This window comes from Nitrobacter winogradskyi, assembly GCF_006539545.1.
Lineage (GTDB): Bacteria > Pseudomonadota > Alphaproteobacteria > Rhizobiales > Xanthobacteraceae > Nitrobacter > Nitrobacter winogradskyi_A.
This window is the reverse complement of the sequence record NZ_BJNF01000071.1, coordinates 1-57671: the sequence shown is the minus strand read 5'-3', so window position 1 is coordinate 57671 and position 57671 is coordinate 1. Positions and strand designations below refer to the sequence as shown.

The 57671-nt window shown below is 62.0% G+C and carries 49 protein-coding genes, 1 tRNA gene and 1 pseudogene (1 of these 51 running past the window's edge); 22 read left to right on the top strand and 29 right to left on the bottom strand.

The genetic code is table 11. From position 1 onward, the window contains the following. From NWI01_RS12895 to NWI01_RS12880, 5 genes and pseudogenes are all read left to right on the top strand, one after another. Window positions 1–219, top strand: the 3' portion of a protein-coding gene (locus NWI01_RS12895) for a DUF5681 domain-containing protein (protein ID WP_141384230.1). 135 nt of this gene lie to the left of the window's left edge; 219 of the gene's 354 nt are visible here — the last part of the coding sequence; its start codon lies beyond the left edge, outside the window; its stop codon occupies window positions 217–219. A 50-nt stretch (window positions 220–269) separates the two neighbouring features. Then, the gene (gene terL, locus NWI01_RS12890) at window positions 270–1694 is read left to right on the top strand and encodes a phage terminase large subunit (RefSeq protein WP_181410473.1); all 1425 of its coding nucleotides are present in this window, start codon (window positions 270–272) and stop codon (window positions 1692–1694) included. A gap of 54 nt (window positions 1695–1748) precedes the next feature. Further along, window positions 1749–2114: a recombinase family protein gene (locus NWI01_RS18950; RefSeq protein WP_181410472.1), complete on the top strand. Its 366-nt coding sequence runs from the start codon at window positions 1749–1751 to the stop codon at window positions 2112–2114. Further along, on the top strand, window positions 2111–2881 hold the full coding sequence (locus NWI01_RS12885) for a hypothetical protein (protein WP_181410471.1): 771 nt from the start codon (window positions 2111–2113) through the stop codon (window positions 2879–2881). Before NWI01_RS18950 ends, NWI01_RS12885 begins: the two co-directional genes overlap by 4 nt. 76 nt (window positions 2882–2957) lie before the next feature. Further along, a pseudogene (locus tag NWI01_RS12880) lies at window positions 2958–3330 on the top strand (NUDIX hydrolase). Window positions 3331–3603: 273 nt separating this feature from the next. Here NWI01_RS12880 and NWI01_RS12875 read toward each other — a convergent pair. Both NWI01_RS12875 and cpdR read right to left on the bottom strand, forming a co-directional pair. Next, a tRNA-Val gene (locus NWI01_RS12875) sits at window positions 3604–3678 on the bottom strand. Between the two features lie 73 nt (window positions 3679–3751). Next, complete coding sequence (cpdR, locus tag NWI01_RS12870; RefSeq protein ID WP_009797255.1) at window positions 3752–4111, bottom strand: cell cycle two-component system response regulator CpdR; 360 nt, start codon at window positions 4109–4111, stop codon at window positions 3752–3754. Window positions 4112–4284: 173 nt separating this feature from the next. Here cpdR and NWI01_RS12865 point away from each other — a divergent pair, with 173 nt between their 5' ends. Together NWI01_RS12865 and hisN are read left to right on the top strand one after the other, a co-directional pair. Then, a complete protein-coding gene (locus NWI01_RS12865; protein ID WP_141384228.1) occupies window positions 4285–5172 on the top strand; it encodes an N-formylglutamate amidohydrolase in 888 nt (295 codons plus the stop codon). Window positions 5173–5878: 706 nt separating this feature from the next. Next, on the top strand, window positions 5879–6664 hold the full coding sequence (gene hisN / locus NWI01_RS12860; protein WP_141384227.1) for a histidinol-phosphatase: 786 nt from the start codon (window positions 5879–5881) through the stop codon (window positions 6662–6664). A 38-nt stretch (window positions 6665–6702) separates the two neighbouring features. Here the strand turns inward: hisN and NWI01_RS12855 are convergent, their stop codons facing one another. Next, window positions 6703–7647, bottom strand: a complete 945-nt coding sequence (locus NWI01_RS12855) for an alpha/beta fold hydrolase (RefSeq protein WP_141384226.1) — start codon at window positions 7645–7647, stop codon at window positions 6703–6705. 212 nt (window positions 7648–7859) lie between these two features. On the opposite strand from NWI01_RS12855, the gene NWI01_RS12850 reads away from it, so the two are divergent. The 4 genes from NWI01_RS12850 (at window position 7860) to NWI01_RS12835 (ending at window position 15833) form a co-directional block, all read left to right on the top strand. Further along, window positions 7860–8321: an Hsp20 family protein gene (locus NWI01_RS12850; RefSeq protein WP_141384225.1), complete on the top strand. Its 462-nt coding sequence runs from the start codon at window positions 7860–7862 to the stop codon at window positions 8319–8321. Between the two features lie 485 nt (window positions 8322–8806). After that, window positions 8807–13579 (top strand): glutamate synthase large subunit, encoded by a 4773-nt coding sequence (gltB, locus tag NWI01_RS12845; protein ID WP_141384224.1) that lies wholly within the window; start codon window positions 8807–8809, stop codon window positions 13577–13579. A gap of 186 nt (window positions 13580–13765) precedes the next feature. Beyond that, window positions 13766–15220, top strand: a complete 1455-nt coding sequence (locus NWI01_RS12840; RefSeq protein ID WP_141384223.1) for a glutamate synthase subunit beta — start codon at window positions 13766–13768, stop codon at window positions 15218–15220. A gap of 277 nt (window positions 15221–15497) precedes the next feature. Next, complete coding sequence (locus NWI01_RS12835) at window positions 15498–15833, top strand: hypothetical protein (protein ID WP_244613751.1); 336 nt, start codon at window positions 15498–15500, stop codon at window positions 15831–15833. 131 nt (window positions 15834–15964) lie between these two features. On the opposite strand, the gene NWI01_RS12830 is transcribed toward NWI01_RS12835, so the two are convergent. Continuing rightward, window positions 15965–17596: an SGNH/GDSL hydrolase family protein gene (locus NWI01_RS12830; RefSeq protein WP_141384221.1), complete on the bottom strand. Its 1632-nt coding sequence runs from the start codon at window positions 17594–17596 to the stop codon at window positions 15965–15967. A 163-nt stretch (window positions 17597–17759) separates the two neighbouring features. After that, window positions 17760–19199: a lytic murein transglycosylase gene (locus NWI01_RS12825; RefSeq protein WP_181410470.1), complete on the bottom strand. Its 1440-nt coding sequence runs from the start codon at window positions 19197–19199 to the stop codon at window positions 17760–17762. 451 nt (window positions 19200–19650) lie between these two features. Between NWI01_RS12825 and NWI01_RS12820 the strand changes: the two genes are divergently transcribed. From NWI01_RS12820 to NWI01_RS12805, 4 genes are all read left to right on the top strand, one after another. Continuing rightward, window positions 19651–20526 carry a UTP--glucose-1-phosphate uridylyltransferase gene (locus NWI01_RS12820; RefSeq protein WP_141384219.1) on the top strand — a complete coding sequence of 292 codons (876 nt, stop codon included), beginning with the start codon at window positions 19651–19653 and terminating at the stop codon, window positions 20524–20526. Window positions 20527–20530: 4 nt separating this feature from the next. Next, the gene (locus tag NWI01_RS12815) at window positions 20531–20794 is read left to right on the top strand and encodes a DUF7662 domain-containing protein (RefSeq protein WP_141384218.1); all 264 of its coding nucleotides are present in this window, start codon (window positions 20531–20533) and stop codon (window positions 20792–20794) included. 177 nt (window positions 20795–20971) lie between these two features. Beyond that, on the top strand, window positions 20972–21385 hold the full coding sequence (gene msrB / locus NWI01_RS12810; protein ID WP_141384217.1) for a peptide-methionine (R)-S-oxide reductase MsrB: 414 nt from the start codon (window positions 20972–20974) through the stop codon (window positions 21383–21385). A 227-nt stretch (window positions 21386–21612) separates the two neighbouring features. Continuing rightward, window positions 21613–21900, top strand: coding sequence for a hypothetical protein (locus NWI01_RS12805; RefSeq protein WP_141384216.1), 288 nt, complete (start codon window positions 21613–21615; stop codon window positions 21898–21900). 76 nt (window positions 21901–21976) lie between these two features. On the opposite strand, the gene NWI01_RS12800 is transcribed toward NWI01_RS12805, so the two are convergent. Beyond that, entirely contained in the window at window positions 21977–22540 is a 564-nt protein-coding gene (locus NWI01_RS12800; protein WP_141384215.1) for a DUF4112 domain-containing protein, read from the bottom strand. A 303-nt stretch (window positions 22541–22843) separates the two neighbouring features. On the opposite strand from NWI01_RS12800, the gene NWI01_RS12795 reads away from it, so the two are divergent. Next, window positions 22844–23059 carry a hypothetical protein gene (locus tag NWI01_RS12795; protein WP_141384214.1) on the top strand — a complete coding sequence of 72 codons (216 nt, stop codon included), beginning with the start codon at window positions 22844–22846 and terminating at the stop codon, window positions 23057–23059. A 181-nt stretch (window positions 23060–23240) separates the two neighbouring features. On the opposite strand, the gene NWI01_RS12790 is transcribed toward NWI01_RS12795, so the two are convergent. Together NWI01_RS12790 and NWI01_RS12785 are read right to left on the bottom strand one after the other, a co-directional pair. Then, entirely contained in the window at window positions 23241–24845 is a 1605-nt protein-coding gene (locus NWI01_RS12790) for a hypothetical protein (RefSeq protein ID WP_141384213.1), read from the bottom strand. Window positions 24846–24896: 51 nt separating this feature from the next. Then, window positions 24897–26189, bottom strand: coding sequence for an adenylosuccinate synthase (locus NWI01_RS12785; RefSeq protein WP_141384212.1), 1293 nt, complete (start codon window positions 26187–26189; stop codon window positions 24897–24899). 397 nt (window positions 26190–26586) lie between these two features. Here NWI01_RS12785 and NWI01_RS12780 point away from each other — a divergent pair, with 397 nt between their 5' ends. Further along, window positions 26587–28131, top strand: a complete 1545-nt coding sequence (locus NWI01_RS12780; RefSeq protein WP_141384211.1) for a S10 family peptidase — start codon at window positions 26587–26589, stop codon at window positions 28129–28131. Between the two features lie 87 nt (window positions 28132–28218). On the opposite strand, the gene serA is transcribed toward NWI01_RS12780, so the two are convergent. The 13 genes from serA to NWI01_RS12715 form a co-directional block, all read right to left on the bottom strand. Beyond that, window positions 28219–29808 (bottom strand): phosphoglycerate dehydrogenase, encoded by a 1590-nt coding sequence (gene serA, locus NWI01_RS12775; protein ID WP_141384210.1) that lies wholly within the window; start codon window positions 29806–29808, stop codon window positions 28219–28221. 258 nt (window positions 29809–30066) lie between these two features. After that, window positions 30067–31239, bottom strand: a complete 1173-nt coding sequence (locus NWI01_RS12770; protein WP_141384209.1) for a phosphoserine transaminase — start codon at window positions 31237–31239, stop codon at window positions 30067–30069. Between the two features lie 167 nt (window positions 31240–31406). Next, window positions 31407–32237, bottom strand: a complete 831-nt coding sequence (locus NWI01_RS12765) for an outer membrane protein (protein WP_141384208.1) — start codon at window positions 32235–32237, stop codon at window positions 31407–31409. A gap of 207 nt (window positions 32238–32444) precedes the next feature. Next, a complete protein-coding gene (locus NWI01_RS12760; protein WP_141384207.1) occupies window positions 32445–33302 on the bottom strand; it encodes an outer membrane protein in 858 nt (285 codons plus the stop codon). Window positions 33303–33476: 174 nt separating this feature from the next. Continuing rightward, window positions 33477–34721 (bottom strand): MFS transporter, encoded by a 1245-nt coding sequence (locus NWI01_RS12755; protein ID WP_141384206.1) that lies wholly within the window; start codon window positions 34719–34721, stop codon window positions 33477–33479. Between the two features lie 260 nt (window positions 34722–34981). Next, the gene (gene glmM, locus NWI01_RS12750; protein WP_141384205.1) at window positions 34982–36328 is read right to left on the bottom strand and encodes a phosphoglucosamine mutase; all 1347 of its coding nucleotides are present in this window, start codon (window positions 36326–36328) and stop codon (window positions 34982–34984) included. Between the two features lie 336 nt (window positions 36329–36664). Then, the gene (locus tag NWI01_RS12745) at window positions 36665–36874 is read right to left on the bottom strand and encodes a hypothetical protein (RefSeq protein WP_141384204.1); all 210 of its coding nucleotides are present in this window, start codon (window positions 36872–36874) and stop codon (window positions 36665–36667) included. A 302-nt stretch (window positions 36875–37176) separates the two neighbouring features. After that, window positions 37177–39057 carry a ferrous iron transporter B gene (gene feoB, locus NWI01_RS12740; RefSeq protein ID WP_141384203.1) on the bottom strand — a complete coding sequence of 627 codons (1881 nt, stop codon included), beginning with the start codon at window positions 39055–39057 and terminating at the stop codon, window positions 37177–37179. Continuing rightward, entirely contained in the window at window positions 39054–39371 is a 318-nt protein-coding gene (locus tag NWI01_RS12735; RefSeq protein WP_141384202.1) for a FeoA family protein, read from the bottom strand. The genes feoB and NWI01_RS12735 overlap by 4 nt, the downstream gene beginning before the upstream one ends. Before the next feature lie 267 nt (window positions 39372–39638). Continuing rightward, window positions 39639–40478, bottom strand: a complete 840-nt coding sequence (locus NWI01_RS12730; protein WP_141384238.1) for a shikimate dehydrogenase — start codon at window positions 40476–40478, stop codon at window positions 39639–39641. A gap of 204 nt (window positions 40479–40682) precedes the next feature. Beyond that, on the bottom strand, window positions 40683–42758 hold the full coding sequence (locus NWI01_RS12725) for an elongation factor G (protein ID WP_141384201.1): 2076 nt from the start codon (window positions 42756–42758) through the stop codon (window positions 40683–40685). Window positions 42759–42998: 240 nt separating this feature from the next. Further along, window positions 42999–43535 (bottom strand): DUF992 domain-containing protein, encoded by a 537-nt coding sequence (locus NWI01_RS12720; protein WP_141384200.1) that lies wholly within the window; start codon window positions 43533–43535, stop codon window positions 42999–43001. 236 nt (window positions 43536–43771) lie between these two features. Continuing rightward, window positions 43772–44974, bottom strand: coding sequence for a pyridoxal phosphate-dependent aminotransferase (locus NWI01_RS12715; RefSeq protein WP_141384199.1), 1203 nt, complete (start codon window positions 44972–44974; stop codon window positions 43772–43774). A 439-nt stretch (window positions 44975–45413) separates the two neighbouring features. On the opposite strand from NWI01_RS12715, the gene NWI01_RS12710 reads away from it, so the two are divergent. The 3 genes from NWI01_RS12710 (at window position 45414) to NWI01_RS12700 (ending at window position 47695) form a co-directional block, all read left to right on the top strand. Further along, on the top strand, window positions 45414–46064 hold the full coding sequence (locus NWI01_RS12710) for a glutathione S-transferase family protein (RefSeq protein ID WP_141384198.1): 651 nt from the start codon (window positions 45414–45416) through the stop codon (window positions 46062–46064). Window positions 46065–46242: 178 nt separating this feature from the next. Next, window positions 46243–46422 (top strand): hypothetical protein, encoded by a 180-nt coding sequence (locus NWI01_RS19365; RefSeq protein ID WP_141384197.1) that lies wholly within the window; start codon window positions 46243–46245, stop codon window positions 46420–46422. A 124-nt stretch (window positions 46423–46546) separates the two neighbouring features. Continuing rightward, a complete protein-coding gene (locus NWI01_RS12700; RefSeq protein ID WP_141384196.1) occupies window positions 46547–47695 on the top strand; it encodes a PQQ-dependent sugar dehydrogenase in 1149 nt (382 codons plus the stop codon). Window positions 47696–47718: 23 nt separating this feature from the next. Here the strand turns inward: NWI01_RS12700 and NWI01_RS12695 are convergent, their stop codons facing one another. From NWI01_RS12695 to aceA, 3 genes are all read right to left on the bottom strand, one after another. After that, window positions 47719–48273, bottom strand: coding sequence for a hypothetical protein (locus tag NWI01_RS12695; RefSeq protein ID WP_141384195.1), 555 nt, complete (start codon window positions 48271–48273; stop codon window positions 47719–47721). A 552-nt stretch (window positions 48274–48825) separates the two neighbouring features. After that, the gene (locus tag NWI01_RS12690) at window positions 48826–49032 is read right to left on the bottom strand and encodes a DUF4170 domain-containing protein (RefSeq protein ID WP_141384194.1); all 207 of its coding nucleotides are present in this window, start codon (window positions 49030–49032) and stop codon (window positions 48826–48828) included. 25 nt (window positions 49033–49057) lie between these two features. Continuing rightward, window positions 49058–50365, bottom strand: a complete 1308-nt coding sequence (gene aceA, locus NWI01_RS12685) for an isocitrate lyase (RefSeq protein WP_141384193.1) — start codon at window positions 50363–50365, stop codon at window positions 49058–49060. A gap of 168 nt (window positions 50366–50533) precedes the next feature. Between aceA and NWI01_RS12680 the strand changes: the two genes are divergently transcribed. Continuing rightward, a complete protein-coding gene (locus NWI01_RS12680) occupies window positions 50534–51985 on the top strand; it encodes a helix-turn-helix domain-containing protein (protein WP_141384192.1) in 1452 nt (483 codons plus the stop codon). An 83-nt stretch (window positions 51986–52068) separates the two neighbouring features. Here the strand turns inward: NWI01_RS12680 and NWI01_RS12675 are convergent, their stop codons facing one another. Both NWI01_RS12675 and soxC read right to left on the bottom strand, forming a co-directional pair. Continuing rightward, entirely contained in the window at window positions 52069–52635 is a 567-nt protein-coding gene (locus NWI01_RS12675) for a c-type cytochrome (RefSeq protein ID WP_141384191.1), read from the bottom strand. Further along, window positions 52622–53899, bottom strand: a complete 1278-nt coding sequence (gene soxC, locus NWI01_RS12670; RefSeq protein WP_141384190.1) for a sulfite dehydrogenase — start codon at window positions 53897–53899, stop codon at window positions 52622–52624. The genes NWI01_RS12675 and soxC overlap by 14 nt, the downstream gene beginning before the upstream one ends. 364 nt (window positions 53900–54263) lie before the next feature. Here soxC and NWI01_RS12665 point away from each other — a divergent pair, with 364 nt between their 5' ends. After that, the gene (locus tag NWI01_RS12665; protein WP_141384189.1) at window positions 54264–54767 is read left to right on the top strand and encodes a DUF1993 domain-containing protein; all 504 of its coding nucleotides are present in this window, start codon (window positions 54264–54266) and stop codon (window positions 54765–54767) included. An 80-nt stretch (window positions 54768–54847) separates the two neighbouring features. Here NWI01_RS12665 and glpD read toward each other — a convergent pair whose 3' ends face one another. From glpD to NWI01_RS12650, 3 genes are all read right to left on the bottom strand, one after another. Beyond that, entirely contained in the window at window positions 54848–56404 is a 1557-nt protein-coding gene (gene glpD, locus NWI01_RS12660) for a glycerol-3-phosphate dehydrogenase (protein WP_141384237.1), read from the bottom strand. Between the two features lie 188 nt (window positions 56405–56592). Further along, window positions 56593–56829 (bottom strand): hypothetical protein, encoded by a 237-nt coding sequence (locus NWI01_RS12655; protein WP_141384188.1) that lies wholly within the window; start codon window positions 56827–56829, stop codon window positions 56593–56595. 329 nt (window positions 56830–57158) lie between these two features. Beyond that, on the bottom strand, window positions 57159–57593 hold the full coding sequence (locus NWI01_RS12650; protein ID WP_244613747.1) for an acyl-CoA thioesterase: 435 nt from the start codon (window positions 57591–57593) through the stop codon (window positions 57159–57161). Window positions 57594–57671 lie beyond the last annotated feature (78 nt).

The following is a 57671-nucleotide window of genomic DNA, read 5'->3' as shown; positions in this document are numbered from 1 at the left end:
CTCAACGGTCGAAAGAAATCGATGACCGTTGCCGAAATCTCCTCGCGCAGGCTTGGCGACAAAGCCATGGCCGGGGATGCCAAGGCGTTCAGCTTTCTATTCGCGATCTCAGGTGTCGGCCACGACACCGATGAATCTCAGACTGATCGGCTCACCACGCCCGAGCAAGATCAGGCCATTCTGGCCGAGTATTTCAAGCGAAGGGGGTTCAAGGAATGAAAAAGCCAAAACCTCGAGCGACGAGTCGCCCTGCAAAGCGCCCGGTTCGGATGAAATCGTTAGGCGCTGACCGAACCGTTGTCGATGCTCTCCTTGCGGCCGCACGCGACGATCTGGTCACGTTCACTCAGCTTTGCTTCTATATTCTGAAGCCGACCACAAAACTCTTGATGAACTGGCATATCAAGGCGATTGCGCATCAACTCGAGCGGATCAGGCTCGGTCAACAAAAGCGGCTCATAGTGGCAGTGCCTCCCCGACATCTCAAATCAATCATCACGTCGGTCGCCTATCCAGCATTCATACTTGGCCAAGACCCCTCGAAAACAATCATCGTCGCAAGCTATGCGGCAGACCTCGTGATCAAGCACGGCAACGATTTCCGTGTCATCATCGAGTCAGACATGTATCGAAAAGTCTTTCCCAACGTTCATATTGAGAAAAATACCGAGAGCGAAGTCACGACCAGCGCTGGCGGGTGCCGGATTGCGACATCGGTGGACGGTCCCATTACGGGCCGGGGCTGCGATATCGCCATCATTGATGATCCTTTGAAGCCCGGCGAGGCGTTGTCCGACACCCGGCGCGATCGCGTCAACAACTGGTACTATCAAACGTTCCTATCCCGGCTGGACGACCCTCGCGACGCGGCCGTCATCCTTGTCATGCAGCGACTGCATCAGGACGATCTCGCCGGGACGCTTTTGCGATCGTCTGAAAATTGGCCCTCCTTGAACTTGCCGGCAATCGCGACGTGCAACGAGACGATCCAGATTGGACCAAATCTGACTTACGAGCGTCGTGAGGGTGACCCGCTTCATTCGGAGAGGATGTCGCTGGAAGAGCTTAACAAACGCCGAGAAGAAGTCGGAACTGATACCTGGCAGGCTCAATACCAACAGGAACCGGTGCCTCCGGGCGGCTATATGATGAGGCGAGCTTGGGTCCGACGCTATGATGTGTTGCCGCCACGCCAGCCTGGTTCAACTATCCTTCAGAGCATCGATACCGCAACGAAGGCAGGCCCATCCAACGACTACTCCGTCATCACAACCTGGCTGGTGCAGGACCACTTCTACCGGCTGATGGACCTTGCGCGAAAGCGGCTGGAATATCCCTTCCTCAAAGCGTTTGTCTTGCAACAGGCGGAAAAGCATCAGCCGGATGAGATCCTTATAGAGGATGCCGGTACCGGATCGGCGCTGGTTCAGGAGCTCAGATTTAGCCGTTTCAGCGTTATCGGCGTACGGCCGACAAATGATAAGCTCACCAGGGCACAGATCGTGGCAGCAAAGGTTGAAAGCGGAAAGGTCTATTTGCCGATCTCGGCTCCATGGCTGCCGGATCTGGAGGCAGAACTATTTACTTTTCCTCAATCGCGGCACGACGATCAGGTCGATAGCATCGCCCAGGCGCTTGCCTACGAGATCAGCGGATACGACACCTCGATGAGGTGGGCGCGGCATCTTTGGTAACGATCGCTCGCGGAGACGATCCGCGAGCCTCAGTGAGTATCCCAAACCTGGACCATGCGCCTTTTACGTTCGGCCTCCGACATCGCAAATCTTGTCAGCGTGCTGGAGCACCCGCAGCTTGTGGGCCACATCTATCTCGTTGAAACTTGTGCATTCCCGTCATCCTTCCTGCCATTTAGGCTCAAGAGAAAGGATGTCAGCGCCAACCGTCTGGTTAAAGACCTCAAAGAGCGAAGCCTGACGTCCAAGGTCCGGCACCTGTCATCGGGAGGAACACGAGGTGGCATTCCATTCACCCAAGGCCCACTCTTCTACATGTTGCGCAATCGCTCCTATGTTGGCGAGGTCAAATTCAAGGGAGAGATCCTGCCCGGACCTCAGCCGCCCTTGATTGAGCACGATCTGTTCAGGCCAAGTTGACTGAACTGTGGTCGCATCGAACCCAGACCAAGCAGAAGTCGAAGGCATTGCTCGGCGGAATCATCTTTGACGACGCCGGCATCAGGATGATTCCGACCTACCCGACCAAGAACCGTGTTCGCTATCGTTATTACATCTCGCAGCCAGTCCGCCGTACTCGTGATGAAGCACCAGTCGGCTCTGTTGCACGCGTCTCTGCTGAAGAGATCGAGGCACTCGTCGTCAAAGCGGCTCGCGACCAGTTGACAGCCGGAAACAGTCAGCCGCTCGACGTCTCGGATCAGGATGCCGTCACTGACTATATCGAACGGGTCGAGATCCAGAGCAAACGGCTGGCAATCACGCTAAAGGCGAACGAGCAGTCAGGCCGTCAAAGCGAGACCATCTTCGTCCCCTGGACCAAGCCACCGATGCGCCGCTTCCGCGAAGTGATTCTGCCGGCATCTATGAAGTCGCAAGCCCGAGCACGTCCCATTCGGGCTGAGCGCCGTGCTGGCCTGATCAAATCAATTGCGCGTGGCAGGATGTGGCTGGACGAGATCGTATCCGGTCGATCGACAGTTGAAGATATAGCCGCCCGACAAAAGTGCAGCACTCGGCAGATCAACATGACTGTGTCGATGGCCTTCCTCGCCCCATCTCTGGTCAAGGCTGCAATCGAAGGCCGCCTGCCTCGTGGCATCGGTATTGCTGAACTCCGCGACGCGCCCGCCGAATGGTCAAAACAATACGAACATGTGGGTCTGTCGCCAACAGCGATGCGTTGACACATAGCATTCACGGTTCTTTCGCACAGCGATCATAAGATCGCAGCGAAATGTCGTTCGGTACGCTTGTCGCACCATGACCAAGTCATCAAAGCTCGTTGCTGTCAGACGAGGCAAAGTCCTTCTCTTACGTGGTCGAAAGGACGGGCTTTGGATGTTTCCGGGCCGCCGTCACGACAAGGGAACCGACCGGGACTGCATCAGGCGCGAGATGAAGGAGGAGTTGCCGAACCTGAAGCTCGGACGCCTTCAGCTTTGGAAGGAAGTCATGGCAAAGAACAAGATTTCCGGCCGGAAGATGAGCGACGCCATCTTCATCGCCAAAACCGCGAAGGGGCGTCTCGACATTGGCGACAAGAAAGAACAGATCGTGCGGTTTAGCACAAGCCGAGGGGTGTCCGGCTCCCACCCACCTCGAGCACATCCGCGACAGGCTCTTTCCGCGGTAGCCCTTTCAGTCCGACCTGCGCTGACCAACCAGTCCCTGGGGTAGGTCGGGCCAAGTGTTCTTGGCGGATACGGCACTGTCACTATAGTCCGGCGACGGTGGTTCGTTCACACGGAACCCTGCCAGGAACGGGATTTTTTTACTGGAGACAGGCCGCGGTTTTGAGCCGAATTCAGGAACGGAGACCGTCTCCGATAAAACCAATCTCGGAAATCCCCGCAGAACGCGGGCCAATTCGCGAAGTCTCTATACGTCGACGAAATAGTAGACTGGATGGTGGGCGCGACAGGGATCGAACCTGTGACCCCTACCATGTCAAGGTAGTGCTCTCCCGCTGAGCTACGCGCCCGAAAATTCCCACAGGGGTCGCCGGTCCTATATCGGCTCCCGCGCCGACAGGCAAGGATCAGCGGCCACCTGAATCAAGCCGCCAGCATCTTATTCACTTCGCTGACCAATTCACGCAGATGCACCGGCTTGGACAATACCTTTGCGTTCTTGGGCGCTTCGGAATCAGAATTCAGCGCGACGGCCGCGAAGCCGGTGATAAACATGATCTTGATGTCGGGGTCGAGTTCGGAAGCGCGGCGCGCCAGCTCGATGCCGTCCATTTCCGGCATGACGATATCGGTGAGAAGCATTTCAAAGGGCTCCTCGCGCAGCCTCTGATAGGCTGAGAGGCCGTTGTCATAGGACGACACCTTGAAACCGGCATTTTCCAGCGCCTTGACCAGAAATCGGCGCATGTCGTTGTCGTCTTCGGCGAGGAGGATCTTGTGCATGGAGGTCATTGGAGCCCGGCTGGATAAGCAGTCTTTTATATAATCCATATCTGGTAAATTTGGAGTGAAGGCGAACTGGGGCTTGGCAGAAGGGTTGCGATTATCGACAATACAGGTTCAGAAAGCCTGTCCGGAGGTGTCCGGCAGACGGCTGCGCAAGGATGACGCCGGCGATGAGCCAGTTTGACGGTGACCAACCGCCTCCTTTCGAGATCGCAGAGCCGGCGACATGGCGATCCCCTATCATCTTTAACTCTCCGCATTCCGGTTCGATCTATCCGGAGCAATTCCTGTCCGCGTCGCGAATAGATCTCGCCGGCCTGCGCCGGTCGGAAGATTCGTTCATGGATGAACTGATCGGTGGCTTGACCGATGCCGGTTTTCCGGTGGTCCGGGTCAATTTTCCCCGTTCCTACGTCGATGTGAACCGCGAACCTTACGAACTCGATCCCCGAATGTTCACCGGGCGGCTGCCGAGCTTCGCCAATACGCGATCGATGCGCGTCGCGGGTGGTCTCGGCACCATCCCGCGCGTGGTCGGCGACGGCGAGGAAATATATCGCGAGCGTCTCAGCGTGGAGGATGCGCTGGGCCGGATCGAACAGCTCTACAAACCCTATCACCGCGCGCTGCGACGGCTGATCTACAAGGCACATCAGACGTTCGGAACGGTCATCCTCGTGGATTGCCATTCGATGCCATCGACCGGCATCGCGCCGGAGGAGTCCAGGCGGTCGGACATCGTGATCGGTGATCGCTATGAAACCAGTTGCGCGCCGCAGATTCCGAACATCATCAACGATCTGCTGAGAAGCCTCGGCTACTCGGTCACCCGCAACAAGCCCTACGCGGGCGGATTCATCACCGAACATTACGGCAATCCAGCCAGCGGACTGCACGCGGTTCAACTCGAACTCAACCGGGCGGTCTACATGGACGAACGGCGACGCGAGCGTGGCCCCCGCTTCAACCAGGTTGCCGCGGATTTCCTGACGCTCGCCAATGCCCTGGCCGCGATCCCCCTGGACGATCTCGGCCCCTTCCGCGCCGCCGCAGAGTAGGCGCCCGGCCAACGGTTTGAAATGCGGCAAAGAAAAAGAAAAAGGGTCGCCCGTCGAACAAGCGACCCGAGTCTAGGGAGGAAACGCCCAAGGAGGGCAGCGATAGCGCGACGGCTACCGCAGCGCACAATATGTAACCGCGCCGCACAAAATGCAAGGGATTTTCGAGCTAACTCCTCGCGAATAGAGGTATTTTAATTATTTTGCTGCCCTTACCGGTTCATCAACCATCGGCCTGACCACTGCTATTCATCCTGAAAATTCAAATACTTAACAGTATTTCATCGAGATTTCCCTGCCTCCGCCCTCAGGGCGGTCGCGTCCGATCCGCACTGATGCAGTCGAGGAATACAGTGCAACGCCCGCGAACGATTCGAGCACGGGAAAACTACGCCGTGACGGGATGGCGGACGGTGCGATATCCGATCCGGACATGTATAGGAGGCGGTTCAGTCATAGCGTTCCGAGCGCGGCGGATGACCTGTTCGCGTGAGGAAAACGCGTCAGAACACAACTCAGGCTTCGCTTCCAACCAGAGGCGAAAATGCTCCAGAGTCTGTTTCAACTGCGTTGAGCCCGATTCAACTGCGTTGAATCAGACTCGTCGCTTATCTTTTTGTTTGAGCATGATCTTTTCCGAAAACCGGTTTCCACTTTTCGGGATCATGCTCCAGGACGCAACGAACATTACCCGGTGAGGTACAGCGTGACGGTGATTGACTTTACCGCCTTTATCGACCGTCTCGCGACGGCGTCGGGCGAAACGATCCTGCCGTTTTTCAGAACGTCTCTTCTCGACGTCGAAAACAAGAGCGCCAGCCGCGACTTCGATCCGGTGACCGAGGCCGATCGGGCGGCCGAAGCGGTGATGCGCCGGATGATCCAGGCGAGCTTTCCCGAGCACGGCATCGTCGGCGAGGAATTCGGCAATCAGAACGAAGACGCCGAATATGTCTGGATGCTGGACCCCATCGACGGCACCAAATCCTTCATCGCGGGTTTTCCGATCTGGGGCACGCTGATCGCGCTGCTGCATCGCGGAACGCCGGTGTTCGGCATGATGCACCAACCCTATATCGGCGAAAGATTCAGCGGCGACAGCCGCTCCTCGCGCTACCGGGGACCGTCGCAGGGACGCAAGCTCGCGGTGCGGCGATGCCCGTCGCTGCAGGAGGCGACCTCGTTCACGACCAGTCCTCTCCTGATGAATCCCGACGATCGCGCCGCATTCGGCAAGGTCGAAGCCGAGGTACGGCTGACCCGCTATGGCGGCGACTGCTATTCCTACTGCATGCTGGCCGCGGGCCATCTCGATCTCGTCATCGAGACGGAACTGAAACCGTATGACATCGCGGCTTTGATACCGATCATTACCGGGGCCGGTGGCGTGATCACGACGTGGGAGGGCGAGCCGGCCCAAGGTGGCGGCCGCGTCGTCGCCGCCGGCGACCGCCGCGTCCACGAGGCCGCGCTGAAGCGGCTGAATGGCTAGAGCCTTTTCGCTTCTGATGGAATCAGAAGCAGAAAACTCTAGAACAGCGGCGTACCAGGCACGAAAGCGTCGAAGGCCGCCCAGAACTGGGCGCGGTAGCGATCCTGTTCCTGCAGGATTTCATGCTTCGATCCGGTAATGACGAGGTGCAGTCCGCTGCGCAGATGATAGGCGAACCGTTCGATGGCCGGAGTGGAGACGATGGCGTCGCTGCCGGCCGCGATCAACAGCAGCGGCTGACGAATCCGCGCCGGATAACCTGCATCGCGAAAATCGTGCATCGTCTGGAAGGCGGCGTCGACCCATGCCACCGTCGGAGACGCGATTCCCAGCGTCGGATCCTCCTCCAGGATCGCGACATTGCGGGCGAACCGCACGGGATCGCTGGTCAGGAAATTGCCCGCGAAACTGCCCATGCCGGTGATCTGGGCGCCTCCTCCGGGAATGTAGCGGCCGCCCTGTCCCAGCAGTCGCATCGCACGCAGCAGCGTACGCACCGGGAGCGAGGCGCGACGTCCCGGCAGGTCGATCATCGGCGCCGACAGCACCATGCGGTCGAACCAGCGATTGCCGGCGCGCGCCACCCGTAGCAGCACCGCGCCCCCCATTGAGTGCGCCAGTGCGAAGTAGGGCGGCGGGCAATCCGGCAGCACGACCTGCCTGACGAACGCGCTAACGTCATTCTCGTAATCGGAAAAATGGCGCACATGGCCCTTGCGCGGATCCGGCAACTGACGCGACGAATGTCCCTGCCCCCGCCAGTCGATCATCGCCACCGCAAAACCGCGGTCGCGCAAATCGCGCACGGTCTCGAAATACTTTTCGATCTGCTCACCGCGCCCGGTGAACAGGCAGACGGTTCCCTTGCGCCCTTGCGGCGACGGCCACCGCGCGAAACGTAAATCGACCCCGTCGGAGGTTCTCACGGCGCCGCTGACGCAATTCTCCGGAACCGGATTTGCGGGGATTGAAACCAGCTTCATGACCGAACCGGCTGGAGGAGAAACCTGAAAGAGCGGATCGCCCGGAAGCAGCCGTGTCCCGCCTCTTGAACGTGCCTGAACTCCCTCCATATCATTTTCGTGCAGGCCGCTACCAGTGGTCCCGAAGGGATCGACCAGGCTGCACCCAGACGAAAGCCCGGCCCGATTGGCGGGCGGGTTCCTGACGATGTCGCTCAATGGAGGACTGAACCATGCGCACTTTCGATCTCACCCCGTTTTATCGTTCCACCGTCGGCTTCGACCGTCTCTTCAACCTGCTCGACCAGGTCAACGGCGACGCGCCGGGCTATCCGCCCTACAACATCGATCGCACCGGCGATAACGCGTATCGTATCAGCGTCGCCGTCTCGGGATTCGCACCGAACGAGCTCTCGATCGTCGCCAAGGAAAACACGCTGACCATCAAGGGCGAGAAGGTCGCCAATGAGAACGGCAGGGAAAAGTCCGAGGTGCTGTATCGCGGCATCGCGGCCCGCGCTTTCGAACGCGCCTTCCAGCTGGCCGATTACGTGCAGGTGAAGGACGCCTCGCTGGAGAACGGGTTACTGCATGTGGATCTCGTTCGCGAGATTCCGGAGGCCAAGAAGCCCCGCAGCATTCCGATCTCGACCGGCACGGCAACCGCGCCGGCTGTCGAGAAGGCGGCCGCCTGATCCGGACTTTTTTCCGAACGAGGAAAGCGCCCCGGTTCCGCCGGGGCGCTTTTTTCCAAGCCATGCCCGGACAGTGAGACGGGCAGGTTTGATCAATTTCACCGCCGTCGCGTTTTGGGCATAACTTACACGCCATCAGCGACTCCCCGGCGCTTGTGTGATAGAGAAAAATTTGGCAATGTGAGGGTTAGGACAGCAAAGCTGTCTTAATTTGAAGATCGGCTTGGCACCGAAGTATTGCCGCGTATGCAGGCGTCTGATGTCCGGTCAGGACATGACAGGCTCGCTGTCCCCGCGGACGTCGGGCAACCAGGCTTGAATTCTCAAAACTTCGGCGCGCGGCTTGCGAAGGGTGGCCCCAGGGTTGTCAACCCGAGATTGTCAACCCAGAGGTTGTCGATCGGGGGTGGCCACGGCCGCCCCAGGATGCGCCGAAGACGCGAACATTTGCAGGATGTCACGATCCTGGCCGGGAAAGGACTGAGATGAGCGGGCCATCGTTCGAGCGGGAGACCATCCGGTCTCATTCACCGGCAGCGGAGTCGGCCGCGAAACCGTTTGAACCCGCACGTCAGCACGCAGGCCATGAACACACCTGTGAACAGACCTATGAACACACCTGGCGACCGCCGGCGGAAGGCTTCTATGACCCCGCGCTGGAAAGGGATTCCTGCGGCGTCGGTTTCATCGCCAACATCAAGGGCAGGAAGTCGCATCAGATCGTCTCCGACGCGATCAGCATTCTCTGCAACCTTGAACATCGCGGCGCGGTCGGCGCCGATCCGCGCTCCGGGGACGGAGCGGGCATCCTTGTGCAGATTCCGCACGTTTTTTTCGCGCGCAAGGCGAAGGAACTCGGCTTCACGCTGCCGAAGCCCGGCGAATACGCCGTCGGCGCGCTGTTCATGCCGCGCGAGACCGCCTGGCGCGAGATCATCCGGAGCATCATCGCCGATCAGATCAAGGCTGAGGGCCTGACCCTGCTCGGCTGGCGCGAGGTGCCCACCGACAACTCCTCGCTCGGTGAAACCGTCAAGCCGACCGAACCCGCCAACATGCAGGTGTTCATCGGTCGCAACGGCACAGCCGCGACCGAGGACGAGTTCGAGCGCAGGCTCTACATCCTGCGCAAGTCGATCTCGCAGGCGATCTTTGAGCGGCGCGAGCGCGGCCTTTCCGGCTACTATCCGGTATCGATGTCGTGCCGCACCGTGATCTACAAGGGCATGTTTCTCGCCGACCAGCTCGGCGCCTACTATCCCGACCTGCACGAGCCGGATTTCGAATCGGCGCTGGCGCTGGTGCATCAGCGCTTCTCCACCAACACCTTCCCCGCCTGGTCGCTGGCCCATCCCTATCGCATGGTCGCGCACAACGGCGAGATCAACACGCTGCGCGGCAACGTCAACTGGATGGCGGCGCGGCAGGCGTCGGTGCATTCTGATCTGTACGGCAAGGACATCAGCCGGCTGTGGCCGATCTCCTACGAAGGCCAGTCCGACACGGCCTGCTTCGACAACAGCCTCGAATTTCTGGTGCAGGGCGGCTATTCGCTCGCGCATGCGGTCATGATGATGATCCCCGAGGCGTGGGCCGGCAATCCCTTGATGGATGAGCAGCGACGCGCCTTCTATGAATATCATGCGGCGCTGATGGAGCCGTGGGACGGTCCGGCGGCGCTCGCTTTCACCGACGGCCGCCAGATCGGTGCCACGCTCGACCGCAACGGCCTGCGTCCGGCGCGCTATCTCGTCACCCGCGACGATCGCATCGTGATGGCGTCCGAGATGGGTGTGCTCAAAATTCCGGAAGACCAGATCGTCACCAAGTGGCGGCTCCAGCCCGGCAAGATGCTGCTGGTCGATCTCGAGCAGGGCCGTCTCATCCCCGACGACGAGATCAAGGCCGCGCTGGCGAATAGCCATCCGTATCGGGAATGGCTCGGCCGCACCCAGATCCAGGTCGAGAATCTGCCGGACGCGCCGGCCAGGGCGACACGCTCCAACCTGCCGTTGCTGGATCGCCAGCGGGCCTTCGGCTACTCGCAGGAAGACATCAACATCCTGATGACGCCGATGGCCTCCATCGGCGAGGAAGCCTCGGGCTCGATGGGCAACGACACGCCGCTTTCGGCGCTGTCGGACCGTCCGAAGCAGCTTTTCACCTACTTCAAGCAGAATTTCGCGCAGGTCACCAACCCGCCGATCGATCCCATTCGCGAAGAACTGGTAATGAGCCTGGTCTCGATCATCGGACCGCGGCCGAACCTGTTCGATCTCGAAGGTCTGGCCTCGACCAAGCGGCTCGAAGTACGGCAGCCGATCCTGACCGACGCCGACCTCGAAAAGATCCGCTCGATCTCCGATGTCGCGGAATCGCATTTCGTCTCGCGCACTCTCGACATCACTTTCGAGGCCAGCGTCGGCCCGGCCGGGCTGGAGCAGGTTCTCGACGAACTCTGCGCATGCGCGGAAGCCGCGGTGCGGGAAGGCGTCAACATCATCATCCTGTCCGACCGCATGATGGGTGTCGACCGGATTCCGATTCCCGCGCTGCTCGCCTGCGCCGCCGTGCATCACCACCTGATCCGCGTCGGCCTGCGCACGTCGGTCGGCCTCGTCGTCGAATCCGGCGAACCGCGGGAAGTGCACCATTTCGCCTGCCTCGCCGGTTATGGCGCCGAGGCGATCAACCCCTACCTGGCGTTCGAGACCATCATCGCGATGAAGGAGCGGCTGCCGGGCAGCCTCGACGACAAGGAAATCGTCAAGCGCTACATCAAGTCGATCGGCAAGGGCCTGCTCAAGGTGATGTCGAAGATGGGCATCTCGACCTATCAGTCGTATTGCGGCGCGCAGATCTTCGACGCTATCGGACTGAAGGCCGACTTCATCGCGAAATACTTCGCCGGCACGCATAGTCGCATCGAGGGCGTCGGCCTGGCGGAGATCGCGGAAGAAACCGTGCGTCGCCATGCGGACGCGTTCGGCGACATCCAGATCTACAAGTCCGCGCTCGATGTCGGGGGCGAATACGCCTTCCGCACCCGCGGCGAGGATCACGCCTGGACCGCCGAGTCGGTATCCAACCTGCAGCACGCCGTGCGTGGCAACTCGCAGGAACGCTATCGCGCGTTCGCGAAGATTCTCAACGAACAGTCCGAGCGGCTGCTGACGCTGCGCGGCCTGTTCCGGTTCAAGACCGCGGAAGACGACCAGCGCAAGCCCGTCCCCCTCGACGAGGTCGAGCCGGCGAAGGAGATCGTCAAGCGCTTTGCGACCGGCGCCATGAGCTTCGGCTCCATCTCGCGGGAAGCTCATACCACGCTCGCAATCGCGATGAACCGGATCGGCGGCAAGTCGAACACCGGCGAGGGAGGCGAGGAGGCTGACCGCTTCAAGCCGATGCCGAACGGCGACTCGATGCGCTCGGCGATCAAGCAGGTCGCCTCGGGGCGCTTCGGCGTCACCACGGAGTATCTGGTCAACTCCGACATGATCCAGATCAAGATGGCGCAGGGCGCAAAGCCCGGCGAGGGCGGGCAATTGCCCGGCCACAAGGTCAACGCGACCATCGCCCGCGTGCGCCATTCGACGCCCGGCGTCGGCCTGATCTCGCCGCCGCCGCATCACGACATCTATTCAATCGAGGATCTCGCCCAGCTCATCTACGACCTGAAGAACGTCAACCCGGAGAGCCTGGTCTCGGTGAAGCTGGTCTCCGAGATCGGCGTCGGCACGGTCGCCGCCGGCGTCGCCAAGGCGCGCGCCGATCACGTCACCATCGCCGGCTTCGAGGGCGGCACCGGCGCCTCGCCGCTGACTTCGATCAAGCACGCCGGATCGCCCTGGGAGATCGGGCTTGCCGAAACCCACCAGACGCTGGTGCGGGAGAAGCTGCGCGCGCGTGTCGCCGTCCAGGTCGACGGCGGCTTCCGCACCGGCCGCGACGTCGTGATCGGCGCGCTGCTGGGCGCCGACGAGTTCGGTTTCGCCACCGCGCCGCTGATTGCCGCCGGCTGCATCATGATGCGCAAATGCCATTTGAACACCTGTCCGGTCGGCGTCGCGACCCAGGATCCGGTGCTGCGCAGGCGTTTCACGGGCCAGCCCGAGCACGTCATCAACTACTTCTTCTTCGTCGCCGAGGAAGTGCGCGAGATCATGGCGCAACTCGGCTATCGCACCTTTGACGAGATGATCGGCCAGGTGCAGATGCTGGACCAGACCGCACTGGTGACGCACTGGAAGGCCAAGGGGCTCGACTTCTCGAAGCTGTTCTACCGGCAGAAGGAAGCGCCGGGCCAGAAGATCCATCACGCCGAGACGCAAGACCATCACCTCGACAATGTGCTGGACCGCAAGCTGATCGCACAGGCAAAGCCCGCTCTCGATCGCGGCGCGCCGGTGACGATCGAGACCGGGATCGACAATACCGACCGCTCAGCGGGCGCGATGCTGTCAGGCACCGTCGCGAGGATCTACGGCCATGCCGGCCTGCCGCTCGACACCATCCAGGTCCATTTCAAGGGCACGGCCGGTCAGGCGTTCGGAGCATGGCTCGGGCGCGGCATCACCTTCGACCTTGAGGGTGAAGGCAACGATTATGTCGGCAAGGGCCTTTCCGGCGGACGAATCATCGTGCGGCCGCCGGCGGATTCCGGCATCGTGCCGGAGGAATCGATCATCGTCGGCAATACCGTGATGTACGGCGCGATCGAAGGCGAATGCTACTTCCGCGGCATCGCCGGCGAGCGCTTCGCGGTGCGCAACTCCGGCGCGGTCGCCGTCGTCGAGGGCGCCGGCGACCACTGCTGCGAATACATGACCGGCGGCATCGTCGTCGTACTGGGCAGGACCGGACGCAACTTCGCAGCCGGCATGTCCGGCGGCGTCGCCTACGTGCTCGACGAGGCCGGCGATTTTTCGAAGCTGTGCAATCTCGCGATGGTTGATCTGGAGCCGGTGCTGTCGGAAGAGATGATCAATGCCGGCACCTATCATCACAGCGGCGACCTCGAGGCGCACGGGCGCGTCGACGTGTTCCAGAACCTGCTGGAATCCGATGTCGAGCGGCTGCACGTGCTGATCACGCGCCACGCCAAGCTCGCCGGGTCCAGACGCGCCGCCGACATTCTTGCGAACTGGAAGGCTTACCTGCCGAAATTCCGCAAGGTGATGCCGGTTGAATACCGCCGCGCATTGAAGGAAATGAAGACCGACGCGGACGCCGAACCGAAGATCGCGATCGGAGCGTAATACGAATACCGTCATCCTGAAGGACGCACGCCTCGCGCTGATCTCGACGGGTGGCAAAGCATGGACGACTTAGTCGTCATTGCGGACGGAACGAAGCAATCCGGAGCGGCAAGCAGAAACTGGATTGCGCCGTCGCTTCGCTCATCGCAATGACGGACAAAAGCAGATTCAAGGGCATCAGGTCCGATGGGCAAGATCACGGGGTTTCTGGAAATCGAGCGGCATGACCGCAAGTATGCGCCGGTCGAGGAGCGGGTGACGAACTTCAAGGAGTTCGTGATCCCGCTCAGCGAAAAGGAAACGCGCGATCAGGCCGCGCGCTGCATGAACTGCGGCATCCCCTATTGTCACGGCACAGGTTCGGTTCAGCCCGGCACGCCCGGCTGCCCGGTCAACAACCAGATCCCGGACTTCAACGATCTCGTCTATCAGGGCAATTGGGAAGAAGCCTCGCGAACGCTGCACTCCACCAACAACTTTCCGGAGTTCACCGGCCGCATCTGCCCGGCGCCATGCGAAGCCTCCTGCACGCTGAACATCGATGACAACCCGGTCACCATCAAGACGGTCGAATGCGCCATCGTCGATCGCGCCTGGGACAACGGCTGGCTGAAGCCGCTGGTCGCGGCGCAAAAGACCGGCAGGAAAGTCGCCGTGGTCGGTTCGGGTCCCGCCGGGCTCGCCTGCGCGCAGCAGCTCGCGCGCGTCGGCCATGAGGTACATGTCTATGAGAAGAATGCCAAAGCCGGCGGGCTGCTGCGCTACGGCATTCCCGACTTCAAGATGGAGAAACACATCATCGACCGCCGCCTGGAGCAAATGCAGGCCGAAGGCGTGATCTTTCACTACGGCAAGCCGGTCGGGGGTGACACAACAGGCGCGATCGATGCGGCGCAACTCGTCAGAGACCATGACGCGGTGGCTTTGACCGGTGGCGCGGAATCCCCGCGTGATCTGCCGATCCCCGACCGCGATCTCGCCGGCATTCACTTCGCGATGGATTTCCTGCCGCAGCAGAATCGCCGCAACGGCAACGAAACCTTCGACGCGCCGGACATCCTCGCGACCGGCAAGAACGTGGTGGTGATCGGCGGCGGCGACACCGGCTCGGACTGCATCGGCACCTCGTTCCGGCAGGGCGCCAGATCGGTGACCCAGCTCGAAATCATGCCGGCTCCGCCGGAGCATGAGAACAAGGCGCTGACCTGGCCGAACTGGCCGCTGAAGATGCGCACGTCATCGAGCCAGGCCGAGGGCGCCAGGCGCGACTATGCGGTGCTGACGCAGAAATTCTCCGGCACCGATGGCAAGGTGACCAAACTGCACTGCGTCCGTGTCGACGGCCGGTTTCAGCCGATCGCAGGCACCGAATTCGCGCTGGAAGCCGATCTCGTGCTGCTGGCGATGGGCTTCGTGCATCCGGTGTATGAGGGTCTTCTCAAGACGCTCGGTCTCGACCTCGACCAGCGCGGCAACGTCCGCGCCAATACGCAGGATTTTCAAACCTCGCTTCCGAAAGTGTTCTCGGCCGGCGACATGCGGCGTGGCCAGTCGCTGGTCGTGTGGGCGATCCGGGAGGGACGCCTGTGTGCCCGCGCCATCGATCAGATGCTGATGGGATCGACCACGCTGCCGTTATGAAGCCGCGCGGCGTGCTCCGCCGCGCCGCCGGTTACTGTCGTGATCATCAAGGGCGCTCCGGCAATCGATCTTCCTGGAGCATGTTCCGGCGACGCTGACGATCTCTTCGTCGCAACAAGACGAGACTCTGAACTAGAATTGTTGCAGGCTCGCATTGACACTCATCCACACGCTTAACCTAACCGTGCACAGAGACAATCTGTGAATTGATCGTCGTCCTCCGCACGTTACTGTCGTGACAAAGTGGGGGAGCGGCGAAGTGGCGGCATCGCGTTGGATGGTTTTCTTGATCGTCGTTTTCCCGATCGCTCCGGCACAGGCGATGTCGCGTCACGTCGCCATCAGCGCCGGCTCATTTTTCGCAGCAGCCGCGCGCTGCGAAGAACAGAACCTGATTACACCGGGTCAAACCGGGCATCTCCTGGAAGCGCTCGATCCCTATCTTTCGACATCCGACAAGGCGAACATGGCGGCCGGCGACGCGCGCGCTAAAAAGATCTCCAAGGTGTTCGTTGAGTCGGAGAAAAAGTGGGTGAGCTTCACGCCGGATGCAACGAGCTGCTACCGCGTGCAGGGCGTGCTCGACGACTACCGGGCGCAACTCGGGCATTGAGATCGCAAAGCTCAAACCGCCATCATCGGCAACTATCGCGTTATTGGTGAGAGCGGTGATCTGTCCGCGTGAAGAAACGCGTCACCACAACGATCCAGAGCTTCGCTACTGATCCAGTCCGAAGCAAAGCTCTATCGCGAGAACAGGTCCGAGAAGAATCCCGGCAATCCGAAATCAGCCGGCGGACGTGAAGGCGCCTGCGATCGTCCCGCCTGCGCGGGCGAAAAAGCGCGAGACCCCGACAGTCCGTTCGACTGCGCTTGCTGAGCGGAAGGAGCGAGCCGCGGCTTGTTCGGCTTCGCTGCGGAAGCTGCACCAGCGGCTTCCGGCGCCGCCGCGACCGGCGGATCGCCCTTGGCCGGCTCAAGGCCGACCTCCCGCCGCGGCCAGGCGAAATCGTCAGCGCGCCCGGCGGGCGCGGATAACGGTTCCCCCCGCACCAGCGTTCGCGCCGCCAGCGCGTCAATCGCTGCGGGATGGCTGCCGGGACCGCCGAGCAAGCGGTCGGTCCCGAACGAGGAAGCCACCAACGGCACGATCGGTCCAGCCAGCGGACGGGGGGCTGGCTGCCCCGGTTTGACGTCGGTATCGGGCGTGTCAGGCTCGACGGGGATCGCGACCGGCCCCGACCGCGCCGCCATCACGCGCGTGATCTCGCGCTCGACATAGTGTGCGAGCTTGCGCGAGCCCGCCTTGGTGAAGAACACGCCGTCATATGAACGCAGACGGCGGATCTGGCCTTCGAAATCCGGCCCCTGCTGGATATAACGGCCAGCCTCGTCGACGAACCCATCCCAGATATCGACGTAGGTGATGCCCGCCTTGTCCGCGGCATCCCGATAAAGCGAGTTGAGGAACAGCATGTCGGCCGTTGACTTTGCACCGCGCACGGCAGGCAGGGCGACCCAGAACACCGGAACGCCCTTCGACTTGAGCACTGTGATCATGTCGTCGATCTTCCTGCTGTAGAGTTCGACCCAGCGATCGCTGCGGAACTCGGCAACCCCGTTCGGCGAACGCGCGCTTTTCGTCCTGGAAACGGCGGGCTGATCGGCGGTCTCATCCGGAGATTGTTCGGAATCAGCCGGCTTGCCGTCAGAGTCAGCAGCGGCTTCATCCGCCTTGCCGGTTTTGCTTCCCCCTTTCGGGTCCGCATCGGCCTTCTTGTCGTCCGTCTTGCCGCTCTTGTCCTTTTCCGGCGCTTCCCGAATCGACGTGCGGTCTTGCAGGCCGAGCATGACCACGATGGCGTCCGGATTTTCGGTGGCGAGAACGGCTTTCGCCGCGGCCACCCAATCCGCCGGATCACCCTTCGGCTGATAGCGGATGAGGCCGGAGACGGTCTTATGTTTGCGGATCACGCCCATGTCGGACGTCTCGCTGAGAGCATCCTCCAGGCCATAAGCAAGCCAGTCAGCCATGGCGTCGCCGAGCACCAGCACATTGCGCTCAGACACGGTGTCCCGCTTTTCAGGCGGTGGCGCGTGTGAGTAATTTTCGGCCGGCCGTTGTTGCTGCTGTTGTGGTTGCCTCTGCTGCGGTTGTTGAAAAGGTGCGAAGAAAGGATTGTCCGAGCCGAACCAGCCTCCGCCTCCGCCTCCTCCGCCACCACCTCCGCGGCGCGCGGGGGCCGGACGGTCAAAACCGAAATTGAAAAGCTGCGCCGATGCCGGCGCGGCGACCAGCGTGGCGACAGCAATCGCCAGCGCAATCCATGGTCCGCGTTGGGTCAGTCGGCGAAGCAGCGATCTGGGTCCGGACATACGCTCAATCGCAAGGGAAAGTCCCGCAATCCTATAATAGCGAAATCGGGCCGCAAGCGGGCGATTTTCCCGCCACCAGCGAGGCGGCGGCTTATGGCCTCAAAAGTATGCCTTTTAGCATCACCCTTGACGCCTTCTCCCCTTGCGAACTTCGACGGGCAGCCTACCGCCGCCGCAGCCGTTCCAGCACGTCGGACGATGCGAAACCATCGGCAGGCGCCCCAACGGAAGCCTGGAAGCCGCGCAGCGCCTCCCGCGTCCCGCTGCCGATCTGACCGTCGGGAGTTCCGCGATAGAAACCCTGCCGCGCCAGAAGCTGCTGCAACTCCAGCCGCTCGGTACGGGACAGCACCCGCTCCTGCCGCGGCCACGGCTGCACGAAGGGGCTCCCGCCGCGCAACCGATCGGCAAAGTGGCCGATCGCTAGCGCATAGGCTTCCGCGGGGTTGTACTTCATGAAGACCCGGAAATTCTGCAACATCAGGAAACCCGGTCCGCCGGCGCCAGCGGGCGCGAGCAGATAGGCGCGGTCAGAGGAATACGGAAAGCCCTTGTTGCCGGCGCGCCGAATGCCGAGCTGCTCCCATTGCGCGAGCGTCATCGCCTTGGCGCGGTCCGCCAGCATGTAGTTGAAGTCATTGGGCACGACCACCTCGTACCCCCAGGCCCTGCCGGTCTGCCAACCGTCCTTCTTCAGGTTGTTGGCGGTGGATGCGATTAGGTCGGCGGGGTTGTCGACCACGTCGCGACGGCCGTCGCCGTCACCATCAACCGCGTAACGCTTGAACGCCGTCGGCATGAACTGCGTCGGGCCGAACGCACCCGCCCATGAGCCGCGCATCTGCTCGGGCCGCAGATCGCCCCGATTGAGGATCTCAAGCGCGGCCAGAAACTCGTCCCGGAAATATTTCTGGCGGCGGCCGACACATGCCAGCGTCGCCGTCGATTGCAGCACGCTGCGGTCGCCCATCTGCGTCGAATAGTTTGATTCGATGCCCCAGATCGCCGCGATCGCGTAACGATCGACGCCATAGGCCTTCTCGACGGCGTCGAACTGCGGCTTGTAGGTGGCGAGAATTTCGCGGCCGCGCGCAAGACGCGCATCCTTGACCAGAATATCGAGATAATCCCAGATCGCCTTGGTGAACTCCGGCTGCGAATCCATCAGGTCCATGATACGGAGATCGGGCGACAGCCCCGCCGTGAAGCGCTCGAAGTTCTCGCGGGTGATGTGCCGCCGCGCCGCATCGGGCCACATGGCCGCGACGCAGTTCGAGAAATTCGCCGCCGCCTGACGAATCGCTGCGGAGGTCATCAGCGGATGACCGGAGGCGCCGTCCTCGCCGCTCCAGGCCGTGGCGGCCGAACTCGCCGGCCGTTTCGGCGGAGAGGGCGTCTGCTCCGATCCGCCGCGCGGCGCGAGCGAAGCACTTTGCCCGTCATTCGCGATGGAGCCAGTGAAGAGGTTGTCCAGAAAACCCTGGATGCCGTTGCCGTTCGATGCCTGCGCGCGCGCCTCGCCCGGCGGCGCAAGCAACGCAAGCGCTACGACGACCGCCATTCCTGTTCCGCGCATCCATTCCTGCATCACTGTCGCAACCATTCCTGACCGTGTATGATGAGTATTGCGATCTCAGGAGGCCCTGTCACGGTTTCCATCGGCTTAACGGCGGGTCTTTTTCCTGCCTGAGGACAATCAGCCGCGGGCCTTCATGATCGGTCCATATATCGACGGAACTTCGGCATCCGCAGGGCAAGAGCCTGACCGGGAACACCCTGGCCGGAACAACGGCCGGCTTACATTCACCGTATCCGGCTCTTACGATTGCTTCACCAGAGCCATCCCGTCGCGATCACATATCCGCCTTTGTTCCCGGCTGTAAAACCGGCCGGAGCACTTTCGCGCTTCTGGTTGAATCAGAAGCGAAGCTCTAGATTGTTGTTTTGACGCGTTTTCTTCACGCGAACCGGTATCCACTTCGCTCGAAAACGCTATAACACTATATCAACTGATCCCGTTTCATCCCGCCCGCACAACAACCCACAGAATCGATATGAAAATCCGCAAAGCCGTCTTTCCGGTCGCGGGGCTCGGCACCCGCGTTCTCCCTGCCACCAAGGCGATGCCGAAGGAGATGCTCACGATCGTCGACCGGCCATTGATCCAGTATGTGTTCGACGAGGCCAGGGAAGCGGGCATAGAGCACTTCGTTTTCGTGACCGGCCGCAACAAGAGTGCAATCGAGGATCACTTCGACCGCCAGTTCGAACTCGACGAAACACTGAAGACGCGCGGCAAGCAGACAGAGATAAACCTGCTGACGCAATTCCAGCCCGAGGCCGGCGCGGTGAGTTTTACCCGGCAACAGGCCCCGCTCGGGCTTGGCCACGCGGTATGGTGCGCCCGCGACATCGTAGGCCACGAGCCATTCGCGGTGGTGTTGCCGGACGAACTGGTGCTGAACACGCCGGGCTGCCTCAAGCAGATGATACAGGCCGCTGAAAATCTGGGGCCGAAGTCCAACATTGTCGCGGTGGAAGCGGTGCCCGACGACATGACCCACAACTACGGCATCTGCGGTGTGGGCAAGCGCAGCGGCAGCACCTTCGAGATCGACGGCATGGTGGAGAAGCCGCCGAAGGGCACCGCGCCCTCTAATCTTTCAATTACCGGACGCTATATTCTCCAGCCCGAGATATTCGAGATTCTCGCAAACCAGGAACGCGGCGCCGGCGGCGAAATCCAGCTCACCGACGCCATGATCGGCCTGTCGAAATCGCAAGCCTTCCACGGTCTCGAATTCGCCGGCGAGCGTCACGATTGCGGCTCGCGCGCGGGTTTCCTGCGCGCCAATATCGCGTTCGGGATGGCGCGTCCCGATCTACGCGAAGGCTTGCGCGCGGAGATGAAGAAGTATCTCGGGATGTGACGCGGTGCCGAACTTTGATGCGTTGCGCGATTACCTGAAGCAACGGACGCAGACCGAATTCGTGCTGAGCTTCGCGGAGATCGAGCAGATCATCGACGACGACCTCCCGCGCGCGGCGCAGCGCGCGTCGTGGTGGGATACGGCGCGCGCGCCTGAACAACGAATGCCGCAACGCGAAGCCTGCATAGCGGCGGGTTATGTCGCGACACGCCTTGTCGATGGCGTCCGGTTCCGTCGCGCGGACGCAAAACGGCCGCGCTTCAGATAGCTGGAATCAGTAGCGGGCTCTGACGCACGTCCCGAACAGCCCTATATTTGACACGATGATCTTCGGAAAATCCGGCACCTGAAGAAAGCTGCCGCATCCGACCATATCGAGAAGCCGACGCTGGCCGGCGGCGGTGCGGCTGAGGTCCGGGCCGCGAACTGCACAGAGGAAGATCAAATGCGCGACAGCAAGGCGATCCCGGCCAAAGTTACCAAGAGCGACAGCGAATGGCGCAAGGAACTGACGCCGATGCAATATGCGGTCCTGCGCGAAAAAGCCACCGAGCCGCCATTCTCCGGCGAGTACGAACATGAACGCCGCCGCGGCATCTATGTCTGCGCCGGCTGCGGACAGACGCTGTTCGAATCCGACGCCAAATTCGATTCAGGATGCGGCTGGCCGAGTTTCACCGTGCCCGTGGTCGAAAGCCACATCGATGAGGAGCAGGACACCAGCCGCGGCATGATCCGCACCGAGGTGCTATGCTCAAGGTGCAACGGCCACCTCGGCCATGTCTTCAATGACGGTCCCGAGCCCACAGGTCTGCGTTACTGCATCAATTCGGCCGCCCTTAAGCTCGCGCCCAAGTAACGAGGTCGAGATCCGAAAGCGGCGCGTGGGTTCAATCAAGAGAACGTCCCGCTGAAATTTCCGGTCCGGTCGCCGGATTCATGATTCCGGCCCTGGATGGTCGCAATTTCCGCATTCGACCCTATATAATCAGCGCATCACGGACATGCTGTGTGTCGGAGAGCCCCAGCGGGCCCTTGCATCGGCATTGCTCGTTCTCGAAAAGCGTAATTGTAGGGGTTCCCGCCATGTCGTTCAGCTTCCAGAAATCCGCCGAACTATTTCCTGCCGCGGTCCGCAGGAAGAAGCGTGCCGGGTTTGCCTACCGCCGTTTCGATACCGCAGCCGACGCCGTACGCTTCGCCATCGAGGAGCTGCCGGCCGACTCGTTGAACGGCGCTTATCTTCAGGTGGATGAAGCCCGCTTCGATCAGAACGGCATCCGCTCTCTCTACGAGAGCCGCGACTTTCCGCTGCCCCGCCGCAAACTCGACACGGCATCCGCGGAAACGAGAGTCCCGAAGGATGCCGCGTGAGAATTCCGCGCGTCTGATTCACCCGGTTCGCGCGGAACTGGATCGGCTACCCGCGATCGTCTGATCAAGCGTGTTCTTATCCGGCCCGACTCGCGCTCTGACGCGGCTGCCGGTCGAGCCAGCGTTTGAACATCCGCACGTTACGCATGTTGGCGCGGAACATCACGTCGAAGGCATCGCCGGCCACAGGCACTAATCCGACCACCCCGTCGACCGCGACGTTGCTCAGCATCCGCGCGGTAATGTGCCAGGGCGCGCCAAGCGCCCGCGCTTCGCGCACCAGCCACAGCGAGAACGCCGTGGTGATGAGGTCGCCGATCACCGGCACCAGCCCGATCAGGCCGTCGATGCCATAACGGACTTTCGTTCCTGGCACGACGAAGGCAACATCAAGCAGCTTCGCGATCGCATCCAACCGCGCGAGCCGCTGCTCGCGGGTGAGCGGCTGGAACGCAGCGGCGAACTCAAAGCCGGAAGCGCCGTGCTGAAACGCCCCGAACGGGCCGGCCTGGAATCCATCGGCACCCGGCGGGTCGCCATGAATCTCACGACCGTCCTGATCGATGACCTTTGCACGCGCGGATCCCCGGGCTCGGAAGTTATCACGCGAGAACAAGTCGTCGTTCGGCATCGATTTCATCGCTCTCACATGGTCTCCCCCGGCAACCTTCGCAAGATTCAGTCACGCGGCCACGCGATCGTGATGATCTCCTGCTTCGATGCGTCGCCGTCGCGCAGAACAACCTCATCGCGACAAAACAGCCGTTCGCATCGGCAGAACGCAGCGGGATGCGAAACATATCGTCCCGACATCTTCCTCCCTCCCAAAGTCTCAACTCCGCCCCATTGCGTCGCCATCTTCCCGGCCCAAGCGTTTTGCATGATCGCGTCGGAAAATTCGCCTTGTCTTCTTTCCGGATCATGACAACAGGGGGAACGTTGCATGAGTCAGGCTCCGTCGCAGAAGTTTGGCGCCGAGTATGTCGCGCATTTGCGCGAGTTGCTCGAAACCGCAGCCGAGGAGATCGGGCCCGAACATCGCGCGGCGGCGACCAAAGCGAAGATCACCAGGACTCGCATCCGCAATAAGGATGGCCTCCCCGAGGCACGACATTTCACAGGCGCGGCGTCGAACGCAGGTGAGGACCGCACCGCATAAAGGTGCTCTTCGATGTTTACCGCGCAGGCGCGACTGAAGATATGTCGCTCGATATGTGCTGAATTCCGCCGGAGGGAGCACGCGTTGATATGGCGAGGCCAGCCTGACGGAGACTGACGCCAACAAAAGCGTCATATGAAGGAGGACCGAAGGACGACGCCGATACTCGTCCCGCGAAGCGCTACTCGCCCCACTCCGTGAATGCTTCGTTGAAGGCGCGCTCTCCGGGCGCCCCCTTCTCGATAGCAATGATCGCGCGACGTTGATTCGTATAGACCAGCGGGATGTCCAGCCATGAGCGCTCTTTCAAGAGCTGGAGATTGCGCGCGCGATCGGACTCGACGTTCGACAGCCCGACCAGGAAGAAGCCATCGGTGACCTTGACGGCGAGTCCCGCCAGCGGGGTGCCGCGGGCCTGTTCGTTGGACTTCATCAGGACGCCGGGGACGTTGGAGACTCCACCGCCGTCGAAATCCGGCGGCAATACGAAGGTCAGTTCCGCAGTGTGACTGGCAGGCAGCGAGGTGTCGGTGTTGCGGCGGAACGACATCGTCATCTTGAACTTGCGCTCGGGGATGTCGATCTCGGCGCGCACGGCAATCTCCGGCTTGCTGCCAGCGGCCCCTTTTACTTCTTCGGTGCGCCACACCACCGAGCCGACATACTGCTTGCCCTTGGGGTCCGAGGGGTCTTCGTCATACAGCACGACGCGCTGCGCCACCGGCGCGATCGTTTCGGACATCGAAGGCTGACCGACCCGATCAGTGATCTTCGGCTTCAGTCCCGGCGCTGCCGGCTTCGCAATCTCACTGGTCTGGTCCGGGGAATCGAACAGCCCGCGCACAGCCGAGACCACATTCGAACCCCAGATGATTCCCGCTCCGGCGAGGATGAGCAGGAGACCGGCCACGATCGCGGCCTTGAGCGGAAAGCCGCCGGCGAGCACGCGCTCCGGTCTTTCGCGACCGGGGTGCGGCCACGATCGCGGCAGAGGCGCCGGTGGCGGGTCGTCCGCGGCGCCGCCGGAAAACGATTCATCAGAAGGATATGCTCCCTCAAACGCGCCGCGATCCTCAAGGCTCGGTTCAAGCCGATCGAATTCGGGTGACGGCGATCGCACATTGGCATAGGTGCGGCGGGCCGAGCGATTGGCCTGCGCGGCGGCGCGGCCGAGATCATCGGCGTCCGCCGTAACGTCTCGAAAACCCGGGACCGGAGGCCGCGGCGGCGGGCGATCGGGTTCGGGACTACGGCGCGGCTGCCCCTGATTCGGATGATTATGATTTTGACCCTGGCCCACCCGCTCGCGGGCAGGCGGCGGCGGTTCATCCGGTAACGGAATCGGCGGTCCAGGCGGCCGCCAGGACGGCGTCGGACTGACGGATGGAGGCGGGGATGGGGCCGACGTCGGGGTCGGGTCAGCGCGCAGATTGCGCGGTTGGGGCGTCGCGTTGGCGCGCGAGCGGACCGGCGGCTGTGCAGCCGCGTCCGGCGACTTCATCGCAGCACGCGTCGCGGCACGGAACGCATCGCCGGAGCGCGAACCGCTGCTACGCGAGGCCTCGCGGGCGCGCTGGGCGGCCTCGGACTCGACCTTGCGCACGGCCTCTTCCAGCGCCAGCCGCTCGCGGGTGATCTCGGATTCGGTCAACGGCGGCTCGACGCCACGGAGCTGAGCGATCAGCGCCGTCCGTGCCCGCTCATAGAGCGCACGCCGCTGCTCGCCGGGCGCGTTGACGTCCAGTCCGGCGATGGCGCGTGCGATCAGCGGGTAATAATCAGCCATGTCTCCTCAATGCACGAACATTAACCTTGAACGCATTCCCGTAACACCCCGTTAAGCCTCGAATGGATTTTGGACCAGAATAGTATCTTCACGCTCCGGGCTGGTGGACAGCAGGGCGACCGGACATCCCACCAGCTCCTCGATCCGACGAACGTATTTGATAGCCTGAGCCGGCAGGTCCGCCCACGAGCGCGCGTTGGCCGTCGGCTCCTTCCAGCCCTCGACCGTTTCATAGACCGGCTCGATGCGCGCCTGCGCCCCCTCTCCCGCCGGCAGATGATCGATCTCCTTGCCGTCGAGACGGTAGCCGGTGCAAACCTGGATCGTGTCAAAACCGTCGAGAATATCGAGCTTGGTCAACGCCAGGCCATGGATGCCGCTGGTCCGCACGGTCTGCCGGACCAGCATGGCGTCGAACCAGCCGCAACGCCGTTTGCGGCCGGTGTTGACGCCGAATTCCTTGCCGCGCTGACCGATCAGTTCGCCGATCTCGTCGTTGAGTTCGGTCGGAAACGGCCCCTGACCGACACGCGTGGTGTAGGCCTTGCAGATACCGAGAACGTAGCCGAGCGCGCTCGGCCCCATGCCGGTGCCGGTGGCGGCCTGGGCTGCAACGGTGTTGGAGGAGGTGACGTAAGGGTAGGTGCCGTGATCGACGTCGAGCAAAGCGCCTTGCGCGCCTTCAAACAGGATGCGCTTGCCTTCGCGGCGCTTGTGATCCAGCAAATTCCACACGCTGTCAGCATAGGGCAGCACCCGCGGCGCAATTGCGGCGAGATCCTTCAGCAGCGCGCCGCTATCCACTTCCGCGATGCCGTGGCCGCGGCGCAGCGCATTGTGATGGGCGAGCAGCCGATCGATCTTGTGCGGCAGGGTCTGCGGGTCGGCGAGGTCCATCAGGCGGATGGCGCGGCGGCCGACCTTGTCCTCGTAGGCCGGACCGATGCCGCGCTGGGTGGTGCCGATCGCCGTCGCCGCGCTTGCGTTCTCGCGCAGGCTGTCCAGTTCGCGATGAAGCGGCAGGATCAGCGTCACGTTCTCGGCAACGCGCAGGTTGTCAGGGCCGACCTTGACGCCCTGCTCTTTCAGCTTCTCGACCTCGTTGACGAAGGCTTGCGGATCGAACACGACGCCGTTGCCGATGATCGACAGCTTCGACGAGCGGACGACCCCCGAGGGCAGCAACGCCAGCTTGTAGGTATTGCCATCGATCACGAGCGTATGACCGGCATTATGGCCGCCCTGAAAGCGAACGACGATATCCGCCTGCTCCGACAGCCAGTCGACGATCTTGCCCTTTCCTTCGTCGCCCCATTGGGCGCCGACGACGACAACATTGGTCATTTCCGCGGAAGTTCCTTGCAAAAGTGGAGCGCGTCCATACCACGCCTTCGGTCACGAACCTCGAACCCGCAGGACGCCGGCAACTCGTGATTACCATACTCGTGATTGTCGTAATGGTGCGGGTTCGGAAGGTTCGCCTTGCAGGCACGCAGCAAAAATGAAGCGATCTTCCGGACCACCCCGCCAAGCGTCTCATCGGATAAAGGATGCGTGCGGTTGACGCAAGCCGGATCGGCCGCGAACGCCCCTTCCAAGCCGTTGATACATCCTGATAATCCACACCCGGCGCTGGCCGCTCCAGGTGCGGTCCCGCACCCGCCACAGTTTTCAGGCATGCTCGGTCATCCATGTTCAAGACCTGCCGCCTCAAGACCGGCCACGCGAACGGGGAGGAAAGATGCGCCGTCTGATGATACGCAAGGTATGCGCCGGAGCGGCGCTGCTGGCGATGCTGGCTCCCGCCGCCGCTTACGCGCGCGAGGCGGCACCATCGAACCCTGCGGAAACCGCCACCGCCGGCCCGCGAAACGACGGGGACCAGCCCGCCGCGACCCCCGACCATCACCGGCTGCCGCCGGATTCCACCACTAGGCACAAGCTCGTCCTGCCGGACCGCACGCTGGCCTTCACCGCGACGGCGGGCGCGATTCGCATCTTTGACGACAAAGGCGAACCGCAAGCGGACATCGCCGCCACAGCCTATCAGCTCGACGGAGCCGATCCCCGCAGCCGCCCCGTGACCTTCGTTTTCAACGGCGGTCCGGGCGCCTCTTCGGCCTGGCTGCAACTCGGCAGCAACGGCCCCTGGCGCATCGCGATGGACCGCGCGATCGCCAGCCCTTCCGTTCCCATGCCGCTGGAGCCGAACGCGGAAACCTGGCTCGACTTCACCGATCTCGTTTTCATCGATCCGCTCGGCACCGGCTACAGCCGCATGGTGGCGCGCGGCGATGACGCCCAGAAGCACTTCTTCACCGTCGATGGCGATGTGGCGGCGATAGCGCTGGTGATCCGCCGCTGGCTGGAGAAAGCCGACCGGATGCAGTCGCCGAAATTCATCGCCGGCGAAAGCTATGGCGGCATTCGCGGACCGAAGATCGCGCGCAATTTGCAGACCCGGCAGGGCGTCGCCGTCAAGGGGCTGATTCTGATCTCGCCGGCGCTTGATTTCAGCGATGTGCTGGGCACGGGGTTGACCCGGTTCGTGGCGAGCCTGCCGAGCATGGCGGCTACCGCACGCGGGAGGGAGAAAATCGGAACGCTGACCCGAGCCGACATGGCCGATGCCGAAGCCTACGCACGCGGCGAATTCCTGACCGATCTCATCAAGGGCCAGGCCGATGCGGAGGCAACCCGACGGCTTGCCGACCGCTTCGCCGCGCTGACGGGAATCGATCAGGCGGAGAGCCGCCGCCTCGCCGGACGATTCGACGTCAGCGAATTCCGCCGCGCCTTCGACCGCGATGGCGGCAAGGTCACGGGACGCTATGATGCCTCGGTGCTGGGGTTCGATCCCTACCCGGATTCAAGCGCCAGCGATTTCAACGACCCCTCGGAGGGACCGCTGCTGACCTCGCTGACATCGGCGGCGTTCGAGCTCCATGCGCGCAAGCTGAACTGGCGGCCGACGGGCTCCTATGAACTGCTCAGCCGTACCGTCAATCGCAAATGGGATTTCGGCAAGAACCGGTCATCCGTCGAGTCGATGTCTGATATCCGCGAACTGCTCGCCGCGGACCCGCAATTCAGGCTGCTCGTCGCGCATGGATTATTCGATCTCGCGACACCTTATTTCGCCTCCCAGGTCCGCCTCGATCAATTGCCGACCTTCGGCTCGCGCGATCGCATCAAGCTTGTGGTCTATCCCGGCGGCCACATGTTCTATTCGCACGACCTCTCGCGCCAGTCCCTGCGCGACGAGGCGCGCGCGCTGATGAAATGATGCAACAGCAAACCGAGTCCCGCTTCTGATGACGTCAGAAGCGGGAAGGATGTGACCGCCGATCCATCATGATCGGGTTTCGGCCGGTCAGAACGTCAGCGCCTTGGCCTGCCTGACCTGCGGCAACGCCTGCACCTTGGCGAGAACGTTCTCCGGCACGCTGCCGTCGACCTCGACCAGCGCGATGGCGTCGCCACCCTGACTGTGACGGCCGAGGTTGAAGGTCGCGATGTTGACGCCCGCATCGCCCAGCAGCGAGGCGAACTTGCCGATGAAGCCCGGCCTGTCCTCGTTGGTGACGTAGATCATCGACCTGCCGAACTCGGCATCGACGCGGATGCCCTTGATGTCGACGAGGCGCGGATGGCCATCGGCGTATACCGTTCCCGACACCGAACGTTCCTGCCGTTCCGTAAAGACGGTGACGGTGATCAGGCTTTCGTAGTCGCTCTGCGCGGCGCGCACGACCTCGTCCACCACCATGCCGCGCTCCTTGGCGACGACCGGCGCCGACACCACATTGACATCGCCCAGCATCGGCCGCAGCAGGCCCGACAGCGCCGCAGACGTGAGCGCCTTGATTTTCATTTCGGCGACCTGTCCCTCATAGGTGATGGTTACCTTGGATATTCCGGTCTCGGTAAGCTGACCCGCGAAGGAGCCGAGCTTTTCCGCAAGCTCGACGAAAGGCTTCAGTTTCGGAGCTTCTTCCGCCGTGATCGATGGGAAGTTGAGAGCGTTGGTGATCGCGCCGGTGAGCAGATAGTCCGACATCTGTTCGGCAACCTGCAGCGCGACATTCTCCTGCGCTTCCGTGGTGGAAGCGCCGAGATGCGGCGTGCAGATCACGTTGGGGTGGCCGAACAGCACGTTCCCGGTCGCCGGCTCCTCGACGAATACGTCGAACGCCGCGCCCGCCACCTGCTTGGTGTTGAGCGCGTCGGCGAGCGCCTGTTCATCGACCAGACCGCCCCGCGCGCAATTGATGATGCGCACGCCTTTCTTCATCCTGGCGATGGCAGCGGCGTCGATGATGTTGCGGGTCTTGTCGGTGAGCGGCGTGTGCAGCGTGATGAAATCGGCGCGCTTGAACAGGTCATCGAGCTCGACCTTTTCCACACCGATATCCCTGGCCCGCTCCGGCGACAGGAAGGGATCGAACGCGACCACCTTCATCTTCAGACCGAGCGCGCGGTCCGCGACGATCGATCCGATGTTGCCGCAACCGATCACGCCGAGCGTCTTGCCCGTGATCTCGACGCCCATGAAGCGATTCTTCTCCCACTTGCCGGCCTGGGTCGAGGCATCGGCGGCCGGGATCTCGCGCGCCAGCGCCAGCATCAGGGTAATCGCGTGTTCAGCGGTCGTGATCGAATTCCCGAAAGGCGTGTTCATCACGATGACGCCCTTGGCGGTCGCCGCCGGAATCTCGACGTTGTCGACCCCGATGCCGGCCCGGCCGATCACCTTCAGCTTGCTGGCGTTGGCGAGAATCTTCGCGGTCGCCTTGGTGGCCGAGCGGATGGCCAGGCCATCGTAGTCGCCGATGATCTCGGCGAGTTTGTCCTTGTCCTTGCCGAGCGCGGGCTGGAAATCGACCTCGATGCCGCGATCCTTGAAAATCTGCACGGCGGCGGGGCTGAGAGCGTCAGAAATGAGAACTTTCGGTTTTGTCATGGGATGTGATCCGTTGATGCCGATGTAGGCGTCATCCGCGGGCTCGACCTGCGGATCCATCTTTGAGGATGGATGGCCGGGCAAAGCCCGGCCGTGACGACGGTGAGTGAAACGAGATGGAGCCTGATGAGACCCGAAACGGTGCGACTTGAAGTCGTGAAGCCTGAAGCAGAACAGGAAAGGATCCCCTCACCCGCCCTCGCTTCGTTCGATCACCTCTCTCGCTATAAGACGAGAAAGAAGCATTCAGCTTCGGAACTAAGCCGCTTTCGCAAGCGAGGCCTTGGTCTCGGCGAAGGCCCAGTCGATCCATTGCGTCAGCAGCGCGACATTGCTCGCTTCCACCGTGGCGCCGCACCAGATCCGCAGGCCCGGCGGCGCATCACGGTAGTACCCGAAATCATAACCGGCGCCTTCTTTCTCAATTGCGGCGACGAGCTTCTTGGCGAAATCAGCTTGCGCATCCGCAGGCAAGGAGGCGATCGTGGGGTCAATGACCTTCAGGCAGACTGACGTGTTGGACCGGATCGCCGGATCGGCCGCGAGGAAATCGATCCACGGCGTCTTCGCAACCCAGTCGCTCAACACCCTGGTGTTGGCATCGGCGCGCGCGATCATGCCCTTCAGACCGCCAACCGACTTGGCCCAGTTCAGCGCATCGAGATAGTCCTCGACGCACAGCATCGACGGCGTATTGATGGTCTCGCCAGCGAAGATGCCGTCGATCAGCTTGCCACCCTTGGTCATGCGGAAAATCTTCGGCATCGGCCACGGCGGCGTGTAGCTCTCAAGCCGGGCCACGGCGCGCGGGCTCAGGATCAACATGCCATGCGCCGCCTCGCCGCCCAGCGCCTTCTGCCAGGAGAAGGTCACGACATCGAGCTTGGCCCAATCGAGCGGCTGCGCGAAAGCGGCTGACGTCGCGTCGCAAATCGTGAGACCCTCACGCGTGGCGCTGATCCAGTCGGCATTCGGCACGCGCACGCCGGACGTGGTTCCGTTCCAGGTGAAGACGATATCGGAGGCGGGGTCGGCCTTGGCGAGATCGGGAATCTCGCCATAACCCGCGGTGAGCTTGGTGACGTCCTTCAGCTTCAACTGCTTGATGACATCGGTGATCCAGCCCTCGCCGAAAGACTCCCAGGCGATCGCCGTCACCGGGCGCGCACCGAGCAGCGACCATAAGGCCATCTCGACCGCGCCGGTGTCGGATGCCGGCACGATGCCGATTTTGTAATCGGCCGGAATCTCCAGAACCTCACGCGTCAGATCGATCGCGAGTTTCAGGCGCGCCTTGCCGATCTTCGCACGATGCGAACGGCCGAGAACCGCGTCCTTGAGATTTTGGGGGGTCCAGCCGGGGCGCTTGGCGCAAGGGCCGGAAGAAAAATGCGGCACATCGGGCCGCGAAGCGGGCTTCGCAACGGTCATGATCTATCCTTCCAGATAGCAAGCCTCCCGTTGGGGGGAGGTGTCCCGCCGCCGTGGATATGGGAATCAGGCGATTTCGTCAAGAATATTCCCGGCAGCAACGCCTGACCACCGCGCCAAGACCTGCTACGCTAATAGCCGCCTTCGCACCGTCAGGCACGCCGGGATCAGAACCTGTAGCCCGCGCCAGCGCGCACGGTGTTGACGATGGTATCCACCGGCGCCGTGAACCGCAGGAATTCCCACTCGGCACGCAGGAACAGACCATCGACAATCATCATATCGATGCCAAGGCCGGCTGCGTAGCCGTAGATGAAATGCGCGTTGGCGTTATCGGACAAGGAGCCAGCTCCTGCCAGATTGGGAAGCGGTGGAATCTGCGTACCGACATACTGATAGCGCGAACTGTAACTTACGTTACGCTGGATATCGGCCCGCCCCATCGCGACGCCGCCAAAGGCGTACGGCAGGAAGCAGCCGAACGAATACCCCGCACGGACCCGGAGCGAACCAAAATCCGTGATCTGCATAGAGGCGTTCGATTGTACGAACGCCGACGTCAGATAATCGGTCGGGTAATTGAACGATCGGCCCTGGCTTCCGCCCGATGCACCGAAGAACTTGCCATGAGTGTAGTTGAGTTCGACGCCGTAGACGACATCCTCCGACTGCAGGTTGTAGCCGAGGAACCCACCAAACCCCTCGTTCTGGGTCGATGTCTTTTGGCCCAATGGCCAGGTCGAAAGATGATACTGACTTTCGATATCGACGTTGTTCAGCAATCGCTCCAGTAACTCTTTTCCGGAATTCTTGAAATCCATGTCGGCCGAGCCATAGCTCGCCTGTCCGCCGATATAAAAGCCCTGCCACACCGTCCGCACCGTGCTGAGGCTCGGCGGCTGCGATCCGCGCAAGAATGGAAGGTCATCGGGCATATCAGCTGCGTACGCGCCCTGCGCTGCTCCGCAAATGACCGCCGCCAGCAGAAGTCTACGCATCGTGAACGCTCCATCGACCACAACTTGAATGATCGCGATCATCGCCTGTTAACCTTAACCAATGGTTGTTGCGTGGGGTGATGCGTTTACATTGCCGACAAAATATTGGCGTGCGCGGCCTCTTGCGGCAGTCGGAAACGAGCGCATGAAAACAAAACGGCGCGGGAAATCCCGCGCCGTTAAGAATCGTCAAGATGAGGATAAGGCTCAGCCCTTGGTCACAAGCGGCGGCGGCGCATAGGCCGGCATGCTGTTGAAGTACCAGCGTACACCGAGTCTCAAGTCATGCGAGGTGATATCGTTGAACTGCATCGGAACGCCACGAGTGAACCCGGTATAGGTCGAAACCGGACCGGTCGTGCCCCTGCCGAGATTGACGTAGCTGTAGCCCAGTTCGAGTGCCAGGCCCGGAGTGACCTGGTAGGCGAGACCGGCATGCGCGGCCCAGGCGAAATTCCATGTCGAGGCCGCCGGCGCGACTGCGACGCTCGGAAACGCGCCAAAGCCGAATCCGTTGTGGTTGACCAGGCCTGTGTCAGTGTAATTCGCGATGTTCACCCGCGCCGCGCCGACACCGGCGCCGATGAACGGAGTGATGCCCCACCAGGTGCCCAGATCGACATAGGCATTCGCCAGCACCAGCCATTCCGACTTGGTGGCGCCGTAGTTGTTGACGCCCGTTCCGACGATGCCGCCGCCGGCCGGATAAGTCAGGACATCGGTGCCCTTGAAGTTCGCGTTGCCGCGATACTGTCCGGTGATATCGCCACGGAACCAGTTGTTGAACTGATAGCCGACGCCGACGCCGTAGATGCCGGCGGTGTCAAAAGCTGTCGTCTGTTGCTGCGACAGGAGTTGCGCGTTGCGGCCGTCCGCCATCGCAATGTCGCGCACACGCTGGTTGCTGAATCCGATATCGCCTCGCAGATACCAGCCGCCGAAATCGACGATCGGCGGGACGAAGTATGGCGGAGGCGGAGGCGCGATGGGCAGGTCGGCGGCGAACGCGGCCGATGTGAACAGTGATGCCGCTCCGGCGGCGACGAGCAATTTTACACTACGCATCGGTTTCGTCCCTTTGTGCCGTGAGGCAACGCTGCCCCAATCCGATTTAGGAGGGACGATGACACCGAATACTTAAGAGCTGCTTAACCCTAATTTTTAAGGTTGATTTTCGGTGAGTTTCTTTCGGCGCGGTGAGCGGGTGGCTGCCAACGCAAGTTCATCATGCGGCGGCGTTTACACGTGCCGGGTTTTCGGCATTTTCGGCAGGAACATCGCCAGCAGCCCGATCGCCGGCAGGAACGCACAGACCCGATAGACAAACTCGATGCCCCTCGCATCCGCGACCTCGCCCAGCAGCGCGGCACCAAGTCCCGCCGCGCCGAACGCGAACCCGAAAAACATGCCTGAGATCATGCCGAGCCGGTGCGGCATCAATTCCTGCGCGAAGACGATGATCGCGGGCATCGCGGACGAAAGGATGACGCCGATAATAACGGTCAGCGCGACCGTGCCGGCGAGATTCGCAAACGGCAGCAGCAGCGTGAACGGCAACACACCGAGAATCGACAGCCAGATCACATAGCGGCGTCCAAAGCGATCGCCGATCGGACCACCGAAATACACGCCAATGGCGACGGCGCCGAGAAACACGAACAGCAAAAGCTGTGATGTCTGCGTCGAGACATGAAACTTCTCGATCAGATAGAAAGTGTAATAGCTCGTCAGGCTCGACATGTAGATGAACTTCGAGAACACCAGCACGATCAGGACCGCGAGTGCGACCGCGGTTCGTGCGCGCGTCGGCGCCTCCGGCGACCGGATATGCGCCGTACTCTTGCGAGGCACAATCCTCGGCTTGTACCAGCGGCCGATCTGAACCAGCAGCACGATCGCGACAAAGGCGATCGACGAAAACCACGCGATGCTCGGCTGCCCGAACGGCACGATGATGAGAGCCGCCAGGAGCGGCCCCATCGCCGCGCCGAAATTTCCTCCGACCTGAAAAACCGATTGCGCGAAGCCATAACGGCCGCCGGACGCCATCCGCGCGATGCGCGCGGACTCCGGGTGAAACACCGCGGAGCCAAGGCCGATCAGCGCGGCGGCAACAAGAATCATGGCGTAGGTATGAGCACCGCTCAGCAGCAACAATCCCACGAACGTAGACCCCATGCCGACCGCGAGCGAGAATGGCTGAGGCTTGCTGTCCGTAATGTAGCCGACCACGGGTTGCAGCAGCGAAGCCGTCACCTGAAACGCCAGCGTGATCATTCCGATCTGCGCGAAGTCGAGCGCGTAATTCTCCTTCAGGATTGGATAGACCGATGGGATCAGCGACTGCATGGTGTCGTTGAGAAAATGCGAGAAGCTGATCCCGCCCAGCACGATATAGGCGGGACCCGTGGCCGCCTTTTCCGCGATCCCGGGAATCACGACCGGTGCGACCAGCGTTTCCTCGGAGATGACAGGCTTGTCCACGGGCGGTTTTCCGGTTGTTGCAACCCCCGCCTGTTATAGCGTTTTCAAGCGAGGTGGAAACCGGTTCGCGTGAAGGAACACGCCAGATCCAATCAGCGAGCCCCGGATCATGGAGCCCGTTTCTGATTCCGTCAGCAGTGGAAAATCATCACGATGAGATACCGGCCCTGCAAACCCACGACCGGTTACATTAGCAGGGACGTATACGCATCCGGAATGTCCGCCAGAGCTTGACGGTCGAGGTTCCGGTTCCCCGGCTTTCACGCCACCGCCGGATTGCCCAGCGCAGAAACGATCGTGTCCACAACCTCCTCGACCAGGATACGGTCATCGCCCTCGCCCATGACGCGAATGACGGGCTCGGTCCCCGAAGAGCGGACCAACAGCCGCCCATGGCCATTGAGGCGCTTCTCGCCCGCCGTAATGGCGGACTTCACCTCCGCGCGATCCAGCGGCTTGCCGTTGCGGTAACGGAAGTTCTTCAATATCTGCGGCAGCGGCTCGAACTTATGGCAGACTTGCGAGACCGGACGTCCCAGCTTCTGCACCACGGCAAGAACCTGAAGCGCGGACACGAATCCGTCTCCAGTGGTCGCATAGTCGGACAGGATGATGTGTCCTGATTGCTCACCGCCGAGATTGTAGCCCTGCTTCAGCATCTGCTCGAGCACGTAGCGGTCGCCGACAGGTGTCCGCACCAGCGACAGTTCGCGATCCTTCAGGAACCGCTCAAGACCGAGATTCGACATCACGGTCGCGACAATCCCGGGACTGGTCAACCGGCCGTCTTCCTTCCAGCTCTCGGCGATCACGGCGAGAAGCTGATCGCCATCGACGACATGGCCCCGTTCGTCGACGATGATGACGCGGTCGGCGTCACCGTCGAGCGCGATGCCGATATCGCCGCGCATTTCACGGACCTTGCGGCACAGCGCTTCCGGCGCGGTGGAGCCGCATTCCTTATTGATATTGAGACCATCGGGTTCGACGCCGATCGGAACCACATCCGCGCCCAGTTCCCATAACGCCTCCGGCACCACTTTGTATGCCGCACCGTGGGCGCAATCGACCACGACCCGCAACCCCTCGAGGCTCAGTTCGCGTGGCAGCGTGCGCTTGGCGAATTCGATATAGCGATCGTGCACGCCGTCGATGCGGCGGGCACGGCCCAGATTCCTGCTCTGCGCGAGCTTCTTGTCGAGGTTTTCATCGAGCAGCTGCTCGATCTTCTTTTCGACCTCGTCGGACAGCTTGAAGCCACGCGGGCCGAACATCTTGATGCCGTTGTCCTCGAAAAGGTTGTGCGAGGCTGAAATCATGACGCCGAGATCGGCACGCATGGACTTGGTCAGCATCGCGACCGCCGGCGTCGGCATCGGACCAAGCAGCAGCACATCCATGCCAACAGAGGTAAAGCCCGCGACCAGCGCGTATTCGATCATGTAGCCGGATAACCGGGTATCCTTACCGATCACGACGCGATGACGATGCTCGCCGCGCTGAAACACCAGCCCGGCCGCCTGTCCAACCTTCATCGCCAGTTCCGGCGTGATCAAGCCGTTGGCTCGGCCGCGAATTCCGTCGGTTCCAAAATACCTGCGGCTCATTTTCCCCCCAACGACGTGCCAGAATGCTCGCCGCCGCGCTTGAGGCCGGCTCGTCGAATCCTTAGGACGTCAAGTATCTCGCTCGACGCGCTTATACCGTCACAAGAGATAACACGACTTCAAAAAATATAATGAACCGTTACCGGAATTGTGGGGGAAAAGGCCCGTGCAACCCTTTGCATATCAACATCGGAACCCGCCCCCTTTTTCGAGGGAAATCTCCAATGACGTCCGCCTAAAGCCTTTCCGCTTCTGATAGAATCGGAAGCGGGGCTCCATGATTTGTTTGCCGCGTCTTCTTCACGCGAACCGGTGTCCACTTCGCTCGAAAATGCTCTAGTTCTTGGTCTGATCCTTGGTGGATTCTTCTTTGGTAGGCTTTTCCTTGGGATGGTTTTCCTCAGGAGGTTTTGCGGGAGCCGGCTGGGTAACGCTCAACGGATCCGACCCGGGGAACGATTCCTCCAGACCGCGATCGAGTTCCTCATCCAGTTCTTTCTTGGTTTTCCGGTTCCGGTCGTCCGTCTCGCCGTCATTTTGCGCCATAAGACTCTCCCATAGCGTTTTCGAGCGAAGCATGTTGCCCTTGGGCGTGAACCCTAAGGCTGGGTACTGGTCGCGTGAAGAAAACGCGTCAAACGAAACTATAAAAGCGCCGCCTCTGGTCCATCAGAACTGGAAACGCTTTGGTGCCGCTGATTATGTAACGCCATCGTGTACGCCTGAGTTCCGGCGAAAGTCGCCATTCAGACTCAGGCTCCACGCGGTGGCGACGGGCGCCAGAGCCCTTGAAGTTGGCCGAACCCTAAAAGTTGGCAAAGGCTCCCAGCACGACCGGAAGCCGGCGATCAGCCCCAACCCAACGCCAGCGCGACGCGGTAGGTGACGAACGCCGCCAGATAAGCCATCGACAGCATGTAGAAGAATGTGATCAGCACCCAGCGCCACCCGCCGGTCTCGCGCTTGATGACGGCAAGCGTCGAAGCGCATTGCGGCGCAAACACATACCACGCGAGGAAAGCCAGCGCCGTGGCGAAACTCCATTGACCGGCCAGCATCTGCCCGACCTGCTCCGCCGCCTCGTTGCCTCCCTCGATCGCATAAACGGTGCCGAGCGAAGCCACCGCCACCTCGCGCGCCGCCATGCCGGGAATCAGCGCGACGCTGATCTGCCAGTTGAAGCCGATCGGCGCGAGCACCGGTTCGATCCAGCGGCCGATCATCGCCGCAAGGCTGAAATCGATCGCAGGCTCGGTGGCGCCCTCCGGCGGACGCGGGAACGACGCCAGGAACCAGATCAGGACCATCATCGAAAAGATCGTCGTGCCGGCGCGCTTCAAAAACGCCATCGCGCGCTGGTAGAGATTCATCAGCACGCTGCGCAGCTGCGGCAGCTTGTAATCCGGCAGTTCCAGCATGAAGGGCGGCGTCGCGCTATCACGCCAGAAGAAGCGGTTGGCCACGAACGACACGGCGAGCGCGCTGAATATCCCCAGCGCATAGAGCCCGAACATCACGAGCCCCTGCAATCCGAGCACGCCCAGAACCGGCTGGTTCGGCACGAAGGCCGCGATGATCAAGGTGTAGACCGGGATGCGCGCCGAGCAGGTCATCAGCGGCGCGACCATGATGGTAGTCAGCCGATCGCGTTTGTTGTCGATCACCCGCGTCGCCATGATCCCCGGAATCGCGCAGGCGAAGCTCGACAGCAGCGGGATGAAAGCGCGTCCGTGCAACCCCGCCCCGCCCATGATGCGGTCCATCAGGAAAGCCGCGCGCGCCATGTAGCCGAGATCCTCGAGCAGCAGAATGAACAGAAACAGGATGAGGATCTGCGGCAGGAACACGATGACGCTGCCGACGCCGGAGATCACGCCGTTCTGAATGAAGCTCTGCAACAGTCCGTCCGGCAGCATCGCCGCCGAGAACGCGCCAAGCGCGTCAAACCCCTGGCTGATGAGTTCCATCGCCGGTTCGGCCCAGGCGAACACGGCCTGGAACATCACGAACAACAAAAGAAGCAGCGCGACCATCCCCCACACCGGATGCAGCAGAACGGCATCCACCCGCGTGGTCCATGTATCGGGCTTGGCCGGCTCGCTGACCGCGGCGCGGATCACGCGATCGGCCTCGCGCTGCGCCGCCCGCAAATCGGATGCAGCCGGCACGGTCCAGTCGCTCGCGATGATTTCCGCGGTCGGCTTTCCGGCGATCTCATCGATCCGGCCCAGCAGATCGTCGATGCCGCCGCGCCGCACGGCGGTCGATGTGACGACTGGCACGCCAAGTTCGGCGGAGAGCTTGTCGAGATCGATATCGACGCCGCGCCGCCGCGCGATGTCGATCATGTTCAGCACCAGAAGCATCGGCCGGTGGACGCGCTTCAGTTCGATCACGAGGCGCAGCGCCACGCGAAGGTTGGTGGCGTCGGCCACGCAGAGCAGAAAGTCCGGCGGGCTTTCACTCGCGAGCTTGCCGAGAATGACGTCGCGGGTGATGTCCTCGTCCGGACTGCGGCCCCGCAATGAATAAGTCCCCGGCAGATCGATCAGATCGACGCGATGGCCGGATGCGGTGCGCAAAACTCCCGACTTGCGTTCCACCGTGACGCCGGCGTAGTTGGCCACCTTCTGCCGGCTGCCGGTCAGCGCGTTGAACAAGGCGGTCTTGCCGCAGTTGGGCGTTCCAACCAGGGCGATGCGCCAGTCATTCACCTCGATTGCGGTCATGTGGCGGTTTTCGCGGCCTGATCATGATCGCCGACCATGATCGCCATCGCTTCCCGCCGACGCAACGCGATCGTCGTGCCGTTGACCCGGACCGCGATCGGATCCCGGCCAACCGGCCCTTCGTGCAGGATCTGAACCGACGCGCCCTCGACGATGCCGAATTCGAGAAGACGCCGTTCGATCTCGTTCGCCGACACGCCAAGGTGGTCGCCGCCGACCATGATGGCGCTGACCCGGCCGCAAAAGCCGCGACGCGCGAGGCCGAGCGGCGTAGTCTGGTTGGCTTCAAGGGTTCGGGTACCGGGATCTGACATGATGCTCGCTGATTGAAGGGGTGACGCCTCTATCCAGTGGATCAACCTCTCGTAGGGGTCAAGACACAGAGCATTGATTGAATTTTGCTGGAATGATTAAAAATTGAGGACGCCTCAAGTCACGGGATGAGATGCTGGAACATTTTCACTTCTGATCGAATCAGGGGAAAAGCTCCGGATTGCTGTTCTGACGCCTTGTTCTTCACGCGAACAGGTCAGTCATCCATCCCCGGGGTCAGGCCCGAGGACATGCTTCGCTCGAAAACGCTATAGAAGATCGGCTTCGACCAGCGCGCGCAGTTCCTGTGTCACCGCGGGACGAAGGCCAAACCACAGTTCGAACCCGCGCACCGCCTGATGCAACAGCATTCCGAGGCCGTCCGCGGTCCTGAGGCCTCGCGCCCGCGCCGCGGACAGCAATGGCGTTTCCAGGGGAACATAGACCAGATCGGCGACCACCGCATCCCGCGGCAACAGCGCCAGATCAATGTCCAGGGGCGGCTGCCCGTTCATGCCGAGCGAGGTGGTATTGACGAGCAGACCGGTGCGCGGCAGCAGGTCGCTAAGCGTGTTCCAGGCCGCCGGAATAACCCTCGCCCCGAATCGGTCCGCGAGCACCCGCGCCCTTTCCATCGTGCGGTTGGCGAGATGGATACGCCTGATGCCACGCTCGACCAGGCCGAACACCACGGCCCGCGACGCCCCGCCGGCGCCCAGCACCAGCGCGTCCCCGGTGCGATCCCAGCCCGGCGCCGCGACGTCCAGATTACTGATAAAACCCTCGACGTCGGTATTGGTGGACCGCAGAATGGCGCCATCATAATAGAGCGTGTTGGCGGCGCCGACGGCTTTCGCGCGCTCATCCGGCTCCGTGAGCTGCAGCGCCCGCTCCTTGTGCGGGATCGTGACATTGGCGCCCGCGAAGCCGTGCGTCGAAAGATGCATGACGAATTCGGCGAATCCTTCGGGCGGAATCGCCTCGATGCTGTAGCCCCCCGTTATTCCGTGCAAGCGCAGCCAATAGTGATGGATCAGCGGCGAGCGCGAATGCGCCGCGGGCCATCCGATCAGGCAGGCGGCCCGGCCTGTTGTCTCGGCTGTCATCATGGGATCCCGTCGCGTGACGCGCCCGACCATCAGGGCGGCCCGCCGGGATGGAATCATTCAAGCCGCGCCGCCTGTCAATGCCGCCACCGGCCGCACTGCAACATGCAAAACTCCCGCCCGCGCTCACGGCGCGGGCTGCGATCTTATCCGAAAACCGGTTTCCACTTTGCGCTGGCGCGGCCCTTCGGGTCGGGATCTTGCTCTCTAAGCCGCCACCCGACGCGAAGCGATGATCTGGTCCGCTGTCCGCCCGGTGACTTCGGCCATGCGGTCGAACTGCCGGGTAAAACTGCCTGCTCCCGCCGTCGCCGACCTCAGCTCGATGATGAGATCGCCAATCTCGGCTTCCGGCATCGTCGCCCGCACGCAGTCCCAGCCCGGCCAGCCCTCGCGACTGTCGAAGCCAAGAATCTGGCCGCGGCGGGCCGACAGGATCGCGTTGACCTTCGCGGTCGCCTCACTCGGGCAGACGATCTCGACCACATCAATGGGCTCCAGCAGCACCGGCTGGCATTTCGGCAATGCCTCGGCGATCCCGATGCGGGCGGCGGTGCGGAACGCCTGATCCGAGGAGTCGACGCTGTGATAGGAGCCGTCGGTCAGCGTCACCTGCACATCGGTCACGGGAAAGCCCAGGGGACCGCGCGCGAGCCCGTCCACCACGCCGTCCTCGACCGCGCCGATATAATTGCGCGGCACCGCACCGCCCACGATCCTGTCGATAAAGACGAAGCCCGCGCCGCGCGACAGCGGTTGAATCTCCAGCACCACGTCGCCGAACTGGCCGTGCCCCCCCGACTGCTTCTTATGGCGTCCGCGCTGGGCGACAGGCTTGCGGATCGCTTCCTGGTAGCCGATCGCGGGCGGATGCGACGAAACATTGACGCCGAAGCGATCGCGCAGCCGTTCCAGCGCGACACGCAAATGCATCTCGCCTTGCCCCCACAGCACGGTGTCGTGGGTCTGCGGGTTGTGAACGACGGCGAGCGAGGGATCCTCCTCGTTGAGCTTGATCAAGGCCTGCCCGAGCTTGACGTCATCCTTGCGGTCGCCCGCGGCAAGCGCCATCGCAAGCACGGGTGGGGACGGCACGATGCTGACCAGCGAGGGCGGCGCGGCCCGAGCGGTGGTCAGCGTATCGCCGGTCCTGACGGCTTCGAGCTTGCCCAACGCCACGACCTCGCCCGCGCCAGCGGATGCGCGCTTGGTCTCCTGCGCGCCGGTTGCAGCGAGAATGCCGGATATCTTTCCTGCTTCGCCCGAGGACGCCTGCACCGCCGCGCCATCGTCGAAACGTCCGGTGAGCACTCGCGCCAGCGACAGCTTGCCGCCATGCTGGAGGTGCACGGTCTTGAACACGCAGGCCAACGCCTCGTTGCTGCCAGCCACGCCCATGCGCTTCACGGTCGCGCCGATGCCGGGAGCTTCGTGACGCAGCGCTTTCATCAGCCGCATCACGCCATTTTCGCGCGCGGCCGAGCCGAGCAACACAGGGCAGATCTGGCCTTCCCGCAGCTCGCGAGCGAGGTCGTCGAACACCGCATCCCGCTTCGGCGCAATATCCTCGAGCAGCTGCTCCATCAGCGCGTCGTCGTGATCGGCGAGTTTCTCCAGCATCGAGAACCGCGCGTCCTTCTCGCGGTCAAGATCGCCGCCGTCGAGCTGGACGACCTCGGAGGCCGCGTGCTCGCGATAGACGAAGGCGCGTTCCAGCGCGAGATCGACAAATCCCGCGATCGAATCGCCGTTCCAGATCGGAATCTGCCGCAGCAGCAGCGGAGTTCGCGACGCCTGCTGCAACGTCGCCAAGGTTTCGCGAACGCCCTTATTCGCCTTGTCGATCTTGTTGAGGAACAGGAAGCGGGGAATATTCAAATCTTCGAGTTCGCGAAGGATGATCTGTAGCTGCGGCAGCTTGCGCTCATCCGCCTCGCACACCACCACCGCCGCATCGACCGCGGGAATCGCCGCACGCATGTCGTGCGCGAATTCGATCGATCCCGGACAGTCAATAAAAGTGTAGTTTTCATCCATGAAGCAGGTGGTGGCCGGCGTGAGGGCGACCCCCATTCTGTGCTGGCGAGCCTCGGCGCTGGCGTCACCGACGCTGGTTGCCTGATCGACGCTGCCTGCTTTGGGAATCGCGCCCGTTCGGGCAAGGATGGCTTCGAGAAGCGTGGTCTTACCGCTCTGGAACGGGCCCACCAGCGCGATGCACCGGGGACCCGACGCTTGAGTGCCTTGAGAACCCCCATGAGAACTTCTGAGGTCTTGTCCCATTGCCGCCTCCTGGTCTGGAAGTCGGCCCATGATTGGGTCGGCAATAGCGATGCTCCACCCGCGGGCGGAATTTGGCAAGCGTGAAAACGCGTCGGAAGGTCGGACACGCGCGCCGCGCCGTACGCTTGAAGTGACCCGGAAGGATCGTTAGCGGCGGGATGATGCGAGAAAGCGTTCAGTTGCGATGACAAAGAGATGAAAAGAAGAGGCCCGCTTTCGCGGGCCTCTTCAGTCGTCTGATCAGCGATGGTGACGGTGATGACGATGCCGCTTCTTCCGAGGCTTCACACGCACATCCGCCGGACGCAGATCGACATCGACCACGCCAGCCGCCGCGCTGAAGCCGGTCTGGCCCTGCAGGCTCAGCGGCTGCAGCGAGATCGAATTGCCGGAACCGCCGACCAGCAGGTTCGCACCGATCCCGACGCCGACCGTCGCGTTCGCTCCGACTCCGCCGAAATGGCCAGCCAACGCACCGCGGCCCAGCCGGCCGCCCGGCGCATGGACTATCCATGCGAGGCCGGTCTGCTGAGTGACGCCAAGATCAAGGCCAAAGCGCTGGATGCGCGCGATGTACGGTTCAGGCGGCGCTCCGGTGCTGCTACGGAAGATGCACTGAAGTTCCGTTGTCGAACCAACGATATAGCCTACATGCTGGCCGCCTTCGCATTCGAGGACGCCGGCCTGAACCCCATGATGTTGATACTGGGCCTGGGCGCCCGCAACCGACGCGACGAGGGTCACGGCGGCCGCAGCGAGAAGTTTTGGGAAGTTCATGAATGATCTCCGCTTGGAATCGGTTGGGAATCTGTAAAGGCTTGGGACATTGATGGAACCGGCGTGTCCAAAACAAGGCGAACGCCACACTCAATACCTCAACATGCCAGCACCTTGCTAAACCTTAGATGAACATCCTGACAAAACCTTTCGAGACCGGGTGCAGGGCGTAGCTTGCCGCGAACGCCGAAGGCCTGCGCGGGCGTCGACCCATCGCACGAAATCTTCACAGGCGATCAGCGCAGACTGCCACAGAATCGCTGAATCCGTTTGCAGGCTTCTTCAAGATCCGCCGTCTTGGTCGCATATGAGATGCGAAACGCCGGCCCTAGGCCAAACGCCGACCCCTGAACCACCGCGACGCCCTCGGCCTCCAGCAGTTCGCTGACAAAATCCTCGTCCGTCTCGAGCTTCTTGCCCGACGGCGTGGTCTTGCCGATGGCGCCGGCGCAGGATGGATAGACGTAGAACGCGCCTTCCGGCCGGGGGCAATCGATGCCACTGGCCTGGTTCAGCATCGCCACCACGATGTCGCGGCGCTGCTTGAATACCTTGTTGTTCGCCTTGATGAAGCCTTGCGGACCGTTCAGGGCTTCCACCGCCGCCCACTGCGAAATGGACGACGGATTCGATGTCGATTGCGACTGGATCGTCGCCATCGCCTTGATCAGTTGCGCGGGCCCCCCCGCATAGCCGATTCGCCAGCCGGTCATGCAGTAGGCCTTCGACACGCCGTTGACCGTCAGGGTGCGGTCGAACAGTTTCGGCTCGACCTGCGCCGGAGTGGTGAACTCGAACTCGTCATAGATCAGATGCTCGTACATATCGTCGGTCATGATCCAGACGTGGGGATGCTTCACCAGCACATCGGTCAAAGCCTTCAATTCGGCCCGCGTGTAGGCCGCGCCGGTCGGGTTCGACGGCGAATTGAGGATGATCCACTTGGTTTTCGGCGTGATCGCTCTTTCCAGCGCCTCGGGCTGCAACTTGAATCCGAACTCCGCCGTGCAGATCACCGGCACGGGCTCGCCTCCCGCCAGCGCCACCATCTCGGGATAGCTGACCCAGTACGGCGCGGGGATGACGACCTCGTCACCGGGATTGATGGTCGCCATCAGCGCGTTGTAGAGAACCTGCTTGCCGCCGGTGCCGACAATGATCTGGTTCGGCTGGTAGGTCAGTTCGTTGTCGCGCTGAAACTTGGCGATAATCGCTTGCTTCAACTCGGGGATGCCATCGACCGCGGTATATTTGGTCTTCCCCGCCTCGACGGCATGGACCGCGGCCAACTTGATATTGGCCGGCGTATCGAAGTCCGGCTCGCCCGCGCCGAGGCCGATCACGTTTCGTCCCTCCGCTTTGAGCCGACGTGCCTTATCCGTGACCGCGATGGTCGCGGACGGCTTCACACGATCGAGCGCGGCGGACAGGAACGGCATCGTCATCTCCTAGCAAGCGTGGCCGGTCACCCCTTCCACGCTACCTCATTGATTGGGATCGCGGCACATTAGTGTGCGTCACGTTGCGCCGCAAGAAGCTTGCGGGCGGGGGTTTCGGCGGCAATGCCGTTTCAGGGAAAATTGAGCGGGGGCACCCGGAGTCTTTCGCTCGGATGGGAATTATTGGCCTCGCCCCGTTCCCGAATCACACCACCTGATGACCCCGGGGACCCGCGATCACTTTCATGGCGAATGAACTTTCTAAAAAACCCCGGATACCGGCAATTCCCGGCTCTTCGCGCCGCGCGGCTTGTCGTCCCCCTCAATATGTTTCAGAGTCGAGGGTCTTGCGTCGGTTCGATGCCATCCTCATTGTCGGATGCGGAAATTATCAGATGCGAAGTCGGCAGCCTCACCGCGCGACATCGGGGCCACGCGAATGTACAAGCTTTATTCGATGCAGCGCTCGGGAAACAGCTACAAGGTTCGCCTCGCGCTGACTGTCCTCGACGTGCCTTATCATGCCATCGAAATCGACATCCTGCGTGGCGAAAGCCGCACGCCGGATTTTCTGGCGAAGAACCCGAGCGGACAGGTGCCGTTGCTGGAGGTCGCGGAGGGGCGTTACCTCGCGGAGTCCAACGCGATCCTGTGGTATGTCGCGATCGGAACCGGGCTGGCGCCGGATTCACCGATCGAGCGCGCCGAAGCCCTGCAGTGGATGTTCTTCGAACAGCACGCGCTGGAGCCCAATATCGGCGCGGCGTATTTCTGGCTGTCGCTGGTCAAAGGGGGGCGTGATCTACAGACTCACGCGCTGGACGACTGGATGGAGCGGGGCTATGCGGCCCTCCAGGTCATGGAGAATCATCTCAGAACCCATGACTTTTTCGCCGCCGGCCAGCTGACCATCGCCGACATCGCGCTTTATGCCTACACCCACCTCGCCGACCAATGCGATTTCGACCTCACCACGTTCCCGTCGGTTCGCGCCTGGTTGCGGCGGATCGAACAGCAGCCCGGCTTTGTGGCCATGGACGGCAACACGGCTTCTTCAGGCAACGCCGCGGTCGGAATCACAAGAGCCTGATCCGCGCGGCCGGCATCAATCCAGCAACCAGCTTCGACATGGCAGATGCGAGATGGCAGATGCGGGATGGCAGGTGCAGGAACCGCTTCTCCTCACGCGGCTCGCCCCAATCCTGCCCGCGACTGGTGAAAGATGGTCGAGGGCGGGGTGATTCGCGCATGCTTGTGGAGATCCGACTATGAGGCGATCGCCGGGTTCGAGCGGATGGTTTGGAGGGCGCTTCGCGCCCGTTGCGTCCGCGCGCCTGATCAACGCGGTTGCGGCTTCACTGGCCATCGCCGCTTTTGCGGTCTTCCTTTCCGTCGCCTTCGCAATGATGTCGATCAAGGTCGCGATGGCCATGCCAATCGGAACCTGAACCATTCCTTGCAGTTTACGTCGACCCCCTCGCGAATTGGTGCGGCTACCCCATGTCTTGGGAATCCGATCTCTGTCGTGGGACTCTGTGCATGTGAACCATCGCTGATTGCCAGGAGCGGCCGATGAAAACACCCCTCACGCGGGCTACGGCCATCCTGAGCGCGGCCACGATTCTCTCGGCTTTCTTCACCACCGGCGCGCGCAGCGAAAGCAGGTCGTTCCGGTCTTCAGCCGGACCAATAGAGGTCTCGACGGTCGCCAGCGGCCTCGTCCATCCCTGGGGGCTCGCCTTGCTGCCGGACGGGCGGATACTGGTCACGGAACGGCCCGGACGCCTTCGTATCGTCAGCCGCGACGGTGATCTGTCGCCGCCGCTCAAGAACGTGCCGGGCGTTTGGGCCTCTGGTCAGGGCGGCCTGCTCGACGTTGTGCTGGACAAGTCGTTCACGGACAACAAGACCCTCTATTTCTGCTTCGCGGAGCGGGTGGACGGCGGCGGACGAACCGCCGTCGCACGCGCCCGGTTGGGTGAGGATCGTCTTCAGGACGTCGGGATCATCTTCCGGCAGGAAGGCCCGCTATCGTCAGGCAATCACTATGGCTGCCGCATCGCGCAAGCTGACGACGGCAACCTGTTCGTAACGCTCGGCGATCATTTCAGTCATCGTGACGAAGCGCAGAATCTCGCCAACCACCTCGGCAAGGTGATCCGCATCGCGCCGGACGGCTCGGCGCCCTCCGACAATCCGTTCGTCGGCCGCGCCGACGCCAGGCCCGAAATCTGGAGCTACGGCCACCGCAACGAACAGGGGCTCGCTATCAATCCCGCGACCGGCGGCCTTTGGGAGGTCGAGCACGGCCCGCGCGGCGGCGACGAGGTCAACATCATCGGCAAGGGCAAGAATTATGGCTGGCCGGTGATCGGCTACGGCATCGATTACAACGGCGCGAAGATCCATGCCGGCGCCTCGAGGGAAGGCATGGAGCAGCCGGTGAAGTACTGGGTGCCGTCGATCTCGCCTTCCGGCATGGCTTTCTATACCGGCACGCTGTTTCCGTCGTGGAAAGGCAGCCTTTTCATCGGCGCGCTCTCGGGGCGGATGCTGGTGCGCCTTTCGCTCAGGGGCGATGAGGTCGTCGGCGAGGAACGCCTGCTGCACGACCTCGACGAGCGCATCCGCGACGTCCGCCAGGCGCCCGACGGCGCGCTGTGGCTTCTGACCGACAGCAAGGCGGGACGCCTGTTGCGGGTATCGCCGCCGGGGAAATAGCGGGCAGCGCGTCCTTCACCGTCTCACGGAGTCCTGAGCGCGGCGAGCAGCGCGAAGCCGAAAAGCACGGCGACACCTGCGATGAATCCGAACGCGAATGTCAGGTATCCGCGACCCGGCTTCCTCGTCTCCGCCGGCTCCCACAGCGGCGTCGCCGACAGCGCACGCTCACGCTCGATCATGCGTCGCGCGACATAGTCCGTGACGGCCTTGACGATCGCGGCCGCGTCATGGGATTCCGTGAGCACAATCCGGCCGTACCGGGTATCCTGAACAAAGCGGTACAGGCGCTTGTCGCGTCCCATCACGACATGGGCGACAATGTCGATCCACAGACGCGGGGTGTCTCCCTTGCTGATACCCCGATCGAACAGATCGATCTGATCCGGCACCTGCGCGAACAGCGGGTCCAGCGCCTCGTTCAGGATCTCGAGCCGGGCCGCTTCCGCATCGCGCAGATCCACGACGACGCCAGTGCGATCGGCGGCCTCGATCCGGGCCTGCCACAGCGCGTCGCGCAACCGCGGCGGCTTCGCCGTTTCCGCCACGCCCCTTCCAATGATCGGTGCGTCCGACATCGGTCGCCTTTCCCGCAGATGCTGCCGCCCTTTAACCTGACGGTAACCATGCAACTTAGAGCATCGGACCCGAAAGTGGGAACCGGTTTCGGGATAAATCCGATGCTCAATCAATTAACTGGAGCAGCGGCGGCGCTGATTCCATTTGACCGGCGGCCGCTCTAGGTGTTTTCGAGCGAAGTGGCTACCGGTTCGCGTGAAGAAAACGCGTCAAATCGAATCCGAGAGCCCCGCTTCTGATTGAATCAGAAGCGGCAAGGCTTTAGCAGCAGCTCCGGTCGGCGCAAAGGCCGTTCAGATCCAAAGGCTTATGGGTTGACGGCTGCTTCATCGGGAACTCCGCCCGCCGGATGCGCAACGGCCCCACCCGATCTGCCGGGCAGGGCCGCTGCTTCCTTGGACGCTTCTTCTTTTTTAGAGCATGATCCCGACCCGAAGGGCCGCGCCAGCGCAAAGTGGAAACCGGTTTTCGGATAAGATCATGCTCAAACAAAATAATATGCGACGAGTCTGATTGAACGCAGTTGAACCAGACTCTAGCGTGGATGAACCTCAGCCCGCCATGCGGTTCGGCTCTTCCACGATCGAGAAACGCACGCCGGCGCGGTAGCGGTTCTCCTCGGACACGACCCTCCAGGCGTCCTCCGCTTCCTTCCGCGTCTTGAACGGTCCCTGCACCTGAGCCGAGCCTTCCACCAGCTTGTGGAAGTTCATTGAACCAAATTCGCCGCCAATCACCCAGAAATTGCTACGGGTCATGAGAACCTCCTCGTGTTCGGCCGCTTTACTCAGCGGCCTGAACGTTGGTCGGTGAGCGTTGAGACTTGAACTGCGCGGTTTCCGTGGAATCGTGAAGCGCAGTGGTCGACGACTGTCCTCCCGTGATCGTGGTCGAAACCAGATCGAAATAGCCGGTGCCGACCTCGCGCTGATGGCGCGTCGCCGAGTATCCGAACTTCTCCGAGGCGAACTCGGCCTGCTGGAGACGGGAATAGGCGGCCATGCCTTCGGCTTTGTAACCACGCGCCAGTTCGAACATGCCATGGTTAAGCGAGTGAAAGCCCGCCAGCGTGACAAACTGGAACTTGTAGCCCATCGCGCCGATCTCCTTCTGGAATTTGGCGATGGCAGCCTTGTCGAGGTTGGCTTCCCAGTTGAACGAGGGCGAGCAGTTGTAGGCCAGCATCTTGTTCGGATAGACCTTCTTCACAGCCTCCGCGAACCTGCGCGCGCCCTCCAGGTCGGGCTTCGAGGTCTCCCACCACAGAAGGTCTGCGTATCTCGCAAATGACAGTCCGCGCTTGATGCAATGATCCAGGCCGGTGCCGGGCTTCAGCCGATAGAAGCCTTCCGCCGTACGTTCGCCGGTGATGAACTCGTGATCGCGCTCGTCAATGTCCGACGTGATCAGCTTCGCGCTCTCCGCATCGGTGCGCGCCAGCACAAGAGTCGGCACCCCGCAGACATCAGCCGCAAGCCGCGCCGCGATCAGATTGCGCTCATGCGCCGCGGTCGGGATCAGCACCTTGCCGCCCATGTGGCCGCACTTCTTTTCCGATGCGAGTTGGTCCTCGAAGTGGACGCCGGACGCGCCGGCCTCGATATAGGCCTTCATGATCTCGAACGCGTTGAGCGGCCCGCCGAAGCCCGCTTCCGCGTCCGCGACGATCGGCACGAACCAGTCAATCTTGGCGCCACCCTCGGCATGCTCGATCTGGTCGGCGCGCTGGAAGGTGCGGTTGATCCGGCGGCAGAGTTCAGGACCGGCGTTAGCGGGATAGAGGCTCTGGTCCGGATACATCGCGCCCGCGGTGTTGGCGTCGGCAGCGACCTGCCAGCCGGAGAGATAGATGGCGGGCAAACCGGCGCGCGCCTGCTGCATCGCCTGATTACCAGTGACGGCGCCAAGCGAATTCACATAAGGCATGTCGTTAAGTTGCTTCCAAAGCCGGTTCGCTCCCCTCTCCGCCAGCGTGTACTTGATCCCGACCGAGCCGCGCAGCCGTTCGACGTCCTCCGGAGCATAGGGACGGCTGATCCCCTCAAACCGGCCCTCGGGGGCGGGAACGATCTGCTCAAAGGTCCGAGACATCCCTATCTCCAATTCACATTCATGACATTGCACTGCAAGATACGAGGATAGATAAACGCCAAATCGGACCATTCGTATAGACAGCTTGATTCCTAATCGTGATGTTGTGTAACACATTTATATGTCTTATATGTCATTTTGTAAAAATTATTACACTTGAGCACCCGAATGGCCAACGATCCAGGCAAGAAACTCTTCGTCGGCCCCCGGTTTCGCCGCGTCCGCCAGCAGCTTGGGTTGTCGCAGACCCAGTTCGCTGAGGGGCTCGGCATTTCCCCGAGCTACGTCAACCTGATCGAGCGCAACCAGCGCCCGGTCACCGCGCAAATTCTTCTCCGCCTCGCGGAGACCTACGATCTCGACCTGCGCGATCTCGCCACCGCCGACGAGGACCGTTTCTTCGCCGAGTTGAACGAGGTCTTTTCCGATCCCCTGTTTCGCCAGATCGACATCCCCAGGCAGGAGCTGCGCGATCTGGCCGAACTCTGCCCCGGCGTGACCCATGCGCTGCAGCGCCTCTATGCCGCCTATACCGAGGCGCGACGCGGCGAAACGCTGGCGGCGGCGCAGTTCGCCGGCCGCGACGACAGCACGGGCGGACGCTTCGAGGCCGATCCGATCGAGCGGGTTCGCGACCTGATCGAAGCCAACCGCAATTATTTCCCGGAGCTTGAGCAGGCCGCGGAGGCGCTGCGCGATGAAATCGACGTTCCCGCACAGGACCTGTTCGCGGCGCTGAGCGCGCGGCTGCGCGAAAAACATTCGATTCAGACGCGTATCATGCCGGTGGATATCATGCGCGAGACGCTGCGCCGCTTCGACCGCCACCGCCGCCAGCTCCTGATCTCCGAACTCGTGGACGGCCCCGGGCGCGCCTTCCAGCTCGCATTCCAGATCGCGCTCGCCGAATGCACAGCCGCTTTTGATTCGATCATCGCGCGCGCCGGCGCGCTCGACGACACCTCTCGCCGGCTTTATCGCATCACGCTCGCGAACTACTTCGCAGGCTGCGCGCTGATGCCCTATCAGCCCTTCCTCGCCGCGGCGGAGTCGCTTGGCTACGACATCCATGTGCTGGCGCAACGCTTCAGCACCGGCTTCGAGCAGGTCTGCCACCGACTGACCACGCTGCAGCGGCCGAACGCGCGTGGCGTGCCGTTCTTCATGCTGCGCGTCGACAACGCAGGCAACGTCTCCAAGCGATTTTCGTCCGGCACGTTCCCGTTCTCAAAGTTTGGCGGCACCTGTCCGCTGTGGAACGTCCACTCCACGTTCGACACGCCGGACCGCCTGTTGAAGCAGGTGATCGAGTTGCCGGACGGCACCCGCTACTTTTCAGTCGCACAGATGGTGCGCCGGCCGGTCGCGCCGCATCCGCTGGCGCAACCACGCTTCGCCATCGGCCTGGGTTGCGAAATCCGCCACGCCGCAAGGCTTGTCTATGCGTCGGGCATGGATCTGGACAATTCCGAGGGCACGCCGATCGGCATCAACTGCCGCCTCTGCGAGCGGGAAAACTGCGCGCAGCGAGCCGACCCCCCGCTTACGCGCACGCTGATCCTGGACGAAAACACCCGCCGCATGACAAGCTTTGCGTTTTCGAATGCGCGGGAAGTGTGACCGGCGGCTTGCTCGCTGTCTCGCTATCACATCGTACTATTGCGGCATGCAATCAAACTTCCATCGCGCATTGCCGCGTGAGCTCATCTGTAAAGTTGAAGCTCAGGCCGGGCGTCAGGGATAAAACCATCCTTGTTGGGCATCTGCACTTTGGGCAGGCTCTTCGCGTCCATGGTCTCGGACGGTTTGATGATCCTGGCTTCCGAAAGGATGTAGGCGACCAGCGAATACACCTCGTCATCCCTGAGTGAACCGGGCGCGCTGAACGGCATCGTGCGCTTGATGTAATCGAATAGCGTCGTTGCATACGGCCAGTAGCTCTCGACAGTCTTGACCGGCGTTTTGCCCACAAGCGAGCCCCGGCCGCCAAGCAGACGATCACCACCAATGCCCGCGGCGGGATTGCCTTGCAATTTGTCGCCATGACAAGCTGCGCAAGTGTTGGCAAAAACCAGTACACCGGCTTTTGCCGTTCCGCTCCCCGCAGGAAGTCCCGCGCCCGAAGGCGGGATCGAGAAGTATTTGGCGGCCTCGTTCGCCGTCGCGGTCTGGCCGAGACCGAAGTGATCGACCATCGATTGAGCGCCCGCGCTGCCGGAGAACAGGCAGACGCCGATCACGCAGGCGAACCATCGCTTATGCATGGACATTGGTCACATCCCCCGCCTCGCTGACAGCCCAGCTCTGAATCGCATTGAGGTGATAGATCGAACCGAACGGTCCGCTATCGCCACGGATTGCGATGAGTTGCTCGAGAGTAGGCTGGACATAACCGGTCTCGTCGATGCAGCGGCTCTGCAGCACCGCACTCTTACCGTCCCACATCCACGGGAAGCTGAAGCGCACCGTGCACATCGGCTCGGGAGGCGATTCAAGCCGCGCCGGGTACCAGGTCCTTCCCGAATCCAGCGAGACATCGACGGACTGGACCCGCCCGCGCCCTGTCCATGCAAGGCCTGTGATGTTGTAGAAACCCGGACCCGGCAGCTTCATCTCTCCCGATGGAAACGTGATGACCGACTTGGCCTCCATGTCCAGGCTGAAGATGCGCGCCTTACCGCTTCCTAGAAGATCGGTATATTTCGCCGTCTCCTCTCGCGTCATGAATGGCTTGTCACTGACTTGCAGTCTCCGAAGCCATTTGATGTGAGTGTTTCCTTCATAACCAGGAAGAAGAAGCCGCAAGGGATACCCTTGTTCGGGACGAATAGCTTCGCCGTTTTGTCCGTAAACGATGAGGGCGTCCTTAAGCATCTTCTCCATGGGAATGCTGCGTGTCATGACGGCGGCATCGGCGCCTTCGGCCAGGACCCAGGCTGCATCTTCCTTCAATCCCGTCTCGCGCGCGAAAGTGGCGAACTGAACACCGGTCCACTCGGATGTGCTGAGCAGCCCGTGCGTTCCTTGCACGGTCTTCATGGTCGGCTTGTTCCACTCCGTCAGACCGTTGCCAGAGCACTCGATGAAATGCTTGCGCGTCACCGAAGGCAGCCGCTTGATGTCGGCCATCGAGAACGTCATCGAGCGATCCACCATGCCGTGGATCAGCAAGTTGTGCTTCGCCGGATCGATCGTCGGGATTCCGCCGTGATGGCGTTCGAAGTGGAGTCCTGATGGCGTGATGTTGCCAACTCCCCTGCCGAGCGGAGTGAAACTCCAGGATGTGTTCTCGTTCGGCGTCGGATAACGCATGCGGGCTTCAGTCTCGAACTGGGACCTCGTTCCATAGCTTCCGTCGACGACCGGCCGTCCTTGCACTTTGGTCGGATCGTCAGGCACGTCGTAAAAAACTGCGCCGGGCGGCGCTTTCAGCGCCTCGGCATGGGCGATTGTGGCTGCTCCGGCTGCGCCGACGAGTGACCCCGCCGCGAACAAAAAGCTACGCCGGCTCGACGTCGCCCGACGAGGGAACATTCCATCCCTACACTCGCAATCTTCCCGGAGCCGATCTGCAATATGACGCTGTTCGGTCAAAAACAACTGCTCAGCCATCCGGCGAGCCTTGTCGTCGTAGACGACCTTTTTGTTGCTATTCAAGTCGCCCTCCTTGAGAGATTTCACGATCAAGGGTGAGCGACGCTAGACCTCGCTTTGTTGCTCTTCAAGCCGCTCTCCTTAAGCGTGTTTTCTTCGCTGTGAAAGCGGCGCAGATCATGCGATCGAGAGGCTAAGCTTTCCGTCCATGATGGATGTTGCGATATAATAATCTCCCATTTGCAGATGCACATTCGACTGTTTCGCCGTCTGCTTCCGCACCACCAACAAACAAGGGCATCCCATGTCATTCCATGATTCTGCTTCGCCGGCCTTTCTGCAAACGCTCGGCGCTCTCTCAGACATCCTCAGGAAAGCCGAAGCCCATGCCAGCGCCCGGAAGATTGCACCCGAAACGCTGCTCACCGCGCGGCTCTATCCGGACATGCTGCCGCTGACTCGCCAGATTCAAATTGCCTGCGATTTCGCCGTGAAGACCTGCGCGCGACTGAGCGGCTCGGAGGTGCCGAGCACGCCGGATACGGAAAAGACCTTTGACGAGTTACAGCAGAGGATCGCGAAGGCAACGGATTACGTCAGGAAACTAGCGCCCGATAAATTCGACGGCGCGGAAGATCGCGATGTCACCTTTCCGGCGGGTCGCGACCAGACCATGACCCTGAAGGGTCAGCAATATCTCAGCCACTTCGCCTTGCCGAATTTCTATTTCCACGCGACCACCGCCTACGACATCCTGCGTCACAACGGCGTCGAACTCGGCAAACGGGATTTCATGGGCGTGAAATAGGAAGACTGGCCCGGGCATTCGTTTGAATCGCAGGATTGCTTCCGGTTTCGCGCGCGCTTTGCATCACCTTGAGGTGATGCTCATGTGCGCGCTTCTGCTTCCCTCAAGCGCCCGGTCACGGTTCGCTCCGCGAACCAGGCCTCAAGCGCGGCTACGTTGGCCGCCGACATCCGCAAGCCGAGCTTGGAGCGTCGCCAGATGACATCCTCCGCAGTGTACGCCCATTCGTCGGACATGAGATAGCGGACCTCGCGTTCCGTGAGCGTGGCCCCGAAATCGCGGCCCAAATCCGTCATTGTTTTCGCCGTCCCCAGCATCCTGGCGGCGCGGGTGCCATAGGCGCGCGCCAGACGGCGCGCGTGTCCCTCCGTCAGAAAAGGATAGCCGCGCAGCAAATCGGCCGCGATCCCCTCAACCGCGGAAACCTCCATGTCTCCGCCGGGCAGCGCCGCTTTCGCCGTCCAGCCCGCGCGCGCCTTTGTCCCCTTCAGATAGGGCGACAGCTTTTCCAGTGCTTCTTCGGCGAGCCGGCGATAGGTCGTGATCTTGCCACCGTAGACCGACAGCAGCGGTGCGCCGCCGGGCGTATCGAGTTCAAAGGCGTATTCCCGGGTAGCGGCCTTGGCCTCGCTCGCGCCGTCATCATAGAGCGGCCTCACCCCCGCATAGGACCAGACCACATCCGTCGGAGCGACCTGTTTCGCCAGATATTCGCTGACCGACGCACAAAGATAGGCGATTTCCTCGTCCGAGGCCTTCACCCTGGCGGGGTTCCCCTCATAGTCGCGATCCGTGGTCCCGATCAGGGTGAAGTCATCCTGATAGGGAATGGCGAACACGATCCGGCCGTCGCTGTTCTGGAAGATGTAGGCGCGGTCGTGATCATAAAGTTTGCCCACCACGATATGCGCCCCCTGCACCAGCCGCACCCGCGCACGGCTGGTGACGCCGGCGCCCAACCGCAGCACCTGCTCAACCCAGGGGCCGCCCGCGTTGACCAGCACCCGCGCGACGATCGTGACGCGTTCGCCGCTGAGCGTATCCTCCAACGTGACGTGCCAGAGTCCGTCGGACAGACGGGTCTCGACCGCGCGCGTCCGGGTCCGGATATCGGCGCCGCGATCGGCCGCATCGCGCGCGGTCAGAATGACGAGACGGGCATCGTCGACCACGCAGTCGGAATATTCGAAACCCTTATGGTAGCGGCCGGGGCTCAGCGGCTTTCCGACTTTATCGCGCGCAAGGTCAACCGAGCGCGTCGGCGGCAACAGCTTGCGGCCTCCGATATGATCGTAAAGGAAGAGGCCGAGCCGCAGCAGCCATGCCGGCCTCAGGCCGGCGTGATGCGGCAGCACGAAGCGCGCCGGATGAATGATGTGAGGCGCGATCCGCCAGAGAATCTCGCGCTCGATCAGGGCCTCGCGAACCAGGCGGAATTCGTAGTATTCCAGATAACGCAGCCCGCCGTGCACCAGCTTGGTCGATCCCGACGAGGTGCCGCTGGCAAGGTCGTTCATTTCACACAGGACGACCGAGTTGCCCCGCCCGGCCGCGTCGCGCGCGATCCCGCAGCCGTTGATGCCGCCACCGATGACAGCGAGGTCGTAAACCTGACCCAAGGGCACGCCCTCCTCCATCATCTTAGCGACATGCGAGCGTCATCGAACCGGTTTGCGGCCGACGACGATCGTCTCGATTTGCGAGGATGGCGACAATCGTCAGGGCAACCTCACCGAAGGCGCGCGGACATCCCCACGCCGGACATGCCATGGTGATGATGTTTGCGGAAGCGGTCAACGCAGTTTCTGCGTCGGCCACGTCCCCATCAAAAAGGAAGTTTCGGCAGAACGCGCCGCAGCGATTTCACGAATTCGGGACAGGCGGGTTTCTTGGACAACGCGCGATCCTTCGCCGCGCGCTCCGCGTCACGGGCGCTTCGAAACAACCTGCCGTCGAGCGAACTGAACCGCTGCGAGGCCGAAAAGAAGCGAAACCCGGCGCGATCACGCACCACGATGCCTGCGGACTCTGAACCGACTTCGATGATATAGCTTTTCGACATGTCCCACTCGCATTTTTTCGGCCTCACGGCCGCGCCGATAACGGGCAACTGGGTGAAACGTTCCTTGTCGTTCAGTGAGTCATATGAGCATGATTCCGGCCAATACAACCTGGAATATGTCTAGAGTAGGCTACAGCGTCACGGAATCGTGGACAAGCTATGTTTCTGATTCTTCGTGAATTTCTCAGGCGAACCGGTTTTTTATCCCGGAGCCGGGCGGGCGAGAATGTTTTGTTCGAAAAGCGACAGGCTGATGGCAGGTTGTACGCCGTGGCGGCAAGCCATGGCCAGGCCGACCTGAAACAACCAAATCGAAAACGTCGGTTCGACTACGCCGGATTCGGCAGGCCGGTCTGGTGGATTTCCCGTGGCCGGCCGTTATCGTCGATCGCGACGTAAGTGAATTTGCCGTCGGTGACGAGGATAAACTGCTTCTCCTTGCGACGCATCACCCAGGCTTCCAGATGCACAGCGATCGAGGTCCTGCCGACACGGATCAATGTGGCATGAACGGAGACCAGATCCCCGACATAGACCGGCTTGCGGAAATTCATGGCCTCGATCGCCACGGTCACGGTGCGGGACTTCGCGAGCTTGGAAGCGAACACGCCGCCGCCGATGTCCATCTGGCTCAATAACCAGCCGCCGAAAATGTCGCCGTTCTGATTGGTGTCGGCGGGCATCGCCAGCGTGCGGATGCAGAGTTCGCCAAGCGGCGCGGTGTCGGCGATCGGCCGCGCGTGAGCGGCTGTCGGGTCGGTCATGGCTGTGTCTGTCATCCGTTGATCCGAAACAAGGTCACGCGTCGTCTCGCTAGAGCATTTTCCGGCGAAGTGGATACC

Coding starts and splice junctions, on each gene's coding strand:
- terL (WP_181410473.1), top strand. CDS start 270: ATGAAATCGTTAGGCGCTGACCGAACCGTTGTCGATGCTCTCCTTGCG.
- NWI01_RS18950 (WP_181410472.1), top strand. CDS start 1,749: ATGCGCCTTTTACGTTCGGCCTCCGACATCGCAAATCTTGTCAGCGTG.
- cpdR (WP_009797255.1), bottom strand. CDS start 4,111: ATGCACAAGATCCTCCTCGCCGAAGACGACAACGACATGCGCCGATTT.
- NWI01_RS12865 (WP_141384228.1), top strand. CDS start 4,285: ATGAGCCAGTTTGACGGTGACCAACCGCCTCCTTTCGAGATCGCAGAG.
- NWI01_RS12855 (WP_141384226.1), bottom strand. CDS start 7,647: ATGAAGCTGGTTTCAATCCCCGCAAATCCGGTTCCGGAGAATTGCGTC.
- NWI01_RS12850 (WP_141384225.1), top strand. CDS start 7,860: ATGCGCACTTTCGATCTCACCCCGTTTTATCGTTCCACCGTCGGCTTC.
- gltB (WP_141384224.1), top strand. CDS start 8,807: ATGAGCGGGCCATCGTTCGAGCGGGAGACCATCCGGTCTCATTCACCG.
- NWI01_RS12840 (WP_141384223.1), top strand. CDS start 13,766: ATGGGCAAGATCACGGGGTTTCTGGAAATCGAGCGGCATGACCGCAAG.
- NWI01_RS12835 (WP_244613751.1), top strand. CDS start 15,498: ATGGTTTTCTTGATCGTCGTTTTCCCGATCGCTCCGGCACAGGCGATG.
- NWI01_RS12830 (WP_141384221.1), bottom strand. CDS start 17,596: ATGTCCGGACCCAGATCGCTGCTTCGCCGACTGACCCAACGCGGACCA.
- NWI01_RS12825 (WP_181410470.1), bottom strand. CDS start 19,199: ATGGTTGCGACAGTGATGCAGGAATGGATGCGCGGAACAGGAATGGCG.
- NWI01_RS12820 (WP_141384219.1), top strand. CDS start 19,651: ATGAAAATCCGCAAAGCCGTCTTTCCGGTCGCGGGGCTCGGCACCCGC.
- msrB (WP_141384217.1), top strand. CDS start 20,972: ATGCGCGACAGCAAGGCGATCCCGGCCAAAGTTACCAAGAGCGACAGC.
- NWI01_RS12805 (WP_141384216.1), top strand. CDS start 21,613: ATGTCGTTCAGCTTCCAGAAATCCGCCGAACTATTTCCTGCCGCGGTC.
- NWI01_RS12800 (WP_141384215.1), bottom strand. CDS start 22,540: ATGAAATCGATGCCGAACGACGACTTGTTCTCGCGTGATAACTTCCGA.
- NWI01_RS12795 (WP_141384214.1), top strand. CDS start 22,844: ATGAGTCAGGCTCCGTCGCAGAAGTTTGGCGCCGAGTATGTCGCGCAT.
- NWI01_RS12790 (WP_141384213.1), bottom strand. CDS start 24,845: ATGGCTGATTATTACCCGCTGATCGCACGCGCCATCGCCGGACTGGAC.
- NWI01_RS12785 (WP_141384212.1), bottom strand. CDS start 26,189: ATGACCAATGTTGTCGTCGTCGGCGCCCAATGGGGCGACGAAGGAAAG.
- NWI01_RS12780 (WP_141384211.1), top strand. CDS start 26,587: ATGCGCCGTCTGATGATACGCAAGGTATGCGCCGGAGCGGCGCTGCTG.
- serA (WP_141384210.1), bottom strand. CDS start 29,808: ATGACAAAACCGAAAGTTCTCATTTCTGACGCTCTCAGCCCCGCCGCC.
- NWI01_RS12770 (WP_141384209.1), bottom strand. CDS start 31,239: ATGACCGTTGCGAAGCCCGCTTCGCGGCCCGATGTGCCGCATTTTTCT.
- NWI01_RS12765 (WP_141384208.1), bottom strand. CDS start 32,237: ATGCGTAGACTTCTGCTGGCGGCGGTCATTTGCGGAGCAGCGCAGGGC.
- NWI01_RS12760 (WP_141384207.1), bottom strand. CDS start 33,302: ATGCGTAGTGTAAAATTGCTCGTCGCCGCCGGAGCGGCATCACTGTTC.
- glmM (WP_141384205.1), bottom strand. CDS start 36,328: ATGAGCCGCAGGTATTTTGGAACCGACGGAATTCGCGGCCGAGCCAAC.
- NWI01_RS12745 (WP_141384204.1), bottom strand. CDS start 36,874: ATGGCGCAAAATGACGGCGAGACGGACGACCGGAACCGGAAAACCAAG.
- feoB (WP_141384203.1), bottom strand. CDS start 39,057: ATGACCGCAATCGAGGTGAATGACTGGCGCATCGCCCTGGTTGGAACG.
- NWI01_RS12735 (WP_141384202.1), bottom strand. CDS start 39,371: ATGTCAGATCCCGGTACCCGAACCCTTGAAGCCAACCAGACTACGCCG.
- NWI01_RS12730 (WP_141384238.1), bottom strand. CDS start 40,478: ATGATGACAGCCGAGACAACAGGCCGGGCCGCCTGCCTGATCGGATGG.
- NWI01_RS12725 (WP_141384201.1), bottom strand. CDS start 42,758: ATGGGACAAGACCTCAGAAGTTCTCATGGGGGTTCTCAAGGCACTCAA.
- NWI01_RS12720 (WP_141384200.1), bottom strand. CDS start 43,535: ATGAACTTCCCAAAACTTCTCGCTGCGGCCGCCGTGACCCTCGTCGCG.
- NWI01_RS12715 (WP_141384199.1), bottom strand. CDS start 44,974: ATGCCGTTCCTGTCCGCCGCGCTCGATCGTGTGAAGCCGTCCGCGACC.
- NWI01_RS12710 (WP_141384198.1), top strand. CDS start 45,414: ATGTACAAGCTTTATTCGATGCAGCGCTCGGGAAACAGCTACAAGGTT.
- NWI01_RS19365 (WP_141384197.1), top strand. CDS start 46,243: ATGAGGCGATCGCCGGGTTCGAGCGGATGGTTTGGAGGGCGCTTCGCG.
- NWI01_RS12700 (WP_141384196.1), top strand. CDS start 46,547: ATGAAAACACCCCTCACGCGGGCTACGGCCATCCTGAGCGCGGCCACG.
- NWI01_RS12695 (WP_141384195.1), bottom strand. CDS start 48,273: ATGTCGGACGCACCGATCATTGGAAGGGGCGTGGCGGAAACGGCGAAG.
- NWI01_RS12690 (WP_141384194.1), bottom strand. CDS start 49,032: ATGACCCGTAGCAATTTCTGGGTGATTGGCGGCGAATTTGGTTCAATG.
- aceA (WP_141384193.1), bottom strand. CDS start 50,365: ATGTCTCGGACCTTTGAGCAGATCGTTCCCGCCCCCGAGGGCCGGTTT.
- NWI01_RS12680 (WP_141384192.1), top strand. CDS start 50,534: ATGGCCAACGATCCAGGCAAGAAACTCTTCGTCGGCCCCCGGTTTCGC.
- NWI01_RS12675 (WP_141384191.1), bottom strand. CDS start 52,635: ATGTCCATGCATAAGCGATGGTTCGCCTGCGTGATCGGCGTCTGCCTG.
- soxC (WP_141384190.1), bottom strand. CDS start 53,899: ATGTTCCCTCGTCGGGCGACGTCGAGCCGGCGTAGCTTTTTGTTCGCG.
- NWI01_RS12665 (WP_141384189.1), top strand. CDS start 54,264: ATGTCATTCCATGATTCTGCTTCGCCGGCCTTTCTGCAAACGCTCGGC.
- glpD (WP_141384237.1), bottom strand. CDS start 56,404: ATGGAGGAGGGCGTGCCCTTGGGTCAGGTTTACGACCTCGCTGTCATC.
- NWI01_RS12655 (WP_141384188.1), bottom strand. CDS start 56,829: ATGTCGAAAAGCTATATCATCGAAGTCGGTTCAGAGTCCGCAGGCATC.
- NWI01_RS12650 (WP_244613747.1), bottom strand. CDS start 57,593: ATGACCGACCCGACAGCCGCTCACGCGCGGCCGATCGCCGACACCGCG.